At 69.3% G+C, this 56967-nt stretch carries 51 protein-coding genes and 1 pseudogene (1 of these 52 only partly in view); 25 read left to right on the top strand and 27 right to left on the bottom strand.

Translation table 11 applies throughout. The annotated features are described in order from the left end of the window. Positions 1-187, bottom strand: partial view of a hypothetical protein gene (locus ACWGCN_RS06235; RefSeq protein ID WP_379312424.1) — the start only. It extends 476 nt beyond the left edge of the window; the window shows 187 of its 663 coding nt (coding positions 1-187); it begins with the start codon at positions 185-187; its stop codon lies off the left edge, out of view. Between the two features lie 276 nt (positions 188-463). Between ACWGCN_RS06235 and ACWGCN_RS06230 the strand changes: the two genes are divergently transcribed. Both ACWGCN_RS06230 and ACWGCN_RS06225 read left to right on the top strand, forming a co-directional pair. After that, the gene (locus ACWGCN_RS06230) at positions 464-1621 is read left to right on the top strand and encodes a hypothetical protein (protein WP_452459820.1); all 1158 of its coding nucleotides are present in this window, start codon (positions 464-466) and stop codon (positions 1619-1621) included. A 74-nt stretch (positions 1622-1695) separates the two neighbouring features. After that, positions 1696-2277 carry a Uma2 family endonuclease gene (locus tag ACWGCN_RS06225; RefSeq protein ID WP_387446408.1) on the top strand — a complete coding sequence of 194 codons (582 nt, stop codon included), beginning with the start codon at positions 1696-1698 and terminating at the stop codon, positions 2275-2277. A gap of 48 nt (positions 2278-2325) precedes the next feature. Here the strand turns inward: ACWGCN_RS06225 and ACWGCN_RS06220 are convergent, their stop codons facing one another. The 5 genes from ACWGCN_RS06220 to pdxH form a co-directional block, all read right to left on the bottom strand. Further along, a complete protein-coding gene (locus ACWGCN_RS06220) occupies positions 2326-2952 on the bottom strand; it encodes a hypothetical protein (protein ID WP_378656463.1) in 627 nt (208 codons plus the stop codon). Between the two features lie 221 nt (positions 2953-3173). Next, complete coding sequence (locus tag ACWGCN_RS06215) at positions 3174-3533, bottom strand: FKBP-type peptidyl-prolyl cis-trans isomerase (protein ID WP_378990490.1); 360 nt, start codon at positions 3531-3533, stop codon at positions 3174-3176. A 63-nt stretch (positions 3534-3596) separates the two neighbouring features. Next, complete coding sequence (locus ACWGCN_RS06210) at positions 3597-4910, bottom strand: citrate synthase (protein WP_101464504.1); 1314 nt, start codon at positions 4908-4910, stop codon at positions 3597-3599. A 258-nt stretch (positions 4911-5168) separates the two neighbouring features. Next, positions 5169-6452, bottom strand: coding sequence for an MFS transporter (locus ACWGCN_RS06205; RefSeq protein WP_378990491.1), 1284 nt, complete (start codon positions 6450-6452; stop codon positions 5169-5171). A 68-nt stretch (positions 6453-6520) separates the two neighbouring features. Continuing rightward, on the bottom strand, positions 6521-7225 hold the full coding sequence (pdxH, locus tag ACWGCN_RS06200) for a pyridoxamine 5'-phosphate oxidase (RefSeq protein ID WP_387446404.1): 705 nt from the start codon (positions 7223-7225) through the stop codon (positions 6521-6523). A gap of 76 nt (positions 7226-7301) precedes the next feature. Here pdxH and ACWGCN_RS06195 point away from each other — a divergent pair, with 76 nt between their 5' ends. After that, the gene (locus ACWGCN_RS06195) at positions 7302-8426 is read left to right on the top strand and encodes a citrate synthase 2 (protein ID WP_101464507.1); all 1125 of its coding nucleotides are present in this window, start codon (positions 7302-7304) and stop codon (positions 8424-8426) included. A gap of 149 nt (positions 8427-8575) precedes the next feature. Continuing rightward, a complete protein-coding gene (locus tag ACWGCN_RS06190) occupies positions 8576-9454 on the top strand; it encodes a polysaccharide deacetylase family protein (protein ID WP_452459876.1) in 879 nt (292 codons plus the stop codon). Positions 9455-9491: 37 nt separating this feature from the next. Here the strand turns inward: ACWGCN_RS06190 and ACWGCN_RS06185 are convergent, their stop codons facing one another. Both ACWGCN_RS06185 and ACWGCN_RS06180 read right to left on the bottom strand, forming a co-directional pair. Further along, positions 9492-10130, bottom strand: coding sequence for a hypothetical protein (locus tag ACWGCN_RS06185; RefSeq protein ID WP_378990496.1), 639 nt, complete (start codon positions 10128-10130; stop codon positions 9492-9494). 67 nt (positions 10131-10197) lie between these two features. Continuing rightward, the gene (locus ACWGCN_RS06180) at positions 10198-10869 is read right to left on the bottom strand and encodes a TetR/AcrR family transcriptional regulator (RefSeq protein ID WP_452459877.1); all 672 of its coding nucleotides are present in this window, start codon (positions 10867-10869) and stop codon (positions 10198-10200) included. Between the two features lie 81 nt (positions 10870-10950). Here ACWGCN_RS06180 and ACWGCN_RS06175 point away from each other — a divergent pair, with 81 nt between their 5' ends. The 4 genes from ACWGCN_RS06175 to ACWGCN_RS06160 all read left to right on the top strand — a co-directional run bounded on the left by ACWGCN_RS06175 (position 10951) and on the right by ACWGCN_RS06160 (position 15575). Further along, positions 10951-12075, top strand: a complete 1125-nt coding sequence (locus tag ACWGCN_RS06175) for an FAD-dependent oxidoreductase (protein WP_452459878.1) — start codon at positions 10951-10953, stop codon at positions 12073-12075. Positions 12076-12172: 97 nt separating this feature from the next. Then, positions 12173-13294 (top strand): phosphoserine transaminase, encoded by a 1122-nt coding sequence (serC, locus tag ACWGCN_RS06170; protein WP_452459879.1) that lies wholly within the window; start codon positions 12173-12175, stop codon positions 13292-13294. 312 nt (positions 13295-13606) lie between these two features. After that, positions 13607-14620 (top strand): septation protein SepH, encoded by a 1014-nt coding sequence (gene sepH, locus ACWGCN_RS06165; protein ID WP_378990500.1) that lies wholly within the window; start codon positions 13607-13609, stop codon positions 14618-14620. Between the two features lie 223 nt (positions 14621-14843). Beyond that, the gene (locus ACWGCN_RS06160) at positions 14844-15575 is read left to right on the top strand and encodes a DUF6928 family protein (RefSeq protein WP_452459880.1); all 732 of its coding nucleotides are present in this window, start codon (positions 14844-14846) and stop codon (positions 15573-15575) included. A 3-nt stretch (positions 15576-15578) separates the two neighbouring features. On the opposite strand, the gene ACWGCN_RS06155 is transcribed toward ACWGCN_RS06160, so the two are convergent. Together ACWGCN_RS06155 and ACWGCN_RS06150 are read right to left on the bottom strand one after the other, a co-directional pair. After that, on the bottom strand, positions 15579-15878 hold the full coding sequence (locus ACWGCN_RS06155; RefSeq protein WP_452459881.1) for a DUF2537 domain-containing protein: 300 nt from the start codon (positions 15876-15878) through the stop codon (positions 15579-15581). Next, the gene (locus tag ACWGCN_RS06150; protein ID WP_378990503.1) at positions 15875-16678 is read right to left on the bottom strand and encodes a TrmH family RNA methyltransferase; all 804 of its coding nucleotides are present in this window, start codon (positions 16676-16678) and stop codon (positions 15875-15877) included. Before ACWGCN_RS06150 ends, ACWGCN_RS06155 begins: the two co-directional genes overlap by 4 nt. 25 nt (positions 16679-16703) lie before the next feature. Here ACWGCN_RS06150 and ACWGCN_RS06145 point away from each other — a divergent pair, with 25 nt between their 5' ends. Next, positions 16704-17105 carry a YccF domain-containing protein gene (locus tag ACWGCN_RS06145; protein ID WP_378631982.1) on the top strand — a complete coding sequence of 134 codons (402 nt, stop codon included), beginning with the start codon at positions 16704-16706 and terminating at the stop codon, positions 17103-17105. On the opposite strand, the gene ACWGCN_RS06140 is transcribed toward ACWGCN_RS06145, so the two are convergent. Then, positions 17106-17537: a MarR family winged helix-turn-helix transcriptional regulator gene (locus tag ACWGCN_RS06140; protein WP_378990790.1), complete on the bottom strand. Its 432-nt coding sequence runs from the start codon at positions 17535-17537 to the stop codon at positions 17106-17108. Between the two features lie 68 nt (positions 17538-17605). On the opposite strand from ACWGCN_RS06140, the gene ACWGCN_RS06135 reads away from it, so the two are divergent. After that, positions 17606-17866: a DUF2530 domain-containing protein gene (locus ACWGCN_RS06135; protein WP_379313841.1), complete on the top strand. Its 261-nt coding sequence runs from the start codon at positions 17606-17608 to the stop codon at positions 17864-17866. Here the strand turns inward: ACWGCN_RS06135 and ACWGCN_RS06130 are convergent. Continuing rightward, positions 17863-19887: a neutral/alkaline non-lysosomal ceramidase N-terminal domain-containing protein gene (locus ACWGCN_RS06130; RefSeq protein WP_452459882.1), complete on the bottom strand. Its 2025-nt coding sequence runs from the start codon at positions 19885-19887 to the stop codon at positions 17863-17865. The two genes, ACWGCN_RS06135 and ACWGCN_RS06130, sit on opposite strands and share 4 nt — an antisense overlap. On the opposite strand from ACWGCN_RS06130, the gene ACWGCN_RS06125 reads away from it, so the two are divergent. Beyond that, complete coding sequence (locus ACWGCN_RS06125; protein WP_378990507.1) at positions 19868-20632, top strand: TetR/AcrR family transcriptional regulator; 765 nt, start codon at positions 19868-19870, stop codon at positions 20630-20632. The two genes, ACWGCN_RS06130 and ACWGCN_RS06125, sit on opposite strands and share 20 nt — an antisense overlap. A gap of 1 nt (position 20633) precedes the next feature. Here ACWGCN_RS06125 and ACWGCN_RS06120 read toward each other — a convergent pair whose 3' ends face one another. Beyond that, positions 20634-24077, bottom strand: coding sequence for a sacsin N-terminal ATP-binding-like domain-containing protein (locus ACWGCN_RS06120; RefSeq protein ID WP_452459883.1), 3444 nt, complete (start codon positions 24075-24077; stop codon positions 20634-20636). A gap of 1048 nt (positions 24078-25125) precedes the next feature. Next, positions 25126-25873, bottom strand: a pseudogene (locus tag ACWGCN_RS06115) (DUF3027 domain-containing protein); the annotation flags it as partial. Between the two features lie 8 nt (positions 25874-25881). Here ACWGCN_RS06115 and ACWGCN_RS06110 point away from each other — a divergent pair. The 3 genes from ACWGCN_RS06110 to ACWGCN_RS06100 all read left to right on the top strand — a co-directional run bounded on the left by ACWGCN_RS06110 (position 25882) and on the right by ACWGCN_RS06100 (position 29153). Beyond that, on the top strand, positions 25882-26658 hold the full coding sequence (locus tag ACWGCN_RS06110) for a glutaminyl-peptide cyclotransferase (RefSeq protein ID WP_452459400.1): 777 nt from the start codon (positions 25882-25884) through the stop codon (positions 26656-26658). Positions 26659-26727: 69 nt separating this feature from the next. Beyond that, entirely contained in the window at positions 26728-28626 is a 1899-nt protein-coding gene (locus ACWGCN_RS06105; protein WP_452459401.1) for an MFS transporter, read from the top strand. Further along, positions 28623-29153 (top strand): DUF2771 domain-containing protein, encoded by a 531-nt coding sequence (locus ACWGCN_RS06100; RefSeq protein ID WP_452459402.1) that lies wholly within the window; start codon positions 28623-28625, stop codon positions 29151-29153. The genes ACWGCN_RS06105 and ACWGCN_RS06100 overlap by 4 nt, the downstream gene beginning before the upstream one ends. 57 nt (positions 29154-29210) lie before the next feature. Here ACWGCN_RS06100 and ACWGCN_RS06095 read toward each other — a convergent pair whose 3' ends face one another. After that, positions 29211-29636 (bottom strand): cold-shock protein, encoded by a 426-nt coding sequence (locus ACWGCN_RS06095; RefSeq protein WP_358071059.1) that lies wholly within the window; start codon positions 29634-29636, stop codon positions 29211-29213. Between the two features lie 162 nt (positions 29637-29798). Here ACWGCN_RS06095 and ACWGCN_RS06090 point away from each other — a divergent pair, with 162 nt between their 5' ends. Then, positions 29799-30035 (top strand): hypothetical protein, encoded by a 237-nt coding sequence (locus ACWGCN_RS06090; RefSeq protein WP_378990511.1) that lies wholly within the window; start codon positions 29799-29801, stop codon positions 30033-30035. A 373-nt stretch (positions 30036-30408) separates the two neighbouring features. Beyond that, a complete protein-coding gene (locus tag ACWGCN_RS06085) occupies positions 30409-31017 on the top strand; it encodes a transglycosylase family protein (protein WP_452450012.1) in 609 nt (202 codons plus the stop codon). Between the two features lie 65 nt (positions 31018-31082). Here ACWGCN_RS06085 and ACWGCN_RS06080 read toward each other — a convergent pair whose 3' ends face one another. Continuing rightward, on the bottom strand, positions 31083-31274 hold the full coding sequence (locus tag ACWGCN_RS06080; RefSeq protein ID WP_056818634.1) for a hypothetical protein: 192 nt from the start codon (positions 31272-31274) through the stop codon (positions 31083-31085). 39 nt (positions 31275-31313) lie between these two features. Here ACWGCN_RS06080 and ACWGCN_RS06075 point away from each other — a divergent pair, with 39 nt between their 5' ends. Continuing rightward, positions 31314-33605 (top strand): helicase-associated domain-containing protein, encoded by a 2292-nt coding sequence (locus ACWGCN_RS06075; RefSeq protein WP_452459403.1) that lies wholly within the window; start codon positions 31314-31316, stop codon positions 33603-33605. Here the strand turns inward: ACWGCN_RS06075 and ACWGCN_RS06070 are convergent. After that, a complete protein-coding gene (locus ACWGCN_RS06070) occupies positions 33602-34114 on the bottom strand; it encodes an LppU/SCO3897 family protein (RefSeq protein WP_378990514.1) in 513 nt (170 codons plus the stop codon). The genes ACWGCN_RS06075 and ACWGCN_RS06070 overlap by 4 nt on opposite strands. A 98-nt stretch (positions 34115-34212) precedes the next feature. On the opposite strand from ACWGCN_RS06070, the gene ACWGCN_RS06065 reads away from it, so the two are divergent. Then, entirely contained in the window at positions 34213-35061 is an 849-nt protein-coding gene (locus ACWGCN_RS06065; protein WP_452459404.1) for a hypothetical protein, read from the top strand. On the opposite strand, the gene ACWGCN_RS06060 is transcribed toward ACWGCN_RS06065, so the two are convergent. From ACWGCN_RS06060 to ACWGCN_RS06050, 3 genes are all read right to left on the bottom strand, one after another. Continuing rightward, positions 35058-36449: a M1 family metallopeptidase gene (locus ACWGCN_RS06060; RefSeq protein WP_378990515.1), complete on the bottom strand. Its 1392-nt coding sequence runs from the start codon at positions 36447-36449 to the stop codon at positions 35058-35060. The genes ACWGCN_RS06065 and ACWGCN_RS06060 overlap by 4 nt on opposite strands. A gap of 60 nt (positions 36450-36509) precedes the next feature. Continuing rightward, a complete protein-coding gene (locus ACWGCN_RS06055; RefSeq protein ID WP_378990516.1) occupies positions 36510-37175 on the bottom strand; it encodes a DUF3239 domain-containing protein in 666 nt (221 codons plus the stop codon). Positions 37176-37275: 100 nt separating this feature from the next. After that, positions 37276-38943 carry a DNA repair helicase XPB gene (locus ACWGCN_RS06050; RefSeq protein ID WP_378990517.1) on the bottom strand — a complete coding sequence of 556 codons (1668 nt, stop codon included), beginning with the start codon at positions 38941-38943 and terminating at the stop codon, positions 37276-37278. A gap of 325 nt (positions 38944-39268) precedes the next feature. On the opposite strand from ACWGCN_RS06050, the gene ACWGCN_RS06045 reads away from it, so the two are divergent. Together ACWGCN_RS06045 and ACWGCN_RS06040 are read left to right on the top strand one after the other, a co-directional pair. After that, positions 39269-39913, top strand: a complete 645-nt coding sequence (locus ACWGCN_RS06045; protein ID WP_452459405.1) for a LysE family translocator — start codon at positions 39269-39271, stop codon at positions 39911-39913. A gap of 215 nt (positions 39914-40128) precedes the next feature. Continuing rightward, the gene (locus ACWGCN_RS06040; protein ID WP_452459410.1) at positions 40129-40722 is read left to right on the top strand and encodes a trimeric intracellular cation channel family protein; all 594 of its coding nucleotides are present in this window, start codon (positions 40129-40131) and stop codon (positions 40720-40722) included. A gap of 63 nt (positions 40723-40785) precedes the next feature. On the opposite strand, the gene ACWGCN_RS06035 is transcribed toward ACWGCN_RS06040, so the two are convergent. Further along, positions 40786-41964: a pyridoxal phosphate-dependent aminotransferase gene (locus ACWGCN_RS06035; RefSeq protein ID WP_067448665.1), complete on the bottom strand. Its 1179-nt coding sequence runs from the start codon at positions 41962-41964 to the stop codon at positions 40786-40788. Positions 41965-42137: 173 nt separating this feature from the next. Here ACWGCN_RS06035 and ACWGCN_RS06030 point away from each other — a divergent pair, with 173 nt between their 5' ends. After that, positions 42138-42353 carry a hypothetical protein gene (locus tag ACWGCN_RS06030; RefSeq protein ID WP_378990522.1) on the top strand — a complete coding sequence of 72 codons (216 nt, stop codon included), beginning with the start codon at positions 42138-42140 and terminating at the stop codon, positions 42351-42353. Between the two features lie 98 nt (positions 42354-42451). On the opposite strand, the gene sigJ is transcribed toward ACWGCN_RS06030, so the two are convergent. Then, the gene (gene sigJ / locus ACWGCN_RS06025; RefSeq protein WP_452459406.1) at positions 42452-43351 is read right to left on the bottom strand and encodes an RNA polymerase sigma factor SigJ; all 900 of its coding nucleotides are present in this window, start codon (positions 43349-43351) and stop codon (positions 42452-42454) included. Between the two features lie 212 nt (positions 43352-43563). Here sigJ and ACWGCN_RS06020 point away from each other — a divergent pair, with 212 nt between their 5' ends. Next, a complete protein-coding gene (locus tag ACWGCN_RS06020) occupies positions 43564-44148 on the top strand; it encodes a GNAT family N-acetyltransferase (protein ID WP_378990525.1) in 585 nt (194 codons plus the stop codon). Positions 44149-44240: 92 nt separating this feature from the next. Here the strand turns inward: ACWGCN_RS06020 and ACWGCN_RS06015 are convergent, their stop codons facing one another. Further along, on the bottom strand, positions 44241-46871 hold the full coding sequence (locus ACWGCN_RS06015; protein ID WP_452459407.1) for an ATP-dependent RNA helicase: 2631 nt from the start codon (positions 46869-46871) through the stop codon (positions 44241-44243). Between the two features lie 61 nt (positions 46872-46932). Between ACWGCN_RS06015 and ACWGCN_RS06010 the strand changes: the two genes are divergently transcribed. Then, positions 46933-47550 (top strand): LysE family translocator, encoded by a 618-nt coding sequence (locus ACWGCN_RS06010; protein WP_378990528.1) that lies wholly within the window; start codon positions 46933-46935, stop codon positions 47548-47550. Positions 47551-47602: 52 nt separating this feature from the next. Here ACWGCN_RS06010 and ACWGCN_RS06005 read toward each other — a convergent pair whose 3' ends face one another. Continuing rightward, positions 47603-48691, bottom strand: a complete 1089-nt coding sequence (locus ACWGCN_RS06005) for a 3-deoxy-7-phosphoheptulonate synthase (RefSeq protein ID WP_379220174.1) — start codon at positions 48689-48691, stop codon at positions 47603-47605. 313 nt (positions 48692-49004) lie between these two features. Between ACWGCN_RS06005 and ACWGCN_RS06000 the strand changes: the two genes are divergently transcribed. Further along, positions 49005-49814: an NmrA family NAD(P)-binding protein gene (locus tag ACWGCN_RS06000; RefSeq protein WP_452450027.1), complete on the top strand. Its 810-nt coding sequence runs from the start codon at positions 49005-49007 to the stop codon at positions 49812-49814. Here ACWGCN_RS06000 and ACWGCN_RS05995 read toward each other — a convergent pair whose 3' ends face one another. The 3 genes from ACWGCN_RS05995 to ACWGCN_RS05985 form a co-directional block, all read right to left on the bottom strand. Next, positions 49815-50285, bottom strand: a complete 471-nt coding sequence (locus ACWGCN_RS05995) for a carboxymuconolactone decarboxylase family protein (protein WP_378990531.1) — start codon at positions 50283-50285, stop codon at positions 49815-49817. It abuts the gene before it with no gap. A gap of 86 nt (positions 50286-50371) precedes the next feature. Further along, positions 50372-51235 carry an oxidoreductase gene (locus ACWGCN_RS05990; protein ID WP_378990532.1) on the bottom strand — a complete coding sequence of 288 codons (864 nt, stop codon included), beginning with the start codon at positions 51233-51235 and terminating at the stop codon, positions 50372-50374. A gap of 82 nt (positions 51236-51317) precedes the next feature. Continuing rightward, the gene (locus ACWGCN_RS05985; RefSeq protein ID WP_452459408.1) at positions 51318-55139 is read right to left on the bottom strand and encodes a non-ribosomal peptide synthetase; all 3822 of its coding nucleotides are present in this window, start codon (positions 55137-55139) and stop codon (positions 51318-51320) included. 153 nt (positions 55140-55292) lie between these two features. On the opposite strand from ACWGCN_RS05985, the gene ACWGCN_RS05980 reads away from it, so the two are divergent. Next, a complete protein-coding gene (locus tag ACWGCN_RS05980; protein WP_452459409.1) occupies positions 55293-56930 on the top strand; it encodes a (2,3-dihydroxybenzoyl)adenylate synthase in 1638 nt (545 codons plus the stop codon). Positions 56931-56967: the final 37 nt, after the last annotated feature.

Genomic DNA, 56967 nt, shown 5'->3' with positions numbered 1-56967 from the left:
CAGTGGTCTTGTAGCCGACGCCGTCGGCGGCGCCTTCGCCTGCCAGCCCGGCGGCGATCTCGGCCTGACGCGCGACGGTGACATCAGCGGCCGCGGTGCCCGTGGTGACGAGCGACGCCGCGACGACCAGCGGCAGTGCGGCGAAGACCGCACGGCGACCCGCGCGAGTGATGTTGTGGCTGAACATGTTCGGTTCTCCCTCCCGATGCTTCCGAAGAATCCCCGAACCCCCCGGACGAATCGAAAAAATCTCGATGTCGATTGACTCGAGAGTTGTACCGAACCACTACGGCATTGCGGAATATGTTGTGACACAAGGCATAGTTTGAACAGGTAGCTATCGATCGGCGATCGCGCGCAGTACTCGACCGGCATACCGGCAGCTACCTCGAGCAGCCCTTCCTCAACGAACTCTCAGACATCTCCCACGTCCGGCACCGAACTCCGGGATACCGTCGCCGATGTGATCGACAAACGCGCTCGCCTGCTCTGCTTCACCACTGCTCTCGCGCTGGCGGGCGGTGCTGTCGCCTGTTCCGGCAAGGATGCCGCACCGACCGGGATCGCGCTCGTCAACGCTGATTCCGGGCCGACCGGCGAGCGTGTGGCCAAGGCGGTGCAGGATGCGGGTGGCTATGAGTGGACTGTCGCGAAGCCCGGTGAGATCGACGCGGGCGACTACGCCGCCGTGATCACCCTGCCCGCCGACCTCACCGCGTCGATGGCCACCCTCGCCACCCCGGAACCCAAGCGCGCCAAAGTGACCGTCGCCACCCACGACGGCGCCGACACGAACACGGTGAACGGCGCGGTCGATGTGGTGACGCACCGGATCGGCGCGTCCGGCGTCGACGCGGCGCTGGCCGCGGTCTCGCAGGCACGCAACCAGATGACCTCGGTCCAGTTCACCGCCCAGCTGCTCAGCGCGGGCGTGAACGCCGCCGCCGACGGTGCGAGCCAGTTCAGTGGCGGTGCGGAGCAGATGCTCGGGTTCCTCGACTACGCGAAAGAGGGTGCGGGCCAACTCACTTCGGCGATCGAGCTGCTGAACCAGACCGTCGACGGCGCGGCGAAGCAGGCGAACCAGCTGGCCGATGCCCTCGGCGCCACCGGCGTCACCATCGCCGGCGTCCAATCCAGCGCGGCCGCCATGGGCTCCGGCCTCGACCAGATCCTGCCCCTTCTGAAAGCCCTCCCCTTCGCGGGCGACCCGCAGCTCGCCGACATCATCACCAAACTCGAAGCGCTACGCGGCGTATCGACCCAGGCAGGCACCCAACTCGACGGCCTCAGCGAATTGACCGGCGCCGCAGTAGATCCCAACACCGACCTGGGCACCCTCCTGCGCACCGTCGTGGCCCGCCTCAACAGCGCCCGCGACCAGCTCACCCAGGGCGCCGAACTCGCCAAGGGCCTGCCCACCCTCGCCGAGCAGGGCGGCGCCCAACTCCTCTCGGCCGTCGAACAACTCACCGGCGGCGTCGGCGCCCTGCAGAACATCGTCGGCAACCTCAACACCCAAACCGGCAAGGCCCTCGAGGCCCTCCCCCCACGAGGCCAGTCCCAGCAATCCGCCCTCGCCCTCGCCCTCACCGACCCCGTCGAAGTCGTCCGGGAGTGACCCCACCACCAACCGCCTTCGGAAGTCGTCGACGAACAGTGTCGAGGCGGCAACACGGTCGGTAAGCTCGGCCCATGACGATCCAGGCCGTGGACTCGCTACCCCATCAGATGACGGAAGAGCAGTACCGTCAGCTCCCCGAGGACGTCTCCAGGGAGATCGAGGTAGTGCACGGGCACGTCATCCTCTGCGAATCACCGTCACCTGAGCACAACCGCATCGCCCGACGCCTCGCAGGCGCCATGGAAGACCTGCCGAGCACCGAACCGTGCATCCGCGCCGAGACCGACATCGACGTGGTGCTCTGGCGGGTTCCGAAGTTCACCTTCCGCCGTCCCGATGTCACGGTATACAGATGCCTGCAACAGCCGGGAGACAAGCCGGAGGCAGGCGACGCACTGATCGTGGTCGAGGTGTCGTCGCCGTCGACAGCGGCCGAGGACTTGCTCGACAAGAAGGCGCAGTACGCGCGAGTCGGTATTCCGCTCTACCTCGTCGTCATGCTCGACCCGAAATTCGCGATAGCGGAGGTGCTCGAGTTCCGGCTCGACGCGCACGCCCGCGAGTATCGGCTCCACCAGATCCACCGCGACGGGTTACTCCGGCTCGAACACGTGATCGTCGGGGACATCGCCTTCGCCGAGCTCACTCGCTGAACCAACGCGGCCCGGTCGGTTTCGACCGGGCCACAGGGGTTTTCAGGGTCAGGGCAGGACCTGCGGGATGATGTGCGGTGCGGCCACGCCGACCACGGCGCCGATCAACGCGCCGATCAACGCGTTCGGGAGACCTACCAGGCCGACGCACGGCAGGTAGAGGATCATCGTGGTGATCATCGGGATGCACACGACGGCGGCGACGAGCGCGCCGATGCCTGCGCCGATGGCGGCGGCGTTCTGGACCGGGTCGGGGAATTGCGCGGTGGGGGTGGTCGCGATGGTCTTCAGTTCGTCGCTCGCCTCCGCGGTGGGCCGCGGTGTCACCGTCATGCTTCGCCCGTCGGCCGCGATCTCGGTCGCCAGGGCGATCACATTGCCGCTGACCGTGGTGAACGAGGTGGGGACCTCCCCGATCGGATCGCCGGTCGCGGACTCGACGATGACCCGGGCCCGGTCGGGTGCGAGCAGGAACCGGCCCTCCTCCACCGAGGCGGCTACGGTGCGCAGGTCCGGCGCGACCGTGGTGCGGTAGCCCTGCCCCGCACTCGACAATCCCGCCGCGTACTGCGTCTGCTGGTCGACCTCCGCAGACGCGACCCCGGCCACGCTCACCGCCACGGCGATGGGCAGCGCCACGGCCAGCGCACGGCGAACAACCTTGTGTTGGAACATGATCGAGAATCTCCCTCCCGAAACTCCCGAAGAACCCGGCCCCGGGCGAATCGAACAAGTCACTGTCATGGACAACGCATTGGAAACGAATCACACGGGAGCCGTTGGGCTCCGTCATACGCGGGGCACATTACCCCGCGGCTCGCGAGGCGGGTGCCTTACCCCTGAAACAGCAACGGCCCGTGCCTCCCTGAGGAGGCACGGGCCGAAATGCGGTGAGATCAGTTCGCGTTGAGCAGGTCGATCACGAAGACCAGCGTCTTGCCGGAGAGCGCGTGGCCCGCGCCCGCGGCACCGTAGGCGAGGTCCGGCGGGATCACCAGCTGACGACGGCCGCCGACCTTCATGCCGGGGATGCCGTCCTGCCAGCCCTGGATCAGGCCGCGCAGCGGGAAGGTGAGGGACTCGCCGCGATCCCAGGAGGAGTCGAACTGCTCACCGTTGTCGAACTCGACGCCGACGTAGTGCACCTCGACGGTGCCACCGGCCACCGCTTCTTTGCCTTCGCCCTCGATGAGGTCGGTAATGACGAGCTCGGTGGGCGCGGGGCCCTCCTGGAATTCGATCTCCGGCTTGGTCATGCGGGCTATCCCCTTCGATAGATTGCTGTACCCAACAAAGTTGCCGACAACGGCGGATCGAAACTAGCGGTTGTCGATCGCGCGGTAGTCGCGTTCACCGTAACCGGTGTAGATCTGGCGCGGGCGGCCGATCTTCAGCGGCTCGGAGTGCATCTCACGCCAGTGCGCGATCCAGCCGGGCAGCCGGCCCATCGCGAACAGCACGGTGAACATGCGGGTCGGGAAGCCCATGGCCCGGTAGATGACGCCGGTGTAGAAGTCGACGTTCGGGTACAGACGACGCGACACGAAGTAGTCGTCGGTGAGGGCGGCCTCTTCGAGCTGCTTGGCGATGTCGAGCAGCTGGTCGTCGCCGCCGATCTTCGACAGGATCTTGTCGGCGGCCTGCTTGACCAGCGTCGCGCGCGGGTCGTAGTTGCGGTAGACGCGGTGCCCGAAGCCCATGAGCTTCACGCCGTCTTCCTTGTTCTTGACCTTGCGGATGAATTCCTTGACGTCGCCGCCGTTGGCCTTGATCTCGTCGAGCATCTCGAGCACGGCCTGGTTGGCACCGCCGTGCAGCGGGCCCCACAGCGCGTTGATGCCACCGGACACCGAGGTGAACAGGTTGGCGTCGGAGGAGCCGACGAGGCGCACGGTCGAGGTGGAGCAGTTCTGCTCGTGGTCGGCGTGCAGGATCAGCAGCATGTCGAGCGCGGCGGCGACCTCGGGGTCGACCTCGTAGGGCTCGGCCGGGAAGCCGAAGGTCATCCGCAGGAAGTTCTCGACCAGCGACAGCGAGTTGTCGGGGTAGAGGAACGGCTGACCGACCGACTTCTTGTACGAGTAGGCCGCGATGGTGGGCAGCTTGGCCAGCAGGCGGATGGTGGACAGCTCGACCTGCTCGGGGTCGCGCGGGTCCAGCGAGTCCTGGTAGTACGCCGACAGCGCGTTCACCGCGGACGACAGCACCGGCATGGGGTGCGCGTTGCGCGGGAAGCCGTCGAAGAACCGCTTCAGGTCCTCGTGCAGCAGCGTGTGGCGGCGGATGCGATCGGTGAAGTCGTCGAGCTGGGCCTGGGTCGGCAGCTCGCCGTAGATGAGCAGGTAGCTGACCTCGATGAAGGTCGAGCGGCCCGCCAGCTGGTCGATCGGGTACCCGCGGTAGCGCAGGATGCCCGCTTCACCGTCGATGTAGGTGATGGCCGACTTGGTCGACGCGGTGTTCATGAAACCGGGGTCATAGGTGACGTAACCGGTGCTGGCCAGCAGCTTGCCCAAGTCGAGCCCGTCGTTACCCTCCGCGGCCTTGGTGACCGAGATCGGGAACTCGCCACCGGGGTACTGCAGTACCGCCTTGGCGTCTTCGGTGACGTTGGTGATGTTCTCAGCGGGCACGGAAGGATCCCTCTCAGGCTAGAACCGTAGGCACCGGTGCGGTCGGCACAGGTGCGCTTGCGCTAACGCTAGCTGTTGTTCGGTCAGGACGAGCAATCAGGGTTGTCCTGTCCTGTTCTCACACCGGTCACGTGCCGCGGTGAGGTCGGCGCAGGGCCGGGGACCTGCGCCGATCCCGTTTTCCACACCATCAGCGCGGCGGTGCCCGACGATTGCCGAGCACACGGATCCGGTTTCCGAATCCCCTTGCCGCGCAAGTCAATTCACAGCCACGGCGGAGTGCGCACGAGTGACCCGGTAGCGCACGAAGGCGGGGAAGGCCAGCGCGGCGAGCACCACGCCGATCACCACCAGTACGCCGCCACCGGCAGCCGCTACAGCAGTACCCATGCTCGCCGCGGCGAAACCGTGGGCAACGTCACCGATCCGCGGCCCACCTGCGACGACCACGATGAACACGCCCTGCAACCGTCCCCGCATCTCGTCGGTGGACACATTGAGCAACATGGCCGTGCGGAACGCCGCCGAGACCATGTCGACCGCGCCGCCGAACGCCAGGAAGGCCACCGCGATCCACAGCCACACGCCCAGTCCGAACCAGTGCCCGGCCAACCCCACGGCGAGCCCGAAGCCGACCATCGCCACACCCCACAGCGCGATGCACACGATCACCGCCAGCCCCTGCCTGCGCACCCGCGGTATCCACCCGGAGAACACGCCGCCGATCACCGATCCCGCCGCGATGGCCGCGAACAACAGGCCCAGCGCCACCCCGCCTTCGGCCGGATCGTGGAACGTCTCGTGCGCGATCTGCGGGAACAGCGCGCGCGGCATGCCGAACACCATGGCGATGATGTCGACGACGAACGACGCGAGCAGGATGCGCTGACCCGCGAGATAGCGGAATCCGTCGAGTACGGCGCGCAGCCCGGCCCGGCGCTGCTCGCCGGTCGGCGGGAAGGCGGGCAGCCGCCACACCGCCCACAGCGTCGCGAGCAGGGCGATCGAGTCGATCAGATACAGCATCGGCAACCCGATCACGGGGATCAGGACACCGGCCAGCACCGGTCCCGCGATCATGCCGACGTTCTGCACCGTCATGCTCAGCGAACTGGCCGAGGCCATCAGCTCCGGCGGCAGCAACCGGGCGATCAGGGCGCTGCGAGTGGGCTGATTGACCGCGAAGAACGCCTGCTGGGTGGCGAACAGCCCGAGGACGAGCCACACATTGTTCACCCCGAGCGCGGCCTGCACCCAGAACGCCACCGCGGTCAGGCCCGTGCCAGCCGTGGTGATGACGAGCAGGGTGCGCCGGTCCATCACATCGGCGAGCGCGCCGCCCCAGAGCCCGAACACCACCAGCGGAACCAGTCCGAACAAACCGGCCAGCCCGACGTAGCCGGAACTGCCGGTGATCTGGAAGATCTGCTGCGGTACCGCGACCACCGAGAGCTGAGCGCCGATGACGGTGACGATATTGGTCGTCCACAGTCTGCGATAGTCGCGATTACGCAGGGGTTCGGTGTCGGCGAGCAGCTTCACTCAGCGCAGATTAGCCACTGCGGCCCGGTCATCCCATGTTTAGGCGCAGTGACATAGGCCACCGCTCGTTACGGCTGCAAACGTTGGACCGTTGTGGTGTGCCCGTCGATCCGCAGCACGATGCGGTTGTGCAGCCTGCCGCGCCGACCCTGCCAGAACTCCACCTCGTCGGGTCGCAGCAGGTAACCGCCCCAGAACGGGGGCACGGGAATGTCGTCGACATCGGCGAATCGGGCCGTCGTCTCGGCCAGCACGCGATCGAGTTCGGCCCGCGTGGCCACCGGCTGCGACTGCTGCGAAGCCCACGCGCCCAGCCGCGACTCCCGCGGCCGCGCCGCCCAGTACGCCGCGGTCACCGCGGCGGACACCCGCTCGGTGACGCCGCGCACGTGCACCTGCCTGGCGAGCGCGGGCCAGACGAAACTCGCCGCCGCGTACGGGTCGGCGGCGAGCTGGGTGCCCTTGGCCGAGTCGTAGTTCGTATAGAAGGTGACGCCCTCGGGCGAGAGTCCTTTGCACAGGACCGTGCGCGCCACCGGTCGCGGGGCGGGGCCGGTGAGCGAGACCGTGGCCAGCACCATCGCGTTGGGTTCGGCGACTCCGGCGCCGCGCGCCTGCTCGATCCAGCTGCGCAGCAACGGTTCCCAGCCACCGGCCACCCAGGTCTCGTCGAGATCGGGTTCGGTGGCAGCGACGATCAGGGGATTGCCGTAGTCGACACGCATCGCGGCGAGGTCGGGCGCGGTGGTCGCGGCGGGGTCCAGGTCACGCATAGGGGCGAGATTACTCCGCGGTATGTCCGGGTCTAGGGTTCAGAAATATCGGCATGCCCCTGCAAGGAGAGTCACCATGACTACCAGCTCGGTACCACAGGATTTCGTCAGCGGATTGGAAGGCGTGGTGGCCTTCACCACCGACATCGCCGAGCCGGACAAGGACGGTGGCGCCCTGCGATATCGCGGCGTCGACATCCAGGATCTGGTCACCGATCAGGTGACGTTCGGCGACGTGTGGGCCCTGCTGGTCGACGGTGAGTTCGGTCGCGGCCTGCCGCCCGCCGAGCCCTTCCCGCTGCCGGTACACACCGGTGACGTGCGCGTCGACGTGCAGGCCGGCCTCGCGATGCTCGCCCCGATCTGGGGCTACGAGCCGCTGCTCGACATCGACGACGAGACCGCCCGCGAGAACCTCGCCCGCGCCTCGGTGATGGCGCTGTCGTATGTGGCGCAGTCCGCCCGCGGCATCTACCAGCCCGCCGTTCCGCAGCGCAAGATCGACGAGTGCGACACCGTCACCGAGCGGTTCATGACCCGCTGGAAGGGTGACCCGGACCCGCGCCACACCGAGGCCATCGACGCCTACTGGGTGTCCGCGGCCGAGCACGGCATGAACGCTTCCACTTTCACCGCCCGCGTCATCGCCTCCACCGGCGCCGATGTGGCGGCGTCGCTGTCCGGCGCGATCGGCGCCATGTCCGGCCCGCTGCACGGCGGCGCCCCGGCGCGCGTGCTGCCGATGATCGAGGCCGTCGAGAAGTCCGGTGACGCCCGGGCGCTGGTCAAGGGCATCCTGGACCGCAAAGAGAAGCTGATGGGCTTCGGCCACCGCGTGTACCGCGCCGAAGACCCGCGCGCCCGCGTGCTCCGCGCCACCGCCCAGCGCCTCGACGCCCCCCGCTTCGAGGTGGCCGCCGCACTGGAGCAGGCCGCGCTGGCCGAGCTGCGCGAGCGTCGCCCGGATCGCGCCATCGAGACCAATGTCGAGTTCTGGGCCGCGGTCATCCTCGACTTCGCCGAGGTTCCGGCGCACATGATGCCCGCGATGTTCACCTGTGGCCGGACCGCCGGTTGGTGTGCCCACATCCTCGAGCAGAAGCAGCTGGGCAAGCTGGTCCGCCCCGCCGCGATCTACACCGGGCCCGGCCCGCGCACCCCGGACGAGGTTCCGGGCTGGTCCACCATCTCGCAGCACTGAGTCGTCGAACCGGGCGCCGCTATCTCGGCGCCCGGTTCATTCTCAGCTACTTGCGGTGTCTAATGATTCACCTGCTAGAACGTGTTCGACGAGCACCGCGACAGGTTCGGCGATAACATCCCAGCGAACATGTTCGTGAGGGGTGGATCGTGCACAGCAATGGTTTGTCGCGGCGTCGGCTGTTCGGCGCCTGCGCTGCTCTCACCACCGCGGTTGCCACAGGATGCGCTGTCGCACAAGGCGATTCGGCCGCACCCGAGTCAACCGGTCGCACCGATGGGCTGCCTGCCGCGCCGGTGAGCGCGCACCCGATCGCCACCCCGGAGGCGGTGCCGGTCCCCTTTCCCGCCCAGGTGGCCGCCCGGCACGCGGGCGCCGTCCCGCATCAGTGGGGCGTCGATCTGCCCGGCATCACCAGCGGCCTCCCCGCGGGCGGCAAGCGGTTCGCGCTCACGTTCGACGCGTGCGGCGGTCCCGGCAACAGTGACCTCGACCAGGCCCTGATCGACCTGCTGATCGCCGAACAGATCCCGGCCACCCTGTTCCTCAACAAACGCTGGGTCGACGCCGATCCGGCTCGGGTCCAGCGACTGGCGGCGAATCCGCTGTTCGAACTGGCCAATCACGGTGGCGCGCACAAGCCGCTCTCGGTGTCGGGCCGGTCCGCCTACAAGGTTGCGGGCACCGCCTCCGCTGAGGAGGCCGCGTACGAGGTCTGGGACAACCACCAGCGGATCATCGAGCTCACCGGCCGCGCGCCGCGATTCTTTCGCGCGGGCACCGCGCACTACGACGAGGTGGCGGTCGCGATCGTGAACGAATTGGGCGAGACCCCACTGGGTTTCACCGTCAATGCCGACTTCGGGGCAACCGCATCGGCGGCACAGGTGCAGAAGGCGATGAGCGCGGCCACTCCCGGCGGTATCGCGCTCGCGCATCTGCACCGTCCCCGATCGGGGACCGCGGCCGGAATGGCCGCGGCGCTACCGGCCCTGCGCGCAGCGGGTTTCACGTTCGTCCACTTGTAGCGGACGCCGCCCGCGCAGCGTCACGCGACCGGCGCGCTCAGCGCGTCAACGCCGCGAAATCGATCGCGACAGAGGCCCCTCGGTCGACGGTGAAGAACGCCGCCTCCAAGCGCGTTCCGAGTTCGATCTGGCCGACCGCCGCGAGCGGCACCGGCTGAATCAACCGCACCCGCCACGGCAACGGCTCGTCCCAGGCCCGCATCTCGAGATCGAGCCGGAGCACCGGATCGTCGCGTCCGGTGTAATCCGCCGCGATGGGCGCCACCGCGAGCACGATGGCCTCCGCTCGCCGCCCGTTGGCCAGAATCTTGGCCGCGGCCTTGCGCCCCGACTCCGGCGCCTCTGGCACGAACAGCACCACTCGCTCCCGGTCCCCCGGGTCCACCCGGCAGCCGACCACGTCGCCGGTCTGCATCCACTCCAGGTCCTGGCTACGCACCCGCTGCCGGACCCGCGCGTCGTAGGCCAGCTCGCCCGGCACCGACACCCGCACGCTGAACCGATAGCCACCCTCCCCCCGGCGCGTCCGTATCGACAGCACGCTCGCCATCGCGGGCAGCCCCCTGATCAGTAGTTCCCGCCGCGCTCCCTCGGACAGCAACCCCGGCCGCCGGCCGAAAGCCCACACACACCGGTCGAGCAGGGTCCGACCCGAGTCGGCCACAACGAGGCTCATGGCAGAAGGGTAATGCGAACGCCCTTCGCACAAGGGCAAATTCCTCGCACTCACCGCATCCACGCGGTCAGCCGAGGGCGGCGATCCCGGCGAGAACGAAGTCGATTCCGGCGAGGAATTGTTCGCGATCGTCGTGCTCGCGCAGCTGCTCGGCGATCTGATGGGCGAACGGGAATTCCGCCGGGTCGTGCTGTGTCCAGCGGGCGGCGACGGACCGCAGGAACGCCGAGCGGTCGCCCTCGTGCACAGCGAGTCGAGCGTTCGCCGCGTTCTGCCCGGCGACGCCGAGGATGTAGTTCACCAGCGCCGACGCGGCAGTGAACAGCGACGGCTCGGGGACGCCGAGTATCCGCAACTGCGCGCCGACGCGCTCGTAGATCTGCACCATCGCCAGCTGCCACGGCTCCTGGACGAGCTGGGCGCCCACCCACGGATGGGCGTCGATCGCGTCGAACATCCCGAGCGCGACGGCACGGATCGCGGTGAAGGGCTCCACGCTGTCGTCCGAGCTCGCCAGGACCCGGGCGATGACGCCGCCGGACGCGGCGGCGAGCAGATCGCTCTTGTTCTCGACATGCCAGTAGATCGCCCCGCTGCCGGTCTCCAGACGCGAAGCCAGTGCACGGAACGTGAGCGCGCGCTCGCCACCGGCGTCGAGGATCTCGATCGCGGCGTCCACGATCCGCTGCTTCGACAGCGCGTCGCTGCGTCGGGTGGCCCGTGGGGGACGTGTCGCCATGCACACCATCTTGACACTTCTGGAACATCGTTCCAAACTAGGTCTATGGAACGACGTTCCAGAATAGGAAAGGAAATCGCTATGACGACACCGGTCACGATCATCGGCGCCGGCCTCGGCGGCCTCACGCTCGCCAGAGTCCTCCACGTCCACGGCATCGCCGCGACGGTCTACGAGGCCGAGCCGTCGGCGGGCGCTCGCACCCAGGGCGGCCAGCTCGACATCCACGAACACGACGGCCAATTCGCACTCGCCGCGGCGGGCCTCACCGCCGAGTTCCGCGCGATCATCCACGAGGGCGGCGCGGCCTCCCGGATCCTCGACCGCCACGGGGAGCTGCTCCTCGACGAGCCCGACGACGGCGGCACCGAACGGCCCGAAGTCCTGCGCGGCGATCTGCGACGCGTCCTGCTCGACAGCCTGCCCGCGGGCACGGTCGAGTGGGGCCGGAAACTGACCGAAGTCGCCACCCTCGGCGACGGCCACCACGAGCTGACGTTCGCCGACGGTTCGATCGTGCGCACCGAGCTCCTCGTCGGCGCCGACGGCGTCTGGTCCAGGATCCGCCCGCTGCTCTCGACGGCGCGACCCGAATACGCGGGCGCCGTCTTCGTCGAGACCTACCTCTACGACGTGGACAACCGGCACCCGGCGGCGGCAGCGGTGGTCGGCGACGGTGGCATGTTCGCGCTCGCACCGGGCAACGGCATCTCCGCGCACCGCGAGGCGGGCGATGTCATCCACACCTACGCCGAACTCGCCCGCCCCGCCGACTGGCTCGACGGCATCGACTTCACCGACCCCACTGCCGCGCTCGCCCGGGTTGCGGCCGAATTCGACGGATGGGCGCCCGAGCTCACCGCACTGATCACCGACGGCGACACCCCGCCGGTCGCGCGCACGATCAACACGCTGCCCACCGGCCACCGCTGGGACCGTGTGCCCGGCGTGACCCTGCTCGGCGATGCCGCGCACCTGGCGCCACCCGCGGGCGAGGGCGCCAATCTCGCCATGCTCGACGGTGCCGAACTCGCCGCAGCGCTCGCCGCGCACCCCGGCGACCGGGAAGCGGCACTCACCGCCTACGAAGCGGCCCTGTTCCCCCGCAGCGCGAAGGCGGCCTCGGACGCGCACCGCATCCTCGACCTGTGCATCGGCGACAGCGCGCCGTTCGGGCTGGTCGACTTCATGACCGGCGTGTCCTGAGGATCCCCCGGCGAACACGAGTGGGCCGTCTCACAGCCGGTTCCCGACCCCGCCCCCGTGCGCGTACGAGCTTCGGCCGACCACTAAACTCGCCCCCATGACCAGTGCGTTCCCGACCATTCCCGCCGACCTCAAGCCCGCCGACGGACGGTTCGGCTGCGGCCCGTCCAAGGTCCGCCCGGAGCAGCTGCAGTCCCTGGTGACTGTCGGCGCCTCGGTGTTCGGTACCTCGCACCGCCAGAAGCCGGTCAAGGACGTCGTCGCGCGCGTGCGCAACGGCCTGCGCGAGCTGTTCTCCCTGCCCGACGGCTACGAGGTCGTGCTCGGCAACGGTGGCACCACCGCGTTCTGGGATGCCGCCGCCTTCGGCCTGATCCGCGAGCGTTCGCTGCACCTGACCAACGGCGAGTTCTCCTCGAAGTTCGCCTCGGTGGCCAAGGGCAACCCCTTCATCGGCGACCCGATCGTCGTCAAGGCCGAGCCGGGCAGCGCGCCCGAGCCCGTGTCCGACCCCTCGGTCGACCTCATCGGCTGGGCCCACAACGAGACCTCCACCGGCGTGTCCATCCCCGTGTCGCGTCCGGCCGGTTCGGAGAACGCCCTCATCGCCATCGACGCCACCTCGGGCGCGGGCGGTCTGCCGGTGAACATCGCCGACTCCGACGTGTACTACTTCGCCCCGCAGAAGTGCTTCGCCGCCGACGGCGGCCTGTGGATCGCGATCATGAGCCCGGCCGCGCTGGCCCGCGTCGCCGAGATCAAGGAATCGGGTCGCTGGACCCCGGAGTTCCTGTCGCTGCCGATCGCGGTCGACAACTCCTCCAAGGACCAGACCTACAACACTCCGGCGCTGGCGACCCTGCTGCTGTTCGCCGACCAGATCGAGTGGATGAACGCCAACGGCGGCCTCGACTGGACCGTGAAGCGCACCCTGGATTCGTCCTCGCGGCTGTACTCGTGGGCCGAGTCGAGCTCCTTCGCCACCCCGTACGTGTCGAACCCGGCGCACCGCTCGCAGGTCGTGGGCACCATCGACTTCGACGACGCGATCGACGCGGCCCAGGTGGCCAAGATCCTGCGCGCCAACGGCATCGTCGACACCGAGCCCTACCGCAAGCTGGGCCGTAACCAGCTGCGCGTCGGCATGTTCCCGGCGATCGACCCGGAAGATGTTTCGCAGCTGACCCGTTCGATCGACTGGGTCGTCGGTCAGCTCTGAGATAAGACCGCGATAGGGCCGGTGCCCGGTGAACCCATTCGGTTCGCCGCGCACCGGCCCTTCTTGTTCGGACTGCACACATTCGCAATATTCGCCGAGTTTCGACAGATCTCGGTATCGATATTTGATGTTGATCTATCACCAAAACCCCTGCACACAAGCTGAATTCGGGTGGTGAGCCGCTCAGATTAGCCCCCTGGGCACGGCTGGTGCGCGATTTAAGTCGTGCGTGTCTGCTGCGGCGGCCAAGTAATGTGCACTACTGTCTAGGAAAGTGGGCGGTGTCGTAGCCGACGCGATAGGGAGGTAACGGTGCGTGAACTTCGAGTGATCGGGGTGACGCCCGACTCCACGCACATCGTGTGCAGCGACACCGAGTCCGGTACCAAGTTCCGGTTGCCCGCCGACGACAAGCTCCGCGCGGCGGCGCGCGGCGACCTCGCACGATTCGGCCAGATCGAGATCGAAACGGAGGCGACTATGCGTCCTCGCGATATCCAGGCCCGTATTCGCGCTGGAGCGTCCGTCGAGCAGGTCACGGCAGAGTCCGGCATGCCGGAATCCAAAGTCGAACGATTCGCCTACCCCGTCTTGCTCGAGCGTGCGCGCGCCGCCGAATTGGCGCAGAAGGCGCACCCGGTGCGTCCCGACGGCCCCTCGGTGGAAACGCTGCACGAGATCGTCACGGCAGCCTTCGCCGAGCGCGGCCACACCATCGAACAGGCCGAGTGGGATGCCTGGAAAGACGAGAAGGGTTTCTGGGTCGCCCAATTGCAGTGGCGCCACGGTCACTCCGAGATCGCCGCGCACTGGCGCTACCAGCCCGACGCGCACGGCGGCTCGGTGTCGCCGCTCGACGACCCGGCCAACGACCTGATCGATCCCGACTTCGGCCGCGCGCTGCGTGGGCTGGCGACGATCCTGCCCACGCCGGTTCCCGCCGCCTCGCCGGTGCTCGAACCGCCGACCCCGGTGGAGCCGCGTCCGCGCGAGCAGATCGCCGCGCCCGCGGCGCGTCCGCAGAGCCGGCCTGCGCCGAACGTGGACGAGTACTACGAGCAGCGTCAGGTCGCCGCAGGCGGTGGCACGGCGGCGATTCCGGCCGCACCCATCCCCGCTGCACCGATCCCCGCCGCGCCCAAGCCCGCCGCCCCGAAGCCCGCTGTTCCCGCCACGCCGAGCCAGCCCGCAGCGCAAGCGGACAAGCCCGCCGAGGAGCCGGTAGCCGAGAAGCCCGCACCGAAGCCCGCGCGCACCAAGCGCGGCAAGGCGCCCATGCCGTCATGGGAAGACGTTCTGCTCGGCGTCCGTAGCTCCGGCAACTGAAAGCATGCGGACGCTCACGGGCCCGATTGCCATATCTCGCAAGAACATGGGTAACTCGCCGGGAACGAACTGACGTACCACGTCCGCCAACCGTCAGCCGCCGACGCCATCGAGCCACCCACCTGAGTCTGGCTTGAATACACGGAGAGGCGGGACAGCGAAGGCGGGACAGCGAGGCGGGACAGGGAGGCGGGACAGCGAGGCGGGACAGGGAGGCGGGACAGTGGCTTCTACGCTCTGGTATGTCGATACGCCTGATCCGGTGGCGGTGCTGACCGGAACTATCGAGTTTGATCCTGTCGCGGCGGCGGCGTTGGCCGGGCAGTTGTACGGCGACCACGACGTTCGGCCGCACATGGTCGGGACGCTCGCCGGATGCGCCGCACCGGATCGGGACGAGGTCTATATCGGGTGCTATCCCGGATTGACCGTGGTGTGTACGGCCGAGGCCGCGCTGGTCCATCCGACGAAGCTGCCCGATCTGCTGGTGCGCCCGCTCGCTTCCGAGCACACCTACCTGGTGTCCTACGACACGACACTGCACTGGGGCGCGTTCGCGCATTGGGAACGTGGCGAATTCCGGCGGTCGTTCAGTTCCACCCGGGTGGACATTCTCGAGAACGAAGGACTCCCGATGGTGTGGGAGCGCACCTTCTGGGCGGGAGAGCATCCGGTGCCGTGGCGGAGTTCGGACCATCCCGAACCCCAGTCGCTGCCGTTCGATCCACCGGATTTCGCCGACGCCGCCAATGACGAATGGCTCGGTTTCCGCTACCTGACCTCGGCCGCTTCCGGCCGACTCACCCCCGGCGACCTGCCGGTCTGCGGTTTCACGCTGTATCCGAAAGGCCAGGCACCGGAGCAGAAGCGCGTGCCGGTCGGTCGTCCCGGGGCGGCGACGCGGCGCAAGCGCGGGCTCTTCGGGTGGTTGCGCGGTGCCGATCGGGTGCTGTGAGCGTCAGCTGAGCTGGTAGATGATCACGGCGATCCAGCCGAGCACCACCGCCGCGGCCGCACCGGCCAGCACCCACCGCACCACCGGCGTGAACCGCCACCGCCACGCGGTCGGCGCCACCCCGATCGCCGCCACCACGTTCACCCCGATCGCCAGCAGCGGATTGACCGCGGCCAGCGCGCAGCCGAAGGCGTAGACCGCGACCCCGCCGAGCAGCGCGACCAGCACGACCACGGTGCAGCCGGCCGCCCATGGCACCGAATCCGCTTGCGCCCGATACGGTCCCTCACACTCCTTGCTCATGACGTGCGCACTCGTTCGTAGAACGCCATCGCCGCCGCGGTCGCGACGTTGAGCGAATCGGTTCCGGGTGACATCGGGATGCGCGCGCGAACATCGGTGGCGCGCATGGCTTCTTCGGTCAAGCCGGGCCCTTCGGCGCCGAGCAGCAGCGCCACCTTCTCCCCCGTCATCGCCGTCGCCAGATTCACCGCCGCGGGGTTCGGCGTCAACGCGATGATCTGGAAACCCTTGTCCCGCACGAGGTCCAGGCTCGCCGGCCACTGCGGCAGTTGCGCGAAGGGCACCCGGAGCACATGCCCCATCGACACCCGTACCGCCCGCCGATAGAGCGGATCGGCGCACCGGTCGCCGAACAGCACCGCGTCCGCGCCGAGCCCGGCGGCGTTGCGAAACATCGAACCCAGGTTCTCGTGGTCGTTGACGCCCTCCAGGACCGCCACCGTGCGGGCGCCGTCGAGCACCTCGTCGACGGTGAGCTCCGCCGGACGCGGCGCCACGGCGAGTACGCCGCGATTGAGATGGAAGCCGACCACCTCGGCCATCACCTCCGCGCTCGCGCGGTAGTACGGCAGATCGCGATCGGCCAGATCGCCTTCGAGGGTCTCGAAGCGCTTCCCGACGCCGAGCAGGGCGCTGGGCGCGAAACGCGAGTCGAGCATCCGCTGCACCACCACTACGCCCTCGGCGATGACCAGGCCTTTTCGGCCCGGCAGATCCGGCCTGCGGTCGGCATTGGACAGGTCACGGAAGTCGTCGACGCGCGGGTCGGTGGGGTCGTCGATATCGATCACTTCGGCCACCGGCTAATCCTGGCATGCTGGAAGCATGAAGATTGTCCAGTTGATCTTGAACGTGCTCTGGGTGGTGCTGTGCGGGTTCTGGATGGCACTGGGGTACCTGCTCGCGGCACTGATCTGTTTCATCCTGATCGTCACCATCCCGTTCGGGATCGCCTCGCTACGCCTGGCCGGGTACGTGCTGTGGCCGTTCGGCCGCACCGTCGTCGACAAACCCGGTGCGGGTGCGGGCTCGCTGATCGGCAACGTGATCTGGTTCGTCTTCGCGGGCTGGTGGCTGGCGCTGGGCCATGTGTTCACCAGCATCGCGCTGGCGGTGACGATCATCGGTCTGCCGTTCGCCTGGGCGAATCTCAAGCTGGTGCCGCTGTCGCTGTTCCCGCTCGGCCATGACGTGGTCTCGGCCGACGCGGCGCGGCAATCGAGCTGATCACTCCGATTCGGCGACGATCTGGTTCATGATGCCGACGGCTTCCCCGAGCACCGCGATCTGCTCGGGGCGCAGTCCGGCGAGCTGACCGGTCATCCACACCTCGCGGGCATTGGTCTCGTCGGCAATCAGCGCGCGACCGGCGGGCGAGAGCGAGACGATGATCTGCCTGCCGTCGGTCGGGTGCGGGCGGCGCTGGACCAGGGCGAGGTCGGCGAGCGAGGCGATGACACGGGTCATCGACGGTGGTTGCACGCGTTCTTTGCCTGCCAGCGCGCCGGGCGTCATCGCGCCATCGCGAGCCAGCGTCGCCAGGGCCGACAGCTGAGTAAGCGAGATCTGCGCATCGGAACGGCGTCCGCGCAGGTGTCTCGTGAGCCGCACGACGGCCAGTGAAAGGTCACCGGCCAGGGCACGGACGTCCGATGGCATTGTCACAGTGCAGAACTCTACGGTAAATCCGGCTGTGCTGACGGGTTTCACACGGCTACTGTTTGGGTATGGACGCCGGACCTGTCAGTCCCGAGATACCGCAACTGCCCCGATTCCTGGTCGATCCACGCCCCGTGGTGCTGGGTGGCTTCGCCCTGTGGGTCATCGCGACCGCGGTCGTGTGGATGAACGCGAGCTGGGCCGATGCCCGCCCGGTGTGCCTGATGGGGCTCGTGGTGGGCGTGCTGGGGTCGTCGATCTTCCTGTTGCAGCGGCGTTCCGCGCGGCGCGGTGACAAGGGCGCCCAGGTGGGCCTCGACACCGACTAACTCACCGCGAATTCGTCGCTGGTCCCGAGAACCGGGCGAAGCGTGCCGTCGGCGCCCAGTACGTCGGCGTAGTGCACGAATCGGTGCACGCCGGGTTCGGCCGTCGCGGGGATATCCCAGGTGAAGCGGGCGATCGAGACCGAGGCGCCCGCTGTGCGCCAGTGGAAGCGGACGTCCCATTCACCTTCGTTGGCCACCCGATCCCAGCCCGTCGCGGTCTTTCGCTGCACGTGCAGGAAGGTGTCACCGCGGCGCGGATTGTGTTTCGGATGGGCCGAGACGAACTCGACAGCCGCCTGTTCGCCGCGTCGACAGGCTGTCGGCTGGATCAGGACGTCACCGAAACCACGGCCGGGCGGGGTCGCGTCGGGCCCTGACGCGGCGGCGAAGTTCGGTTGCAGCGCGGAGACATCGCGCGGCGCCGGACCGCGCCCGACCGGCTGACCCGCGGCGAACGCCGCTGCCAGTCTGGTGAATTCCTGCACATACCCGCACAGCGTGTAGCGGCCGAACAGCGTCGAAGCGCCCTCGTACTGCTGCGAGTCGTATTCCTCGGGGGTGGTGACGTATTCGTGGTAGCTGTTCGAATAGCCCTGTAGCAGCACCTGTTCCAGCTCGACGCCGAGCGCCGCCGCCACCGCGCGGCGCACGCGCAGCCCGGCGACGATCGTGAATTCCGCGCCCGCGGCGGCCAGATACAGGTCACCGATGCGAATCAGCTGGATCGGCACCACATTCGGAACCCACGGTACGGGCGGCATCAGCCCGAGCGGGGCGAAGATCGCCTTGGGCGCCTGGGCGTCGGCGAGCCAGGCGGGGTGCGGGTGGTCGATGCCGCCGAGGAAGTCGACCATCGGATTGCGCACGCCTTCGGGGATCGGGCCGCCGGGCAGGCCGGGACCGTCCTCGACGCTGCCCGCCGCCAGCGAGACGCCCGCCGCGGCCGGGGAGGTGCGTCGCGGGGCGCCGTCGGGGGTGAAGCGGCCGTCGATCGTGAGCGCGGCGAGATCGATGTAGCAGAGCATCGAGGCGACCTCGGCCTGCTGTACGGCGGCCTGCGCCGCCGCCTCTTTCGCCGCGTGATGCTGGCGTTCGCCCAGGATCCTGGTGTTGTCGAACTCGTCGGTGGTCGGTCCGTTGCCGGGCGTGAGGCCGAGATTGGGCGACATGTCACCGGCATTGGTCTGCGCGAACGCGGCGAGGAAACCGGCGCCGTCGAGGTGGCGGACGCCGTGCTCGAGGTGTTCGGCGGCGTAGCTCGCGTAGCCCTTGTTGTCGGAGCTGATCAGGCGGTTCGCGTTGGTCATCGAGGTGTTGTGGGTGGCGAACCAGGTGAGCGCGCCGACCTGACGACCTTGTCTGGCGAACACCAACGTGGTCACCGCGGGGTCGATCGCGTCGGGGAAGACCGCGCGATCGGCGGCCGGATTGCGGTCGAAGGCCACGCGCGAGCGGTTGACACTGGCGTCGTGGAGTTCTGCGCGCCCCAAGCTGATGGCGCCCGGCGCGAAGTCCGCGTCGGCCGCCACGATCGCCTCGACGATTCCGTCGACCTCGGCGTCGAAGACCTGCTGCTGAAATCCCAGCGTCGCCAGCGTGTAGGCGTAGTCGTGCGCGGAACCGCCACAACTGGCGTGGGTGTGCGTGGAGGTGAGAACGACATTCCGCTCGGAATACCGGTCACCGAAACGGCGGGCGAGCGCGAGCAGCACCGCGCCGTGCACCGAGGCGAACACCGCGCCGTTCTCCACCGCGACGAACGCGATCCGAAATCCGCGCGCACCGATGACGAACGCACGCGCGCGTGGGCGCAGATGAATTCCCGCGGTTGTCTGTTCGAGTTGGGAGTAGCCCATCATGCCGCATTCCGCGGCCGGGCCCGTGAGATCGGCGCTACCGAGCCCGAATTCGAATCCCTCGGGATTCGCGTGGGCGACCGGCATTCCCCTCTGCGAGATGATGGGCAGTGCCGTGGCACCCAGTGCCGAGACAGTGAGCATAGTGCGGCGGGACAGGGACATCGGGCGACTCCTTCGCAACTTCCATTTCGGAGACAACCACATCAACTGGTCAAATGTCCAGGATTTTCTGGCGGACCGGCGAATTGACTGTTCGTGGCGTGAGCGCTTAACTCGCACAGTGTCCTCCCGATTGAGCGTCGAAGAACGACGAGCCCACCTGATCGAGGCAGCGATCGGTCTCGCCGAGAAAAAGGGCGTGGCGGGCGTGACCACGCGCGATGTCGCCCAAGCGGCAGGCGTCTCGCTAGGTGTGGTGCATTACTGTTTCGAAAACAAGGACGCGCTGATGACCGAGCTGGTCAAAGCGCTCTCGATGGAATTGCGCGATTCCGTCGATGCCGATGAAACGGTATGGGAAGACGCAGGAACAGGAAAAGAAGCACTTCAGAAATTGGTGCGCCGCGGTTTGGAACTGATGTGGCGCAACATCGAAGCCACTCCCGAACGGCAGTTGCTGACCTACGAGACCACCACCTACGCGCTGCGCGAGGGCGAATCGACGCCGGCCAAGCTGGCGATCGCCCGCGAGCAGTACGGGTTCAACGACAGCACCGTCGCCGATGTGATCAACCATTGCAGCGAGGCGACCGAGACGCGGTGGAACACGCCGGTGGCGACGCTGAGCCGGTTCATCCTCAATGTGATCGACGGGATCGTGCTGCGGTGGCTGGTCGATGACGACAGCGAGTCCGTGCAGGTTCAGCTCGATCTGCTCGCCGAGATGGTCGCCACGCACGCGGAATAGATCAGCCGCGCGGCGCCTGTACGTGGGTCACGTCGCCCTCGCACCACCACGGGACGTGGACAGTGCCCGAGATCGCCCCGCGCAGATGCACTTCGAGGGTTTCGTGCAGCACCAGCTCCCCGGTGACGTCCTGCGGCGACCACAGCTGACGCAGCACCACACCCAAAGGCTGCGCGGCCCAGGTACTTCGGCGACCGGTGCCGAGCACCTCGGCACTGACCTCCGCCGAGACCAGCGGAAGGTCGAGCAGGGTGGCCAACGCGTCCGCGTGTGCCGTGTCGCCGACCACGAGGCGTTCCGGCGGGACAACGAGGCCGAAGCAGGGCTGGTCGAGAACCATGGCGGTACTCGCGTCGACGACGTCGCCGGACAGTGCGCGGATCTGCTCGGGCAGATCCAGTTCGCGCGGATCGAGGACGCCGGACGCGACCGCGGCGGCCAGACGGGCATTGGTTCGGGCGATCACCTCGGGGGCAGGGGATTTCGACGGATCGGCCAGCGCGTCGAGGAGTTCCTCGGCCAGCGCGGCGGACATGATGTCCGGGCGCACGAGAACGGGGCGCAGCGCATCGAGATCGGGGCCTTCGATGCCGACAGCCGCGAATACCGGTAGAAGTCCGTCGAATTCGTCGTCGTCGGGGTGGTGGAGCCGGCCCAACGGAATGCCGTCGATCTGGGCGTGGCGGTGCAACCACCAGGCGGTGTAGCCGTCGCGATCGGCCAGCAGGGCACGGGTGCGCGGCTCGGACAGCAAGTGGCGCAGCGCTTGCGGCCAGCGGTCTTCGTCGACCAGGTCGAGATCGCGGACCGCGACGAGCTCGCGGGGGTCTTCGGAAAGGCTGTCCCACCAGGACTGTTCGGCGTCGAGGTCGTGATCGGGGCCGACCGGTTCCGGATCGGTGAGCACCGCGAAACCCCAGCCGACACCGATCGCGCGCAAGGCCTGCTCGCCGTACTCGGCGACGGCAGCGTCGGCGACGGTGCCGAAGGGGGCGTCGGATGCCAGGACCTCGGCGAGCGGGGCGCCGGGCAGCAGCAGTTCGTCGGCGGGGCTCAGCTCGCCTGTTTCGTCGGGCAATTCGAGCAGGCCGAGCCAGTCGGGCAACGAGCCGTGGGAGGCGAAGGGCGCCAGCTGGAGCACCGCGGCGACCGTGTCCGGGTCGGCCGGATCCTGCTCGAGCAGATCGCGCAGGGCCGGATCGGTGAGCAGGTCATCCGAACTCGCGCTGCGGGCCCCCAGCCGACCGAGCAGCGGGTGCGTGGCGTCCGGGTGCACCAGGCGCGCCCAGTGCACCGGCACGGCCACCGTGAGCTGATCATCGAGCACCACGGTCCGCGGACCGGTGACCAGCCGCCCGTCGGTCAGCGGCACGGCCAGCGCGCCGAATTCCTCGGCGGTCCTGGTATCGACGACGAACGGTTCCAGGGCGGCGTAGAACCGCCGCCACCACCGTGGTTCACGTTCCAGTCCGCTCGTCCGCTCGGCCACCGCGGCCGGTCCGAGCCGATGGACATCGAGCACCGCCAGCTTGTCCTGACCGGCACGGCCGGACAGCTCCGGAATCACCAGCGGTCCGGTGATCTCGGCGAGGATCGCGGCCAATTCCGGTGTGAGATCGGGAAATACGCTCGCGCGGGTGGGTGTGCTGCACGGCGCGTCCGCTGCGACCGGTTCGTAGGTGGGCTCTTCCGGGGCGAAAGGATCGCTGTGCGGTGCGGATTCGCCCGAGGCGAGAGGGGATCCATCGCCGCCGGTCGCTTCGGCATCGTCGGATGCGAAGAGAGCCGCCAGATCCGGCAGGTCATCCGAAGCCGACGCGCCGCGCCCTGATCGTGTCGTGACGCCATGGCCGGGTGTGCCTGGTTCGTCCGACGCGAAGAGGTCCCCGAGGTCGGGAGCGCTGTTCTGCCCGGCATCGTCGGTTCCGAAGTGTCCTGGCGGGTGGAGATTCTCAGATGAAGCCGGCGAGCCGGGCTCCGGGAAGTCCGACGGATCGGCTGTGGCCTGCTCGCGCGTGGCGCACACCGGGAGCCAAGGGTTGGTACGAAGCTCGGCGATCACGGCTTCGCGGAGGATCGCGTCCGCTTCGCTGCGGGCGAAGCCGGGCGTGGGGACCAGGACGAGACGGTCCCGGGGCGGCAGCGCGCGGGCGAAATCCGCGTATCCGGAGGCCAATTCGGCGATGCGGGCGCCGGGAAGGAGGCGGCGGCGGTCGGGCTGCATCGGGATATCGGCGACCAGGATCGCGGGGAGAGAGAGTTCCTCGTCGGATCGAGTCGGGGCGCGCAGGACATCCGGGCCAGTCGCGACGGGGCGACCGTGACGGAGTGGGAGTAGCCAGCGGGCTCGGGGAGTGCGGTACTGCCACCACACTCGGCGCGCGCCGGACGGGAGGGTGATCGTCAGCTGGGAGAGGGTGCCGGGGCAGTCGGCGTGGGACACGTTAGCGTCGAGCTCGCGTGGGGCGTCACGTCCGTCGGCTGCGGCTGCGGCGGCCGTGGCTGTGGCTGTGGCTGTGGCGGTCGCGTCGAAGGCAGCGTCAGCGGCGGAGGCGTCTGCGGCCGCGGCTGTGGCGGTCGCGTCGACGGCAGCGGCAGCGGCAGCGGCGGAGGCAGCGGCGGAGGCAGCGGCAGCGGCAGCGGCAGCGGCAGCGGCGTCTGCGGCCGCGGCTGTGGCGGTCGCATCGACGGCAGCGTCAACGGCGGCGGCGTCTGTGGAGGCGGCGGCAGTAGCGTCGGTTGTCTGGGCGGCGTTGGAACGAATAGCGTCAGCAGGTTGGGCGTTGGTGGCGAGAACAGTTACCGCGCTGGTGAATTCGTCCGTGTCGATACGGATGCGCTGTAGGGCCGGTAGTTCCAGGAGGAGGTCGGGGGCCTCGGCTCGCATGGCGTCGAGGAGGGCCGCGGGGTCGACGTCGTCGCGCAGGTGTACGACGATCTCGGTGTCGGTGCCCGCGAGTGGGGTGGTCGGCACCGGCCAGGCCAGGCGCAGGACCGGGGGCGCGATTGTCGTCAGGTTGTCGGGGATGCCGATGCCCGTGTCGTGCAAGGCGTTCAGCGTGGCGACGCGGGAGAAGCGCAGGGATCCGGTCGTCGAGCGGACCTCGATCTCGTCGCCGACGGACCGCACCGCGGTGAAGCCGACACCGAAGCGACCGACCTGGGCGGCGCCCGCCTTTCCGGAGGCACGCAGTGCCGTCAGCGCGTGCACGCCGGAAACACTCAGCGGCGCACCGGTGTTCGCGACGTGCAGCCGCCCGTCCAGCACCCGCACGATCAGCTCACCCGCGACACCGGCCTTGGCCGCGGCGTCGGCCGCGTTCTGCGCGAGCTCGGTGAGCAGCCGATCCCGGTAGCCCGCGGCCACCAGATCCGCCTCGCTGGCACTGTCCTCGCGTAACCGCGTCGGCGAATCCCGCCACGCGGCAAGTACTCCGGCCCGCAGCTCCGCGGTACCGAACGGGTCACCCGCTCCGTTCAGCGCGACACCGACGATCCGTGCTCGCTCAGATCAGCCGACTCCGCCGCTTCGCCGGATCCCGCATCGCCCGAAACCGCGGCCTCGCCTTCAGCGGAAGCCTCCGCATCCGACACCGCAGCCTCACCCTCGACGGAAGCCTCCGCGCCCGACACCGCAGCCTCACCCTCGACGGAAGCCTCCGCGCCCGACACCGCAGCCTCACCCTCGACGGAAGCCTCCACGCCCGACACAGTCTCGGCGGCAGGTGCAGCCTCCGCGACCGCGTCGGCAGCAGTCGCTACCTCGTCCGATGCGCCCGATGAGCTCTCGGCATCCGAAGCGGCCGAGGTCTCAGCGGTGGCTGATTCGTCGCCGACGGCGAGTTCTGCCTCGACGGCGGGTTCGGCCGAAACAGTCTCGGTCAGAACCCCGGTGTCCGAGGCGATTTCGGCGGTGACGACCTCATCGGCCGACTCCGGCAGGGCGCCTTCGGTGAGCGCGTGACGCTCAGCGTCCGCGGCGGCGACCGCTTCGGCCTCGGCGGTTTCCTGCCGGTCGCCTGCCCGCTCCGCCGCGGCTTCGCCGACCTCGGTCAACGAGTCCGCGGAACTCGGCTCGGTCTCGGGGTCCGAGGTGGGCGGGACGGCGGCGACCGTTTCGGCCGCTACCTCCACGACCTCGATCGCCGGGTCGGCGGAAGTCTCGGCGACAACCTCCACGACCGCCGTCGCGGGGTCGGCGCCGGCAGGCTCGGCCTCGACCTGGTCGACCACTGTGGCCGACACTTCGGCCGTCGCCTGGGACGCGGTCTCCGACGCGGAGTCTTCACCGGTCGCCGGGGCCGCAGCCGCTGATGCCGAGTCAGCGCCGGTCGTCGGGGCCGCAGCCGCTGATGCCGAGTCAGCGCCGGTCGCCGGGACCGCTGATGCCGGGGCGTCGGCAGACGTCTCGGCCGCGGCCTCTGTTGCCGAGTCCGCGCCAGCGGTCTGGGATGTGGCCTTGTCGATCGCGTCCTCGACAGCCGGGCGGACGATCTCGACGAAATCCACCGCGTGGTCGTCGAATGCCTCGTACAGCGGGGATCCGTTGCCGCTGGGTGCCACCACGTCGGAGTGGGCGCCGCAGCCGTATTCGATGTGGACGACGTGGCCGTCGGCACCCATCGCATTGCCGCAGACGCCGAAGGACTCGCGCAGGGCGCCGGCCAGCGGCAGGTAGAAGCCGCACATGCCGCAGGTGCCGGGGGCGGCCTTGGCCATCTCGGTGTCGGGGCCGAACTCGGTGAACCAGCGCTGGGCGGCGTCGGCGCGGCCTTCAAGGCTGAGCACCTGGACGCGGCCGAGGCCGACCTCGCGGGCCACCTCGTCGATCACCGGATCGCCGGTGGCGACGTAGCCGGGAACGAGACGGGGGTCGTCGGCGGGGGCGGCGAGCAGGTCGCCGGGGCCGAGGTCGCCGGGGCGGACCCGCTGTTCCCACGGGACGAAGTCGGGGGCGATCAGGGCGTCGAGGGCAGGCAGCAACGCCGACTCGCTCACCGTCGCGTGGTCGGCGCCGGGGGGCGCGGCGACCACGACGGCCCACTGCCAGCCGCGGTAGCCGGGCAGGGTCGCCTCGAACCGGTGGGTGGCCGCGGTGTCGTCCTCGGCGCTCACCCCCAGATGGACTCCTACCCCGTCGGGTTCCAACGCGACGAGCGCACGACGTGCGACCTCGGCCGCGTCGGCCAGAACGGGACGCACGCCGGACTCCGAAACAGATACTGCGCTCACGGCATACATTTTGCCGTATGAAGTGCAATCGCAGTTCGTTGGCCGTCGCAGTGCTGGTCAGTGTGCTCGGCGCGGGGGCTTGTAGCGGTCCAGAGGAGCCCGGACCGACGCGGTTACGAGTCGAAGTGATCGGCTCGTCACCGCACGATCCGCAGGCCTTCACCCAGGGTCTGGAAGTGGTCGACGGCGTCCGTTACGAGAGCACCGGAATGTGGGGCGTGTCGACCGCGCGGGCCGCCGACCAGCGCACGGGCGCCGAAACAGCGCGCGTCGACCTGCCTGGTCGCGTGTTCGGCGAGGGCATGACCAGGGCGGGCGCGATCGTGTGGCAGTTGACCTGGCAGGACGGTTTCGCCATCGCCCGCGACCCGGTCACCCTGGCCGAGACCGGTCGCGCCGACTATCAGGGTGAGGGCTGGGGATTGTGCGCACAGCCACAGCGGCTGGTGATGAGCGACGGCACCGGCACGCTCACCTTCCGCGACCCGGTGACCTTCGCGCAGACCGGTTCGGTGACGCTGTCCGGCTACCGCGATCCGAAGCCGAACGAATTGGACTGCGCGGAAGACGGCACGGTCTACGCGAACAACTACCCGACGGACGAGATTCTGCACATCGATCCCGAGACCGGCCGGATTCTCGCCGTCATCGAGGCGGGCGGACTGCTCACCCCCGCCGAACGGGCGGGCGCCGATGTGCTCAACGGCATCGCTCACCTGCCCGGCACCGATCGGTTCCTGCTGACCGGCAAGTACTGGCCGCGCATGTTCGAAGTGCGTTTCGTCGGGAAATAACCCGGGTGTGGCCGACATTGCCGCGGCGCGAGTGAACACGCGCCGCCCGAGTGCGACAGAATTGGACTTGTGACTACGCCCCGCGATCCATCCGGTCCTGACCGTGGTCGCCGGGACGGTACTGCCGCCGACCCACACCCCGGCTACGGGCAGTACCCGCCGCGCGCACCGCGCAAGGTCTTCCCCCGGCCCGAACGGCCGCTGCCCGCCGAGCCGCCGACGGTCCGGTCGAAAAGCCTGTTCCGACGCCACCGCCCCGTCGAACCGGCCGCCCCGACCGCGCCCGTGCCGAACGCGGCGCCCGCCGGACGCACACCGGACGACTACCCGAAGCGGCGTCCGCCCTTCGACGATCGGGGCCGACCGGCCGCGCCACGCGCCGAGCATCCGCACGACGGGCCGCCGGTCGACGATCGGGGCCGACCCCCGGCACCCCGCGACGAGCAAGGACGCTCCGACCTCCCCGGGGACGACACCGGCCCGGCGGGTACCCGTCCCTTTCCTCGCGACGAAGGCGTCGACGACCAGGTCAACCAGCGCGTCCCCCGGAAACTCACCGTCACCCGCGTAGCCGCCATGCGCAGCCGCGAACTCACCGAACGCGGCATCGCCACCTTCCAGCGCGCCGCCAAGGCCGACGGCGCCGACCAGTCCGGCCTGACCGCGCTCACCTACGCCACCATGGCGAACTTCGCGCTCGACGCCGCGATCGCGGTCGCCCTGGCCAACACCCTGTTCTTCGCCAGCGCCACCGCCGAATCCAAAACCAAGGTGGCCCTGTACCTGCTGATCACCATCGCGCCGTTCGCGCTGATCGCGCCGCTGATCGGCCCGCTGCTCGACCGGCTGCAACGCGGACGCAGGCTCGCGCTGGCGACGACCTTCGGCCTGCGCGCGGGCTTCGCGCTGCTGTTGATCTTCAACATCGACACCTGGGGCCTGTATCCACTGGCCCTGTGCATGATGGTCGGCTCGAAATCCTTCGCCGTGCTCAAGAGCGCGGTGACGCCACGCGTGCTCCCACCGGATATCGACCTGGTGCGTACCAATTCCCGGCTGACCGTGTTCGGCCTGGTCGGCGGCACCATCGGCGCGGGCGCCCTGGCCGCGCTCACCGCCCTGATCGCGGGTTCCACCGGCGCGTTGATCTTCGCCACCGGCATCGCCGTCGCGGGTGTGTTCCTCAGCTTGCGTATTCCGCGCTGGGTCGAGGTGACCGAGGGAGAGGTCCCCGCGACGCTGACCTACCACGGCCCCGACGCGCACACCGAGGTCATCCACCGCGGCGAGCAGTCCGCGGTACCGCCGCGCAAACGGCGTCAGCCGCTGGGCCGCGCCGTGGTGACCGGCCTGTGGGGCAACAGCTCGATTCGCGTGCTCACCGGCTTCCTCACCTTCTACATCGCCTTCGTCGCCAAGGGATCGGGCGGCAGTCCCAGCGAACAGGCGGCGATGCTCGGCCTGGTCGGCGCCGCGGCGGCCATCGGCAACTTCGGCGGCAACGCGACCGGCGCCCGGCTGCAATTGGGCAGGCCGTCGCCGGTGGTGCTCGGCTGCACCGGCGCGTGCGCGGTGGTCGCGCTGTTCGCCGCGTTCACCGGGAACCTGTTCGGCGCCGCCGTAGCCGCACTGGTGGCCTCCGCGGCCAGCGCGCTCGCGAAGGTCTCCCTCGATGCCGCCATCCAGGACGATCTCCCGCCGGAATCGATCGCGTCCGGGTTCGGGCGCTCGGAGACCGTGCTGCAACTGAGCTGGGTCGTCGGCGGGGCGGCCGGCGTGCTGATGCCGATCGAATACTGGAAGGGTTTCGCCTTGATCAGCGTGATCCTGCTGGCCGGACTGCTCCAGACGTTCGTCAGCTATACCGGGCACTCGCTGCTGCCGGGTCTGGGCGGCAATCGCCCCCAGCACGTCGAGCAGGAAGTGCCCAACACCCATCCGAGAGGGACAGGAGACCCCACCTGGTGAGCAAGCTCAACGCTCGAACGATCGTCGCGCTGGTCGCGGCCGGACTGTTCGCGGTCGTCGCGGTGACCGCGGTGTGGGTGGGGGTGGCGGTATCGAAGGCGCCCGCGAACACCCCGCAGCTCACCGCGTACGCGCACGGCACGACCATCACTGTCGACCCGTTCATGTACTGCACGGTGCGGATGGAGAATTGCCGGTACGGCGAGACCACGCCGCTGGAGGTCCCCGCCGGTGAACCCGTACAGCTCTCGCTGCCCGACGCGGTCGCCGAATCGCCCTGGCTCATCCAGCTGATCTACCAGCGCCCCAGCGGCGAGCAGCTGGACCGGGTGCTCAGCTTCGCCGACTACCCGGACCGCGCCAGGGCACTCACCATCGAGTCGAAGCCGGAACCAGGCCTGCGTCTGATCGGCATCGAAGTGCAGCTGCCGATCCTGGCCCGTGACATCGCCACCGGGCAGGAAAGCTATATCCCGCACGCCGCCTGGTCGATCGTCACTCCCGAGCCCGAACCTCGCGAGTCCTGAGCCCGAAACGGAACCGGCCCCGAACGACATTCGTTCGGGGCCGGTTTCGCGAAACCGTCAGTGGTCGAGTTCGCGAGCCACGGCCCGCACGACCTCGGAAATACGCTGGGACATCTTGCGATCCGGGTACTTGCCCCGCCGCAGATCCGGCTGCACGGTGCTCTCCAGCAGCGTGATCATGTCCTCGACCAGGCCGTGCAGTTCGTCGGGCGACTTGCGCGGCCCGGCGTCCTTGCGCGCGGGCGCCTGCCCACGGTCACGATCGCGGGCGACGGTCGGCGGCGCCTCGAGCACCGTCACGCTGAGCGCCTGCGGCCCGCGGCGACCGGCGGCCATGCCGAATTCGACACGCTGTCCGGGCTTGAGTCCCTCGACGCCCTCGGGCAGCGCGGACGAGCGGACATAGACGTCCTCGCCCTCGTCTTGAGACAGGAAGCCGAAGCCCTTCTCGACGTCGTACCACTTCACCCGGCCGGTCGGCACTGCGCTCACCCGTTCATCATTCGGCACCCGAACCCTTGTGGCCCGGGTTACACAATCTTGCTTGTCGCGAAAAGAACGCGCCCCCCAACAAGGCGGGACGCGATGTGCTGCGAGTCTACCCCGGTGGCTATATCGCGAGCACATCAGTTTTACGGTTCATCGGTGACGAATTCACCAGATCCGGCCTCGCCCGGTCCGCGACGCTCCGGCGATCGCCTGCTGCACGTGGCCCTCGTCCTGTTCGGTACCGGAATTCTGGCGGTGATCGCGATCTTCGTGACGCCGATCGTGTCCGACAGTGATCCGGGGCTGTGGCTCTACGGCCTGGCGATGCTCGCACCCGTCGGCTTCCTGCTCGCGCTGGTTTTCGCGTTGTGGTCGGGCCGACGCGCGCGTTGACGCGTCAACCGAATACCCCACCGAATATCATCCAGCCAAACATGTGACCTTCGTCACATAACGGCGCGGTCACGAAGTGAGCGCACAGCTGTCGCGCACATTCGGCACCGCGACTACCTGCGCGGACACATCAGGGATCACCCTGAGACGACCCCGAGACCCACCGGGACCCGCCGGTTACCAAATAGTGACATTCGCCGCTGACCGTCGTACCGTTTCTCTCAGCCGGGGTAACCCCCGGAACCACCGGCCCGCCGCACCGAACCTCACCCCGCGGGTACCGGACCCCGATTGGAAACAAGGGATGAGGGCGGACCGGGAGACCTCTCAGTCCGGGCCACATGCAGGTGCGAACGAGAGGAAGAAACCCGATATGAGTGGACGCCACCGCAAGCCGACTTCCACCGGGCGCACTGCTGCCAAGGTCGCCGTCACCGGCGCGATCTTCGGCACCGCAGCCGCTGCCCTCGCAGGAAACGCCAGCGCGGCCCCTGACTCCGACTGGGATCGCCTCGCACAGTGTGAAGCCGGCGGCAACTGGGGTATCAACACCGGCAACGGTTTCCAGGGTGGGCTGCAGTTCTCGCCCTCCACCTGGACCGCACACGGCGGTGGCGACTACGCCGCCTCCGCCAACCAGGCCACCCGCGAACAGCAGATCGTGGTCGCCGAAAAGGTTCTCGCTTCCCAGGGTTGGGGCGCTTGGCCCTCCTGCTCCTCGCAGCTGGGTCTGAGCAGCGGACCGTCCGAGCGTGTCGCTCCCTCGGCGCCGAGCTGGGCCCCGCAGGTCACCGTGCCGCAGGTCCAGGATCCGAGCCAGGAAGTGTTCTCGGCCGTCGACCGCGCACTCACCGTCGTGCAGCAGCAGGGCATCGCCGTGCCGCAGCAGGCTCTCGACTTCGTCAACTCCGCCAAGGGTTCTCAGCTGGACCCGGCCGTGATCGACTTCTTCCAGGCGAACAAGGGTCTGCTGCCCTCCTGATCGCCCGCATACACAACAAGAGCCCGCATCCTCGAGGATGCGGGCTCTTGTCTTTCTCGTCCGAATTACACCCGGTTGATGGTGGTCTGGGGGTGTACGTACGGCAGCGTCGCGGCCGGGACGGGAAACTCGGTGTCCTCACCGAAAGGCGAGAGATTACCGGCGCGGGTCGACGACAGTTCGGTCACGGCGTGCTCGCCGTCGGCCACCTCGGGCCAGCCGTTGTCGACGTAGGGTTTCTTCGATTTGTTCACCACCGGCTCATTCTGGCATACCCAACCACGTAGGCTCGATCGGTGATCGCGACAGACTCTCTCGCCGATTGGCTCGGTGCGCGCACCGATGCCCAGCTGGTGAAATTGCTGCAGTTGCGGCCCGACCTGGCGGTACCGCTGCCCGCGTCGATGTCGGTGCTCGCCGTGCGCGCTCAGCAGCGCGCATCGGTGTTGCGTGCCGCCGACGATCTGGACACCCTCGAGTTCGCGATCATCGAGGCGCTGACAGCCAATGAGGACGCCCGCACGATCGGCGCCGAACTCACGCCGCTGACTCGCACCACTCTGCACGCGCAGCTCAAGGATCGCGTCACCAAGACCGCGCTCACCGCCGCGCTGACCCGCCTGCTCGACCGCGCCCTCGTATGGCAGATCGGCGACGACCTCGACCTCACACCCAGCGCCGCCGAAGCCCTGCCCTGGCCGCTGGGCGCGACGACAGCGCTGCCCGACGCGCTCACCGAGCCCGAGGTAACGGCCGCGCTGGCTACGGCGAGCCCGCCCGAACGCGCGCTGCTGGACAAACTCGCCACCACCGGCCCCCGCGGTCGCACCAGGGACGCCGCACCCGGCACCGATCCCGACCGGCCCGTGCCGCGCCTGCTCGCCGCCCGGCTGCTGCACCGGATCGACGACGAGACCGTGGAGTTGCCCGTCACCGTGGGCCAGATTCTGCGCGGCGAACCCGTCACCGACCCGCACGCGCTCGCCCCACCCAAACCCACGCTCGTCAAGAACGCCGCCACCGAGGTGAACGCCGTCGGCGCGGGTGAGGTCGGCGAACTGCTGCGCGACGCGGGCGACCTGATCGACGCGCTCGGCGCGCTGCCCGCCCCCGCCCTGCGCGCGGGCGGACTCGGCGTGCGCGAACTGCGCAGGCTGGCCAAGCAGACCGGCATCGACGAACAACGCACCGGCCTGCTGCTCGAATTGCTGGCCGCCGCGAAACTCGTCGAGAAGGGCCTGCCCGAACCGACCCCCGACCTCGACTCCACCGACGACTTCTGGGCCCCGACGCCCGCCGCGGATTCCTGGCTCGACGCCCCGCCCGCGACCCGCTGGGTGACACTCGCGCAGGCGTGGCTGGAGCTGGATCGGATGCCGTGGATGATCGGCCTGCGCGACGCCGCCGACAAGCCGATCGCGGCCCTGTCCGCGGAGCTGCGCGTGCCCCATGCGGTGCGCGATCGTGCGGCGATCCTCGGCCTGCTCGCCGAGTATCCGACCGGTACCGCGGTGACTCCCGCCGACATCGGCAAACTGCTGGCTTGGCGAATGCCACGCCGGCGCAGGCATTTCCGCCTCGATGCCGTCACCGCGACCCTCGCCGAGGCGGCAGTCGTCGGCCTGCTCGGCCGTGGCGCCCTCGACTCGGCGGGCCGGGCCCTGCTGCACGGTTCTGTCGCCGACGCCGAATCGGAAATGGCCGCGGCGCTGCCGAAACCGGTCGACCACGTCCTGGTCCAGGCCGACCTCACGGTGATCGCCCCCGGTCCGCTGGTACCGGAACTGCGCGCCAAGATCGCCTTGGTCGCCGATGTCGAATCAGCGGGCGCCGCAACCGTGTACCGGGTCAGCGACGCCACGGTCCGCCGCGCGCTCGACGCCGGCCTCACCGCCGCCGAACTGCACGCGTTGTTCGCCACCCACTCCCGCACCCCCGTGCCGCAGTCGCTGACCTATCTCATCGACGACGTCGCGCGTCGCCACGGCCAGCTCAGGGTGGGCATGGCCCAGTCGTTCCTGCGCAGCGACGATCCGGCGCTGCTGGCCCAGGTCCTCGCCGCGCCCGTGGCCGAAACCCTGGCGCTGCGCGCTATCGCCCCCACCGTGGCGATTGCCTTGGCGCCCCTGGCCGAGATGCTCGACCAGCTCCGCAAGGCGGGCTTCGCCCCGGCGGGCGAGGATTCCGGCGGCACCATCGTGGACCTGCGTCCCCGCGGCGCGCGGATTTCGGTCCGCCCGCTGGCCCGCAGGCCTTACCGCCCGACCCCGCCGAACGACGACCAGCTCGCCCAGCTGGTCACCGAACTCCGCGCGGGCGAACGCGCCGCGGGCGCCCGCACCGGTCGCTCGGTGCGCACCGACGGCACCCGCACCGGCACCGCGGCCACCCTCGCGCTGCTCCAGCTGGCGGCGAGGGTCGGCCGACCGGTGAACATCGGCTACGTGGACGCCCAGGGCGTGGCCACCCAGCGGGTGGTCGAGCCGCTGCGGGTAGGCAACGGCCAACTGGACGCGGTGGACCCGGTGAGCGGGGCGACCCGCCATTTCACCCTCCACCGCATCGCGTCGGTGGCCCTGCTCGATTAAGGCTTGGCCAGGCAGAAGGTCGTCTTCGGGTCGGGAACCGTCCGGAACTGCGTGGCGTCCGCGCCACACAGCAGTTCGTCGGTCTGCCCGTCGATCCGCTTGACCACCTTGAACGAAGCCTCGGCCGCCGTACAGTCGACCGACTCCGCGGGCCGCTTCCCCGCCTCCGCGTAGCAGCTGCCCTCGGCGAAATTCGGCGCCAGGCACAGCGTGCTCTTCGCGTCCCCGACCGTGCCGTTGAACGCGGCGTTGTCGGCGGCGCAGTCCGCCCCGACCTTCACGATCCGGTAGTTCGACTTCGCCGACGAGCAGTCACCGACCGTCGCCTTCATCGCGTCGGCAGCGTTGTCACTGACCTCCACGCACGACCCCACCGCGACAGCACCGGCCGACGACGAATCATCGGAGGAGCACGAAACCACCGCTCCGACCAGGGCCATCGCGGCCACCGGCCCGAGCACGATCCGCGCCAACAGCCGCTTCTCCGGGAAAATCACTGAAAACCTCACTCACCGAACGGTTCAGGGTGAACACAACCGCCGGTGACGATACCCAAGTGCCCCGCGCCCGCGCTCCCCCGTAGCGCAACCTGTCTACCATCACAAAGATGACCCTCGACGACGTCGCAGGCGAGCTGTACACCCTCGACCCCGGCGACTTCGTGTCGACCCGCGCCGAACGCGCCGCCCAGGCCCGCGCCGACGGCGACCGCGACCTGGCCGAGGCCATCACCGCCCTGCGCAAACCCACGGTCGCGGCCTGGACGGTCAACCTGCTGGCCCGGCACGCACCGCAGGAGATCGCCGCCCTGCTCGATCTGGGCGACGCCCTGCGGTCGGCCCAGCGTCAGCTCTCCGGCGACAAGCTGCGCGCCCTGGGTACCCAGCGTCAACAGGTCGTGAACGCGATGACCAAGCGCGCCGCCGAACTGGCCGCCGAGCACGATCGCCAGGCGAGTGAGCAGGTGCTGCGCGAGGTCGGTCAAACCCTCACCGCGGCGCTGGCCGACCCCGATGTCGCCGATCTGGTTCGCGCCGGAGTGCTGCCCACCACGGTCACCTATGACGGCTTCGGCCCGGCCGGTCTGGTCGCGATCACCGGCGGCAAGGCCACCCCCAAGCGTGCGAGCAAACCCCGCTCGGCCCCGAAGGACACCGAAGCCGAGCGTCGCGCGCAGGCCCAGCAGGAACTCGACGACGCCGAATCCGGCCTGGCAGCCGCCCGCACCGATCGCGAGGAGGCCGAAGCCGCTGCCACGCAGGCGAAGTCCGACCTCGACGAGATCGAAACCCGCATCGCCGGCCTCCGCGCCGAACTCGAGCACGCGGAGCAGCAACGCCACTTCGCCCACACCGCCGAACATCGAGCGCGCGGCGAATTCACTGCCGCGCGTAGTCAATTCGATCGCATGCAGCGCTGGGTCGAGCGCGCCCGCGCTCGGCTCACCGACGACTAGGGGTGCAGGGTGCCCGGGTAGAGGAACGCGTCGCGCGGCGGTCTCGTCCCGTCCAGCCATTCGGCCAGGAACTCGCCCAGCGGCATCGAGGTCCGGCTCTGCAGGAACTCCCGGAACTCCGGCATCGAGGCGTGGCCGTCGCGATGCGCGTTCACGAAATCCTTGATCGCGGCGAAGAACACGTCCTCACCGAGCAACTTGCGAAGGGCGTGCAGGAACAGCGGCCCGCGATAGTAGACGGACGTGAATTCGTCGCCCGCGCCCGGCGCGGCCAGCGCGATCTTCCAGAACTTGGGATCGTCGAGGTGTTGCGCGATGGTCTCGCGATACTCGGTGTCCACATCGGCATGGTCGATCCGCTCCGGCCACAGGTAGTCGGCGGTGTAGCTGGCGAAGCATTCGTTGAGACAGATGTCGGACCAGTGCCGCACCGACATGGTGTCGCCCCACCACTGATGGGCCAGCTCGTGCACCACGGTGTTCAGATCGGTCCACGGCGCGTAGGTCGGCCGGGTCTGGGTCTCCAGCGAGAACGGCAGCTCGGTATCCACATAGATCCCACCGGCCACATCGAACGGGTATGGACCGTAAAGACTTTCGAGGAAGTCGAGGATTTCGGGCAGCCGCTGCTCGTCTTCGCGATTGCCGTCGGATTCCGGCGCGAACGCGCTCAGCACCGCGGTGCCGTTCGCGCGCCGCTGTTCGAGGAAGGTGAAATGGTCCACCGCGACCGTGGTCAGGTAGCCGATCGTGGGCTGTCGTGTCTCCCACGTGGTGTGCAACCGACCGTCGCGCACCACGTGCTCGGTGCGGTCGCCGATCGACATGACCTCCCAGTCGGCGGGCACCGTGGCGTGCAGCGTGAAGGTCGCCTTGTCCAAGGGGGTGTCGTTGAGCGGGTACCAGGTGCTCGCGCTGTGCGGCTCGCCGACGGCGAACGCACCACCGTTGGGCGCGTGCGTCCACCCTTCGCCCTCGGTGTCGGCGGCCGCGCCGGCGTAGTCGACGATGACCCGCATCGGCAGACCCGGCGGCAGCGGTAGCAGTGGCGTGACCACGAGCTCGTGCTCACCGTCGTGCGCGAACCCCGCGGGCTGACCGTTGACGGTCACCATCAGCACCTCGGGTCCGCTGTAGTCGAGGTTGAACTGTGCCAGCGGCTGGGTGACGCGGCCGTCGATGCGGGCCGTACCGCGCAGATGGTGGGCACCGGGTTCGTAGTCGATCGACACGTCGTAGTGGGTGACGTCGTAGCCGCCGTTCCCGTCGAGCGGATAGTACGGATCACCCAGTCCCGGAGCCCCGATCAGGGCCGAATCCGCCGCTACCGGCGGAACTCCCAGCGCCACCAGCGCGAACACCACGCACAACCCGGCCGACCAGCGCATGTCGCGGACACCTTTCGTCGACCGGATCGCACGAACCGAACCATCGTCGCAGGTGCGTGGCTAGCCCAGGTCGGAGGGCAGGTGCTGTGGGTCGAGCAGCAGGCGCTTGGTCGCGGTGCGTTTCACCCGCGATGCCAGCGCCAGGTTCTGTGTGAGCAGCCGCCATTCGACCTCGTTGATGGCGTCGCACGCCCGCTCGATCACCGCGTCGTCGCGCGTGCCCCAGGCGATCGGCATGGCGGTGACCAGCTGCCAGCGTTCGCCGACCTGGCGCGGAGCACGGTCGGTGCGCACCGCGACGGCGGGCACCCGTTCACCCGGCCGCGGCGCGTGTCCGGGCAGCGTGCGCACCTTGCGGGTGATCAGGGCCCAACTGCGCTCCGGCGCCGCGGGTTCGGCGATATCGACCAGGGCGAGCAACACGATGGCGCCCGGTTCGGCATCGCTGACGACGGCGGGGACGAGCACACCGTCGTGGTAGAGCTTTTCGATGCTGGAGCGATGCGGCGTCCACAACGCCACCCACAGCGCGATGCCCGCGATGAGCACGCACACCACCGCGAGCAGAAATCCCCACGCCTGTCCGCTCCACACCAGCGCCACCGTGGCCGCGACGGCGAGACCGGCGACCAGTAGGGCCACCAGGCGCAACCTGCGTAATCCGGTGAACGTCTCGTTCACCGCATGAGCGTGTTCACGGTCGACCACGAATTCGAAGCGGCGCACGCCTTCCTTCCTAGCACAAGTTGCGGAGGAATTGCCTCCACTTATCTGCCGAGGGGATCACACACCGCACGCTACCCCCCCTTTGACCTGGCGAACAGTGCTACACGCCGTCCCCGATCGGCGGGCCGAGCAGGTCGTCGGCGTCGACGATGCGGTAGGCATAGCCCTGCTCGGCCAGGAAGCGCTGCCGGTGCGCGGCGTATTCGGCGTCGAGCGTGTCGCGCGCGACCACCGAATAGAAATGCGCCTGTCCCCCATCCTGTTTCGGCCGCAACAGCCGGCCGAGGCGCTGAGCCTCTTCCTGCCGGGAACCGAAGGTGCCCGAAACCTGCACCGCCACCGAGGCTTCCGGCAGATCGATGGAGAAGTTGGCGACCTTGCTCACCACCAGCACGGGGATCTCACCGGAGCGGAAGGCGTCGAACAGCGCCTCGCGTTCCCTGTTCTTGGTGGCGCCGGTGATGACCGGGGCGTTCAGGTCGACGCCCAGCTCGTCGAGCTGATCCAGGTAGGCGCCGATCACCAGGGTCGGCGCACCCTGGTGCCGGGCCAGGATGGACTCGACCACCGGGATCTTGGTGCGCGCGGTGGAACACAGCTTGTAGCGTTCCTCGGGCTCGGCGGTGGCGTAGGCCATCCGCTCCGCGTCGGTGAGCGTCACCCGCACCTCGACGCAGTCGGCCGGTGCGATCCAGCCCTGCGCCTCGATGTCCTTCCACGGCGCGTCGTAGCGCTTCGGGCCGATCAGCGAGAACACATCGCCCTCGCGACCGTCCTCACGCACGAGCGTGGCGGTGAGACCGAGCCTGCGGCGCGACTGGAGGTCGGCGGTCATCCGGAAGACCGGCGCGGGCAGCAGGTGCACCTCGTCGTAGATCACCAGGCCCCAGTCGCGGCTGTCGAACAGCTCGAGGTGCTTGTACTCGCCTTTCGACTTGCGCGTGATGACCTGGTAGGTGGCGATGGTGACCGGACGGATCTCCTTGCGCTCGCCGGAGTATTCGCCGATCTCCTCCTCGGTGAGCGTGGTCCGCGCCAGCAGCTCGCGCCGCCACTGCCTGCCCGCCACGGTATTGGTGACCAGGATCAGCGTCGTCGCCTTGGCTTTGGCCATCGCGGCCGCGCCGACCATCGTCTTGCCCGCGCCGCACGGCAGCACGACCACGCCGGAACCGCCCGCCCAGAACGAATCGGCGGCCATCTCCTGGTAGTCGCGCAGGTGCCATTTGCCCTCGGTGTAGTCGAGGCCGATGTCGTGCGCCTCGCCGTCCACATAACCGGCCAGGTCCTCCGCGGGCCAGCCGATCTTCAACAGCATCTGCTTGATGTGGCCGCGCTCGGATGGGTGCACGATCACGGTGTCGTCGTCGATGCGGGCGCCGAGCATGGGTGCGATCTTCTTGTGCCGCAGCACTTCCGCGAGCACCGCGCGATCCAGGCTGACCAGGCACAACCCGTGCGCGGGATGTTTGACCAGCTGCAACCGGCCGTAGCGGCCCATCGTGTCGACGATGTCGACCAGCAGCGGCTGGGGCACGGCGTACCGCGAGAAGTTCACCAGCGCGTCGACGACCTGCTCGGCATCGTGGCCCGCCGCGCGGGCGTTCCAGAGCGCCAGCGGCGTGATCCGGTAGGTGTGCACATGCTCGGGGGCGCGTTCCAGCTCCGCGAACGGGGCAATGGCCTGCCGGGCGTTACCTGCCAGCTCGTGGTCGACCTCGAGCAGCAGAGTCTTGTCACTTTGCACGATCAGCGGACCGTCGGTCACTGGACTCCTTTGCGGCCGGGGCCGCGGGTTCGGGGCGCCTGTAACCCCTCGATTCAGCACTCGAGACTCGCGCCTGCGGCGCATGCGCTTCGAGCGCTGATCGAGGGGGCGGCCCCGAACGGGCTCGTAAGACTCGCCCTGTGCGGGGTTGCGTTCGGCCTTGATGCTCTGAGTTGGTGTGCCGTGCCCTGATGGGCGGCTCGTTCGATTGTACGGACCCGGTCCGACATGGTCGGTACGGCGATTGCGCGCGAGCGGTGAGACGGGTCCAGCAGGTGCCGACTGGACCGCGACACAGCATCGCTGACCGGGGCAAACTCGGTGCATGCTTCAGACAACGGCGGTTCTCGGGGTCGCGGCGGCGGCGCTCGGCCTGGTGCTGACGCCGGGACCGAACATGATGTATCTGGTCTCGCGCACCGTCGCGCAGGGTCGCCGGGCGGGGATGATCTCGCTGATGGGGGTCGCGGCGGGCTTCGGCGTGTACCTGATGGCGGCCGCGGCGGGGATCACGGCGGTGTTCGCTGTTGTTCCCGGGTTGTATCTGGCGGTGAAGCTGGCGGGGGCGGCGTATCTGCTGTGGCTGGCCTGGCAGGCGATCCGACCGGGTGGGGTGTCGGTGTTCGCGCCCGCCGACCTGCCGCACGACCCCGCACGGCGCCTGTTCACGATGGGGTTGGCCACCAACCTGCTCAATCCGAAGATCGCGATCATGTACATGGCGCTGATCCCCCAGTTCGTCGACCCCGCTCGCGGCGCCCTCTGGTTGCAGAGCCTGTCGCTGGGCGCCATCCAGATCACGGTCGCCCTCACCGTCAACGCCATGATCGTCCTCGGCGCCGCGGGCCTGGCCACCTTCCTCACCGCCCGACCCCTCTGGCTGCGCACCCAGCGCTACCTCATGGGCACCGCTCTCGGCACCATCGCCGTCCTGCTCGCCACCGACAAGGCCCGCCCCACCCCCGCCTGAGGTGCGTGCCGCCGTCGCATCCCCACGCGGAATCGGATCGCCACCAGCGTGTGGGCCGGTCGCCGTCGCCGCGCGCCTGCGTGTCACGCTGCTTCGGAGCAGCGAGGCGGAAGGATTGCGTGGTGAGCGTTGGTGTGCTGGTGGCGGCGTTGGCCGGGCCTTCGGTCAGCGAGCTGGACTCGGCCGTGAACGCGGTGCATCGGGGCGGCGAATTGATGGGGGTGATCTCCTTCGCCGCGTCGGGTGCGCTGGTCGCGGTGCGCAAGCGGCTCGATCTGTTCGGGATGGTGGTGCTGGCGTGTGCGACCGCGCTCGGCGGCGGCATCGTGCGTGACCTGCTGATCGGGCGAACTCCCCCGGCCGCGTTCACCGACCTGACCTATCTGTCCGCGTCGATAGTCACCGCGCTGGTCCTGTACTTCATCGCGCCCTCGCGCCGGCTCACCAAGGGACCGCTCGAGATCGCCGACGCGATCGGGCTCGGGCTGTTTTGCGTCACCGGGACCGTGATCGCCGACTCGGCCGGGCTCGGCGCCCCCACCGCCGCCCTGCTCGGCATGACGACCGCCATCGGTGGCGGCGTGATCCGCGATGTGCTCAGTGGCGAGGTGCCCACCGTCCTACGCCCGGACCAGGACCTCTACGCGATTCCGGCCCTGTTCGGCGCGGCCGCGACCGCCGCGCTGCTGTCGTTCGACCTGTACCGAGCCTGGACCGGGCTCCTCGCCGCAGCGGCGGCGGTGGGGTTCCGGCTGCTGGCCCGGCGCTATCAGTGGCACGCACCGCTGGCCCGCCACGCGCGCGACTGACCCGTCCCGTCGGTGACCACGGCCGGTCGTTTCCCGGTGGAGCGGCTCATCGACGGCACCGGGTCAGGGCACCGTGGTGTCGGCGCGGAGCCGGCGGATGCCTTCGTCGATCGTCTCGTCGCGCTTGCTGAAGGTGAAGCGCACCAGGTGTTTCCAGTCCGCGGGGCGATCGGCGAAGACGCTCACCGGCACGGCGGCGACGCCGAGCCGGGCCGGAAGTTCGCGGCAGAACGCCAGTCCATCGTCGGCGCCGAGCGCTCGGATGTCGGCGCAGACGAAGTAGCCGCCGTCGCTGGCCGAGACCGTGAAACCGGTGTCGCGCAACGCCCGTGAAAGCCGCGTTCGCTTGTCCGCCAACCCGGCACGCTGGGCGAGCACCCAGTCCGATTCCTCGTTGATCGCGTACGCGACGGCGGGCTGGAACGGCCCGCCGCCGACGAAGGTGAGGAACTGTTTGGCCGCGAGCACACCGTCGAGCAGCGGCGCGGGCGCGCACGCCCACCCGATCTTCCACCCCGTGACATTGAACGTCTTCGCCGCGCTGGACACCACCACCGTCCGCTCACGCATCCCGGGCAGCGTGGAGATGCTGATGTGCTCGGTGCCGTCGTAGACGAGGTGCTCGTACACCTCGTCGGCCAGCACGAGCAGATCGTGCTCGACAGCCAACTCTGCGATCGCGGTGAGGTCGGCGCGGTCGAGCACGGCGCCGGTGGGATTGTGCGGCGAATTGATCATCAACATGCGGGTTTTCGAGGTGAGCGCGGCCCGCAGACTGTCCAGGTCGAGCACGAATCGGTCACCGTCGGGCACCAGGCGAGCTGTTCGTCGTCGCGCGCCCGCGAGCGCGATCGCGGCGGCGTAGGAGTCGTAGTACGGCTCGATCAGCACCACCTCTTGATCGGGCTCGACCAGACCGAGTACGGCGGCGCTGATCGCCTCGGTCGCGCCGACGGTCACCAGAATCTCGGTGGCCGGGTCGTAGGCGGTGCCGAAGCGGCGGGCGCGGTCGTCGGCGATCGCCTGCCGCAGCACCGGCATCCCGCGGCCGGGCGGGTACTGATTGAGGCCGTCGGCGATGGCCGCGCGCGCCACCTCGAGCATGCCGGCGGGTCCGTCGGTATCGGGAAAGCCCTGGCCCAGATTCACCGCGTCGTGGCGGACGGCCAGTTCGGTCATCTCGGCGAAGATGGTCGATCCGAAGGGGCGCAGGCGGGCGACGGTGGGCGGCACAGGCGGCATCTCCGCAGCGTATCCCACTATTCGGCGACGTTGCCCAGCGATAGCGAACACGCATGTTTCACAAACGTTTTCCCGCTTTGACCTGCGCTATTGTGCGTTTCCCCAACCTCAGCTAGCCTCGCCGTGTTCTACCTCACACACCACTGCGTGGTGGTATATCGAAAGGGGCTCGCATGGCCTCACCTCTGCTCGACTTCATCCTGCAACCGGCTGCGTCGGAGGTAGCCGGTTCGGCGTGGCAATTCATCCACGATCACCTCGTCGCCAGTCCGATCGTCGATTGGTTCACCGGTTCGGCGACGCCGGACAACAACATGGGTTCCTCGACGGGGGACTTCAACCTCGGATCGTCGACCGGCGATCACAACTGGGGCTCCACCTACCCGTAGAACGTCCGCGATGCACGCTGGTCCGCATCGCTACGCCGATCAGCTCAGCGCTGTGAAGTGAACCGCTGACCTCGCAGGGCCTCGACGGTGCTGTGGGGTCAGCGGAGGCGGGCGCCGGACAGTTTCGCCACGTTGGCGAAATCGTAAGTCGCCCAGATCTTTCCGTCTCGCACTGCGAAGGCGAGGACACGCACGGGTCGTCCGAACGGCGAGTTCGGGTCGGTGATCACCAGCCCCGATTGCCCGTTCACCGTGGCGGCGCCCAATTCCAGCCCGGATTCTTCCTGATGCCTGCGCCAGAGGCCGAGCGCCAGTCGGGCGACCTTCTCCTGTCCGGCAACGATATTCAGCGCGGTCTTGGTGGTGCCGCCCGCGTCGGCGGTGAATGTCGTGTCCGGATGCAGCGCGGCGGCTACCGCGGCGACATCACCGGTGGCCAGTGCGGCGAGGAACCGCCGCACCGCCTGATCGTGCACATCGTCGGCGACCGGTTCCGGCGCTCTGGCCACCGCCCGGCGCGCGCGGACCGCCAATTGTCTTGCGGCATCGGCGGAGACGCCGAGGATCTCGGCGATCTCGTCGAAGGGCACCGACAATCCCTCGTGGAGCACCAGCGCCACCCGCTGCTGCGGCGTCAACGCGTCGAGCACCACCATCGCCGCCATCCGGCTGTCCTGATCGCGCACCACCACGTCCAGGGGGTCGGGTGTGCGCGACGACGAGGCCGCCGAGACGATCGGTTCCGGAAGCCACTGCCCCACGTAGGTTTCGCGGCGCACAGCGGCGCTTCGCAAGTGGTCGAGGCAGATTCGGCTGACCACGGTCGTCAGCCAGGCACGCAGATCGTCGATCTCGGACTGGTGCACGCCGGCCATTCGCAGCCAGCTCTCCTGCACCGCGTCCTCGGCATCGCCGACACTTCCGGTGAGCCGGTAGGCGACCGAAAGCAAGTGCGGTCGATGCGATTCGAACAGGTCGGCGAGAAACGGGGAAACCATCGAGTCAGATCCTACGGAGTACCCACTCGCGCTCCGCCCCACGGGTCGGCGCCGGTGATTTCGCACACGATTTCCCCGGTGGGAAGTTCGTGCCCGGCTTCATCGCGCGCGTCGCACCTGCCGGTGAGGTGCGGCGGGTCGCCGACCGGCTCGGCGCGGGCGGGCCGTGAAAATCCGGCGAGATTCTCGGCGTCGACTGTCAGGATGGCCGGATGTACGAGCACACGCTCACCGACGGAACCGTCTGGCTCACCCGCCCGACCGGGGCCGATATCGACCGCATCGTCGAGTGCTGTCAGGACCCTGATGTGCAGCGCTGGACCACGGTCCCCGTCCCGTATCACCGCTGCGATACCGAGGAATTCCTCGACCGGGTCGTGGCCCCCGGCTGGGCGGACAACGCGCCGGTCTGGGCGATCCGCACCGCCGAGGACGGCCGGGTCGAGGGCATGGTCGGCCTACATACGCGCGGACCCGGCACCTGTGAGATCGGCTTCTGGCTCACCCCAGCGCACCGTGGCCGCGGGCTGATGTCGCGGACGATCAACCTGGTCTGCGACTTCGGTTTCGACGCCGACGGTCTCGCCCTCGACCGGATCACGTGGCGCGCGATCGTCGGCAACGTCGCCTCGGCCGCCGCCGTCCGCCGCAACGGCTTCCACTACGAGGGGATGGCTCGATCGGGCGGGGTGCAGCGTGGAGCGCGGGTCGACGAATGGGTCGCGGCGCGCCTGCCCACCGACCCCGCCGTGCCGGTCGACGGGTGGCCCACCGAGGCCGGTGCCGACGGCCGGTAACGCGCGGTTCGACCGGTTCGCCGACACCCTGCCCACCGCGCAACTCACCGAACGCCGCCGGCTACCAACCGCCCGAGCCCTGTGGTGAACGGTCAGTTCGGGCGGTTGGTGGCTCGGCGAGCCGTTCCCCGGTGAGCGGAGATCGTGGTGGGGTCTTCGGGCCAGGCGTGTTTGGGGTAGCGGCCGCGAAGGTCGGCGCGGACCTGTTGCCAGCCGTTTTTCCAGAAGGAGGCCAGGTCGGCGGTGACGGCGACGGGGCGCTGAGCTGGGGACAGCAGGTGCAGCAGGATGGGGGCTCGGCCGTCGGCGAGGGTGGGCGGGTCGGTCCAGCCGAAGATCTCCTGGACCTTGACCGCGAGGATCGGCTGATCCGCGGAGTAGTCGACGCGAACGCGGCTGCCGGAGGGGACTTCCAGGCGTTCGGGGGCCAGTTCGTCCAGGCGGGTGGCGGCGGGCCACGGGAGCAGGCGGCGCAGCGCGGTGCCCGCGTCGAGGCGGGCGAGGTCGGCACGGCGGCGGGCGGTGGATAATTCGGGGCCGAGCCAGACGTCGAGGTCGGCGAGGAGTGCGCCGTCGTCGACGGCGGGCCACGGCGCGCCGAGGGTGCGGTGCAGGAAGCCGAGACGCTGACGCAGACCGCGCGCGTCCTCGCTCCAGCGCAGCAGGCCCAATCCTTCGGCCTGAATCCCCTGCCGCACAGCCTGTTCCACCAGCGTCTGCTCGGGCTGACGTATTGGCTTCTCCGACAGGATGATCGCGCCCAATCGCTCCACCCGCCGGGCCACCACATCACCGCCGTCCCAACGCACCTCATCGGCCACGACCACCAACCCCGGCGCGGCTTCCCGAGCGAGATCCTCATCGGCGACGGCCGCCAGCCGGATTCGACCTTCGGCCCGCCCGGGATCACGATCGGCCACCGCCACCGCCAGCCACTCCGCCGCTGCCAGCCCCGACCCCGGCGGCAGCGTCACCGCGGTACCGCCCGCCATGAGAAAGGTGGACGACCCGCTCGCCCGCCGTCGAGCCAACCGCTCCGGCTGCGCCAGCGCGATCAACAGCGCCGCGACCTCCGTTCCGGAGTCACCATCACCCGGTCGACCGGCCACCGAGCCCGAGTTCGATACCTCTGACGAGGCATCGACCCGCGCCCCGCCGGAGCTCGACCCCGCACGCCGACCTGCCCCACGCGAGCCGTCAGCCTGTGTGCCGCCGGCAAGCGGTTGGCCGGGCTCGTCGCCGGATGACGTGTTCGTGACGAGCCGTGTCAGGCGCTGAACTTCGCGGGTCCAGCGGGGTGGGCGTCCCCCGCGGAGGGTACGCAAGGCTGCCGCCGCGTCGGCGGTGTCGGCGAGGGAGTCGTCATCCATCAGCACCACCATTTCCGCGGCGGCTCTCGCACCGACTCGGGCGGCGCCGTCGAGGAGCGCGCGGGCGAGGCGGGGGTGAAGGCCGAGTTCGGCCATGGCCTTGCCGCGCGCAGTGATGTGGTCGGCATCATCGAGGGCCCCGAGGGCGCGCAGGACGGTGCGGGCGGCCGCGAGGCCACCTTCGGGCGGGGCGTCCCACCAGGCGAGGCCGGCGCCGTCGGGGGTGCCCCAGCAGGCCAATTCCAGTGCGAGACGGGTGAGTTCGGCGGTCCGGATCTCGGGTTCGGGATAGGCGGGCAGGGTTTGGTGTTCGTATTCGGGCCAGCAACGCCACGCGTGGCCGGGTGCTTCGCGGCCGGCGCGGCCCGCGCGCTGCTCGGCCACGGCAGCCGAGACACGCACTGTCGCAAGACCGGAAAGGCCGCGCCGGTGATCGACACGGGAGACACGGGACAGGCCCGAATCGACGACGGCGCGCACGCCGGGAACGGTGAGGCTGGATTCGGCTACGGCAGTGGACAAGACGACTCGCCGCCGCGCTCCCGGCCGGAGCGCGAGGTCCTGGGCCGCGCCCGCGAGTCTGCCGTGCAGCGGGACTACGTCGACCCCGTCGAGCTCGCGCAAGAGCCCTGCCGTGCGGTTGATCTCGCCGACACCGGGCAGGAAGACGAGCACATCACCGTCGATGGTGGCCAGCGCCGTGCGGGTAGCCCGGGCGACCTGCGCTTCGATCCGCTCGCGGGGCAGGGCGGGCAGGTAGTCCACCTCGACCGGATAGGTCCGCCCGTGTACTTCCAGAACCGGGGCACGCGAATCTCCGGGCCCGGTCTCCCCGGTGCCGAGCAGCTGTGCCAGACGATCCGCGGCCACTGTCGCCGACGTTGCCAGCACCCGCAGATCCGGTCGCAACCCCGACCGCGCGTCGAGCAGCAGCGCCAACAGCAGATCGGCGTCCAGATGCCGCTCGTGACATTCGTCGAGCACCACTGTGGCGACCCCCACCAACTCCGGGTCGCTCTGCAGCCGTCGCACCAACAACCCCGAGGTCACCACTTCGATCCGCGTCCGCGCGCCGACCTTCCGATCCCCGCGGACCGCGTACCCCACGGTCTCGCCCACCCGCTCCCCCAGCAATGCCGCCATCCGCGCCGCTGCCGCCCGTGCCGCCAACCGTCGCGGCTCGGCCACCACGATCTTCCCCGCCGACCCGGCCGCCAGCGCCAACGGCACCAATGTGGTCTTGCCGGTGCCGGGCGGCGCGACCAGCACCGCGACACCGCGCTCGGCCAGCGTCGCGGTGATCCGGTCCAGCGCCGGTCGCACCGGAAGGTCAGGCAGTTCGGGAAGCTTCATCACCGACCAGTCTGCCGGAAAGGTATTTCCCGATCCGCGATCGCTGGTTACCCTGCGGGAGATGAGCATCGAGTTCGCGTTGACCACGCTCGTCATCGTCGCCACGCCGGGTACCGGCGTTCTGTTCACCCTGGCGGCGGGGCTTTCCCGAGGGACGAGGGCGAGCGTGATCGCTGCCTTCGGGTGCACGTTGGGGATCGTTCCGCACATGATCGCGGCGGTCACGGGGCTGGCCGCGCTGTTGAACACCAGCGCGGTCGCGTTCCAGACCCTGAAGTACCTGGGTGTCGCGTATCTGCTGTACATGGCGTGGAATACGTTGCGGGACAAGGGCGCACTGGCGATTCCGGAGCAGCGCACTGCGGTGGAGCCCTCGGCGCGGCAGGTCGTCACCTCGGCGGTGTTGCTCAATATCCTGAACCCGAAGCTGACGATCTTCTTCTTCGCGTTCCTGCCGCAGTTCGTGCCGACCGGCGCACCGAACGCGCTGGGTCGCATGCTCGAGCTCAGCGGACTGTTCATGCTGGCCACGTTCGTGGTGTTCGCGGGCTACGGGGCAGTCGCCGCCGCGATGCGCACCTATGTGCTGTCGCGACCGGTGGTGGTCCGGTGGATGCGGCGGGTGTTCGGTGTCTCCTTCGTCGCCCTCGCGGGACGCCTCGCGGTACAGAACCAGTAGACACAGCAGTGCGGGCCCCGGAATCCGAGGCCCGCACTATCGGTCGACGGTATTACCCGCGGCGCGTGGCCACCGCGTCGGCCAAACGGTCGAGCTGGGTAGCGGTGGTGTTCCAGTCGATGCACGCGTCGGTGATGGACTGGCCGTAGGTCAGGTCGTCGGCCTTGCCGAGGGTCAGGTCCTGGCGACCCGCGACGAGGAACGACTCCAGCATCACGCCGACCACGCCCTGCTCGCCCGCGGCGATCCGGTCGGCGATGTCGGTGACGACGTCGACCTGCTTGTTGTGGTCCTTGTTGCTGTTGCCGTGGCTGGCGTCGACGACCAGGCGCTGGGCCAGCGACGACTTCTCCAGGCGCAGCTTGGCCTCGGCGCAGGACGCGGCGTCGAAGTTGGTGCCGTTGCTGCCGCCGCGCAGGATGACGTGGCAGTCGGGGTTGCCCGAGGTGCGGATCAGCGCGGAGCGGCCGTCGAGGTCGGTGCCGGGGAAGACGTGGCTGGCGGCGGCGGCGCGCACACCGTCGACCGCGACCTGCACGTCACCGTCGGTGCCGTTCTTGATGCCGACCGGCATCGACAGCGCCGAGGACAGCTGCCGGTGCACCTGGCTGGCGGCGGTGCGGGCACCGATCGCGCCGTAGGAGACCAGGTCGGCGATGTACTGCGGAGTGATCGGGTCGAGGAACTCACACGCGACCGGCAGGCCGAGGGCGGTGATGTCGACGAGCACCTTGCGGCCGATGCCGAGGCCGGTGTTCACGTCGAACGAGCCGTCCAGGTGGGGATCGTTGATCAGACCCTTCCAGCCCAGCGTGGTGCGCGGCTTCTCGAAGTACACGCGCATCACGATGTGCAGCCGGTCGCTCAGCTCGGCGGCCTTCTCGGCCAGCTTGCGGGCGTATTCCAGCGCGGCGGCGGGGTCGTGCACCGAACACGGGCCGACGATCACCATGAGGCGGTCGTCGTCGCCGTTGAGCACGTCGACGGTGGCCTTGCGGCCCGAACGGACGGTGTCGGCGAGGGCGTCGGTGATCTGGTGGACCATGCGGACCTCGGCGGGCGAGCGCAGAGGGCTCACGCTGAGGGTGCGCTGGTCGTCGAGATCAGAATGCCGCGAGTCGACATCGGCTGCGGTGGTCATGAGATGTGGGTCCTTTTCGTTAAGAGGCCGACCCACGGAAATCGCTACCGTCGAGCCGGGCGTTATCCGGCTCGAGGTGGAGGAAGTCAGCGCGCAGGGTCGCAGACCGGCCCACCCAGGGCCGGATAGCTAAACCAGAAATATGCGCGCTGCATGCCGTGGACTGTACCACCGGTAAAACGCCGAAAGGTGAGCCATGGTTGCCCGACGTGTGGACCGTCACATCGCGCCCCTCCGCCGAACCGGCGCGAAGCCCTTGACCTCTACCTTGCTCGAGCTTCTAGCGTCGGTGGTCGAGGAAAGGAAAACGACTGTGACAACACTGGTTACGGGCGCGACCGGCAACACCGGCCGCCAGGTGGTACGGGAACTCGTCAGCCGTGGCGAGAAGGTCAGGGCGGTGACCCGCGACGCCGACGCCGCACGCGCACTCCTCGGCCCGGAGGTGGAACTGTTCACCGGGACCCACAACGTGCCGTCGACGCTCGACGATGCGTGGCACGGCGTCGACCGATTGCATGTGACGGTGACCAACGGTCTCGCCGACGTGGGGGCCGAGCTGATCGGCAAGGCGATCGACGCCGGCGTGCGCCGCATCACCGTCGTCTGGGGTGGCGGGGTCGGCCCGGTCGAGCAGGCGATCGCGGAGTCCGGCGTGGAGTGGACGCGGCTCGAGCCGCAGGAGTTCATGTCGAACACGCTGACCTGGCTCGAGCCGATCCGGACCGACGGCGTGGTGCGGGAGCCGTACGCCCATCCGAGCGCGCTGGTGCACGAGGCCGATATCGGCGCGGTGGCCGCCGTCGCACTGCTGGAAGACGGGCACGCGGGCCGCGCGTACAACCTCACCGGTCCCCAGGCGCTCACACCGCCGGAGCGGCTCGCGATGCTGGGGCAGGCGGCGGGCCGCGAGATCGCCTTCGCCACGATCACCCATCGGCAAGCGGTCGAACGGCTGACGGCGACCGGGGTCTCGCAGGCCGACGCCGATTATGTGATCGGCTGGTACGCCGAGTCGAGCCCCGAGTCGTACACGGTCGACCCGACGGTGGAACAGGTACTCGGCCGACCCGCGCGCACCTTCGCGCAGTGGGCGGCCGAGCACGGGCACCGGTTCGCTTGATCAGCTCCACTGACCGGGGACGTAGTCACCGGCCGGGGTGTGGGCGATGGCGTTGAGCCGGTTCCAGGCGTTGATCATCGCGATGGCGGCGATCAGACCCGCGATCTGGTCGTCGTCGTAGTGCTTGCGGACCTGGGCGAAGGTGTCGTCGGAGACGTGGCCGCCGTCGGCGGTGCGGGTCGCTTCCTCGGTGAGGGCGAGGGCGGCCCGCTCCGCCTCGGTGAAGACATTGGTCTCCCGCCAGGCGGCGACCAGGTTGATCCGCACCGCGGTCTCGCCCGCGTGGGCGGCGTCCTTGGTGTGCATGTCGACGCAGTAGCTGCAGCCGTTGATCTGCGAAGCCCGGATCTTCACCAGTTCATAGGTGGCCTTGGGCAGCGGTGAATCGTCGATGACCTTGCCCGCCATGACCATTCGCTTGCTGAAGCTCGCGGTGATGGCGTTGCCGTAGAGGTTGAAGCGCGCTTCCATGATGACTCCTTCGTCGTGGGGTTCACAGAGACGACGAGGCAGCCGCGCACGGTGTGACATCGGCGCGTGTGACGCCGATCACCGAATCAGATCAGGCCGCAGAGCTTCTCGGAGAGCTCCCACAGTTCGGAGGCGACCGTGCGATCCTTCGCCGAGCGCGCACTGCCCGCGAGGGCAGGGTTGCCGCGCAGCCCGAGGAAGCCGTCGGGGCCGTAGAACGCGCCGGGCGTTACGTCGGCGGTGGCGGCGAACAGCGTGGGCAGCGCACCCTCTTGCGCGGTGGGAGCGAGCGTGCGGTTACCCAGCCACATGATCGCGTCCTGGATGGACTCGGTGTGGGACATGAGTTCGGTCGCGGCGTAACCGGGATGCGCGGCCACCGAGATCACCGCGGCGCCCTCACCGGCCAGGCGGCGCTGCAACTCGAAGGCGAACATCAGATTGGCCAGCTTGGACTGGCCGTACGCGAGCCAGCGGTCGTAGCGGCGCTGCTCCCAGTTGGGATCGGCCAGATCGATCCTGCCGATACGGTGCGCGACGCTCGACACCGTCACCACCCGATCGGTGAGGCGATCCAGCAACAGGTTGGTGAGCGCGAAGTGGCCGAGATGGTTGGTGCCGAACTGCATTTCGAAACCGTCGGCGGTACGACGCAACGGCAGAGCCATGACACCGGCGTTGTTGATCAGCACGTCCACGCGCTCGATCGAATCGGCGAAGGCGCGCACCGAGTTCAGGTTCGCCAGGTCGAGTTCACGGACTTCGGTCGCACCGCGCAGCCCCGCGGCCACCCGCTCGGCCTTGGCGGTGTCGCGACAGGCCAGGATCACGCGCGCACCCGCCTCGGACAGCGCCCGCGCGGTGGCGGCGCCCAGACCGCTGTTGGCACCGGTGACGATAATCGTGCGGCCGGTCTGGTCCGGCAGGTTCGCGGTAGTCCACTTGCTCACTGGTGAAAGTCTAACGACGCTGGGGAAATGCGCGAATCGGCAAGGGCCGGTGCGGGGTTCGCCCCAGCGTCAGGTGTCGGCATCAGGACTGCGCGAGGATCTCGTCGTCGGTCATCGCGGCGACTTCCAGATACATGCCGGCGACCGCGTCCAGCCTGCCGGCGGCACCGGATTCCGCTTCCCGCCGCAACATCCGTGCCGCGAGACCTTCGATGGTGCGGGCGGTGAACAGGTCGGCGACGATGGTGTCGGGGGCATCGAGCCATTCGCGGATGCGGGCCACCGCGGTGGTGGCGAGCACCGAATCACCGCCGAGGGCGAAGAAGTCGTCGGTGACACCGATCTGGTCGGTGACCAGCACCTCGGCGACGACCGCGGCGAGCGCGCGCTCGAGATCGGTGCGCGGCGCCACGAATTCCTCGGTGCCCTCGCCCTTGTCGAGGACCGCGCGGATGGCCTTGCGGTCCGGCTTGGCGTTCGAGGTGAGCGGCAGCTCGGCCAGCAGTTCGAGCCGGGTCGGCACCATGTAGACCGGGACCAGCTCGGCGGTCGCGGCGAGCACCGTGTCGACGTCGAGGACCGTGCCCGGGGTCGGCACCACCAGCGCGACCAGTTTCGGGGCGGCCGTTCCGACCACCGCGGCGACCGCGTGGCGAACACCGGGCACGGCGCGCAGTGCGCTCTCCACCTCACCCAGCTCCACCCGGTAGCCCCGGATCTTCACCTGGTGGTCGGCGCGGCCGAGGAACTCCAGGCCGCCGTCGGGCAGGTAGCGGGCCAGGTCGCCGGTGCGGTACCAGCGCAGACCCTCGTGGGTGACGAAACGGTCGGCGGTGCGATCCGGGTCGCCGCGGTAACCGGTGGCCACACCGTCCCCACCGATCCACAGCTCGCCGCTGACCCAATCGGGGCAGTCGTTGCCCGCCGGGCCGACGACGCGGCACTGCACGTTGCGCAACGGGGTGCCGTAGGGGACGGCGGTCCATTCGACGGGAACCCGCGCGTCGACGACCTCGCAGATGGTGGAGTGGATCGCGGTTTCGGTGGCGCCGCCGAGTCCGGCGAAACGACTGTTCGGGGCCACTGCGGCCAGACGTGCGGGGAGGGCGACGTCAACCCAGTCACCGCCGAGGATCACCGTGCGAAGTGAGGTGAGGGGCCCGGACGGCGTGGCGGTAGTGGATCCGGTGCCCGGGTCGAGCTGCGACGCCGGGGCGGCGGTGAGCAGCATGTCGAGCAGGCTCGGTACACAGTTGAGCAGCGAAATCTGGTGGCGGCGAACGAGTTCGACCCAGACGGCGGGATCGGTGCGCTGCGCGTCGTCGACGGTGACCACCGCGCCACCTGCGGCGAGCAGACCGAAGATGTCGTAGACGGAGAGGTCGAATTCCAGCGCCGAGAGGGCCAGCGCCCGGTCGGCCGGGCCGAGGTCGAAGCGCTCGTTGAGGTCGTCGATCGTGTTCATCGCGGCGCGATGCGGCACCTCGACGCCCTTGGGCTTGCCGGTGGAGCCGGAGGTGAACAGCACGTAGGCGGTGTTCTCCGGATCGCCGAAGACGGGGCGCGCCAACGGTTCCGCGTGCGTGCGAGCCTCGGCGAGATCGATCGCGCGGGCGTCGGGAATCCGCGCACCGCCGACCGTGAGCACGGCGATAGCGTCTGCGGTGCTGAGGATTTCGGCGCGACGAGCGGCGGGCTGATCGAACCCGATCGGCACGTACACCGCACCCGCCGCGAGCACACCGAGCACCGCGACGACCTGGTCGGGGCCCTTCGGCAGCTGTACCGCGACCGAATCACCGGGCGTCACACCGGCTTCCCGCAACGCACCGGCCACCGCCAGCGCGTCGGCGGCCAGCCCGCCATAGGTCAGCTGCCCGGTCGGCTCCCACAGCACGGCGGGCGCGGACGGATTCGTGGCCGCGTTCGCGAAGAACCCGGTGTGCAGCAGCCCGCCGCTCACCGGCCCCGCGGTGGCGTTCACACGGGCCCGAGTAGCGGCCTGCTCCACCGGAATCCGTACACCGGCCTCGGCCTGCCACCCCGCTCCCCCGGCGAATCGAGTACGCCCGGCCGACACCGCGGCAGCGTCCGCGGGCACCACCGGCGAGGTCTCCTCGGCCCCAGCGGGCTCGACTGCTGTCGGCTGCGCACCGCCGGACTCCGACGAATCGGCCGATGCCTCGGCGAGTTCGGAAGGCCGGCCGCCGAGACGTTCGATCGCTTCGATGTAGCGGGCGAACATAGCGTCGACGACGCCGGCGGGGAAGGCGGATTCGCGAATGTCCCAGTTCAGCAGCAGACCGCCGCGGACCTCGGTGATCTGGGCGTCGAGGAGGACCTGTGGGCCCTGGGAGATGATCCAGACGGGGTCGCCGAAGGTGTCGGTGACGGTGTCGGTGAAGAGTTCGCCGAGGTTGAGGGCACTGGTGTAGACGATGGGAGCCAGGACCGGTTCCCCGCGATGACGGCCGAGGTCGCGCAGGACCTCCAGGCCCGAGTACGCGGAGTGCGCGCCTGCCTCGTGCAGGCGTTGCTGCAGGGCGCGGGCACGGTCGGCGACGGTGGCGGGCGCGGTGACATCGACTTCCAGCAGAACCGAGGAGGTGAAGTCGCCGACGACACCGTCGACCTGCGGGTGCACCGGTTCACGGTGGAACAGTGGCAGATTCAGCAGGAAGCGGCGCTGGGCCGACCAGCCGCCGATGGTTTCGGCGAACACCGAGGCCAGGGCCATCGCCGGGGTGATGCCGCGGGCGTGGGCGGCGTCGAAGACCCGCGCTTTGGCCTGGGGGGAGAGCCAGCGGTGCAGGCGGATCGTGCGGTTGGGATCCGAGATGTGCTGGGCCGACGGCAGTTCCGGCGCACCCGGCAGCTCGCCCAGGCGATCCTGCCACCAGGCGCGGTCGCGGGCCCGCTCGTCGGCGAGGGCGCGCGCACCCTGCCCCTGGCCCGCGGCCGCGCCGGGCTGCGGTGCGGCGGCGTTGTCCGAACCGTGGGTCGCGGCGCTGTCGCGCCGGTGCTCGGCCAGGTACTGGCGGAAGGTGTAGTCCTGCGGCGGAAGCTGTTCGCCGTGGTAGAGCCGGGCGAGGTCGGTGATGAGGATGCGGTAGCTCATCGCGTCGGCGGCGAGCATGTCGACATCGAGGTGCAGGCGGGTGCGGCCGTCGGCGAGGCGCGTCAGCGCGATATCGATCACCTGGCCGTCTTCCACTGCCATCCGCTGATGCGTCCGCGCGCTGCGCAACTGCGCCAGCCGCTGCTCGGCTTCGTCGGCGGAGGACTCGCGCAGATCGGTCACGCCGAACACGGCACGGCCGGGCCGGTCGAGAGTCTGCTGGGTGCCGTCGGGCAGGAACCTGGTGCGCAGCATGGGATGGCGAGACAGCAGTTGCTCGACCGCCTGCTCGAGCCGCTCGGGATACACATCGGCACCGTCGAATTCGACGTAGAGATGTGCCGCCACACCGCCGAGTTCCTGCGCGTCGGAGCGCCCGATCCAGTACGCGTGCTGCATCGGCGCGAGCGCGAACGGCGTGCCGTCGTCGGGAACGATCTGGGGTTCGCTCGCGGACGTGTCGAGCTCGCGGGCGGATTCCCCGGTGGCCGGTTCGACGGCGTCCGGCACGCCGCCACGTGCCGCGAGGTCCTCGGGGTCCGCCCCGTTGAGCAGGGCGTGCCAGGCGTCGACCGTGGGGTGGGCGGCCAGCAGGGCGAAGTTCACGGCGATGCCGCGCTTGCGCCAGGCGCCCGCGAGCTTCATGGTGCGGATGGAGTCGAGGCCGAGCTGGATCAGGTCGTCGGCCTCGGCGACGGCCTCGGGGGTGATGTCGAGATGGCGGGCGATCGCGGCACGGATCTCGGCGCGGTCGATCCCGGCGCCGCCTGCGGGTGCTGTCTCCATCTGCCGATCACTCCTTGCTCGCCGCCCAGCCGGGACGGATTCGGTACTGCCCGGCGGCAGCCTACTCCATTGAGATAGGGTTGCCTAACCTATGCAGCATTCTATGCGGTCGGACCCGCGGCACCAGCCGCCGAGAATTCAGTGAGGCAGTACGTGACGTCGACATCGGCAACCGGCCACCACGAGGGCTACGTCCCCTTTCCCGAAGCCGCCGCGCAGGAGTACCGGGCCGCGGGCTATTGGACCGGGCGAACGCTCGGCGACCTCCTCCGCGACACCGCACGGACCCAGCCACAGCGACCCGCGGTGCTCAGCGACGCCGGTGCGCAGACCTACGCCGAACTCGACGCCGCCGCCGATCGGATGGCGCACGGCTTGCTGGCCCTCGGCATCGCTCCCGGTGACCGCGTGATCGTGCAGCTGCCGAACATCCCCGAGTTCGCGACGGCCCTGTTCGGTGTGCTGCGCGCGGGGATCATCCCCGTCCTCACCCTGCCCGCGCACCGCCGCGCCGAGATCGAGCACCTGGCCGCGCTGTCCGAAGCGGTCGCCTACCTCATCCCCGACCACCTCAGCGACTTCGACTACCGCGAGCTGGCCACCACCGTGCAGCAAGCGGTGCCGAGCCTGCGCCACGTACTGGTAGCAGGAGATCCTGACAACGGGGACGGCACGGCATCCGGATTCATCGCCCTGGATTCGGTTGCTCGCGACGGTGATTCACTGCCCGAGATCGATCCGTCCGACATCGCGGTGATGCTGGTCTCCGGCGGCACCACCGGCCTGCCGAAGCTGATCGCGCGCACCCACGACGACTACGTCTACAACGCGACCGCCAGCGCGCAGGTCTGCGAGCTCACCCCCGACGACGTCTACCTCACGACACTGCCCGCGGCGCACAACTTTCCGCTGGCCTGCCCCGGCATCCTCGGCACCGTCGCGACCGGCGGCGCCATCGCCTTCACCCTCGACCCCAGCCCCGAGGCCGCCTTCGCCGCGATCGAGAAGCACCGGGTGAGCGTCACCGGCGTCGTGCCGCCGCTGGCCCAATTGTGGAGTGCGGCCGTGGATTGGGAAGACGCCGACCTGAGCTCGTTGCGCTTGCTCCAGGTGGGCGGCGCGCGACTGGCCGAGGTGAACGCCCGCGATGTCGAGCCCGCACTGGGCTGCACCCTGCAGCAGGTGTTCGGGATGGCCGAGGGGCTGCTCAACTACACCCGTCTCGACGATGACAAAGAGCTGGTGTACACCACCCAGGGCCGCCCGCTCTCCCCCGCCGACGAACTGCGCGTCGTCGACGCCGACGGCAACGACGTCGCCCAGGGCGAAGAGGGCGAACTGCTCACCCGTGGTCCCTACACGCTGCGCGGGTATTACCGTGCGCCCGAGCACAACGCGCGCGCCTTCACTCCCGACGGCTTCTACCGCAGCGGCGACCTCGTTCGCCGACTGCCCAGCGGCCACCTCGTCGTGAGCGGCCGGATCAAGGACGTGATCAACCGCGGTGGCGAGAACATCTCCTGCGATGAACTCGAGGAGCACCTGCTCGCCCACCCCGCCGTCCGCCATGCCGCCGCGGTCGGCCTGCCCGACGCCTCGCTGGGCGAAAAGGCCTGCGTGGTCCTGGTAGTCACCGGCGAGCTTCCCGCCCTCGGGGAGATCAAGTCCTTCCTCACCGAACGCGGCCTGGCCACCTACAAGCTCCCCGACCTGGTCCGGCAGGCGGACGCCCTGCCGATCACCGCGGTCGGCAAGATCGACAAGAAGGCGCTGCGAGCCCTGCACGGCTGATCCGCGAAACGGCGGCCCACCCCGCGAAGGGTGGGCC

This window comes from Nocardia sp. NPDC055050 (genome assembly GCF_053608345.1).
Note: the sequence above shows the minus strand (reverse complement) of the source record. Positions and strands in the feature narration are given on the sequence as shown.

What these genes read in the sequence shown, in the direction of transcription:
- ACWGCN_RS06225 (WP_387446408.1), top strand. Translation starts at nt 1,696, where the DNA reads ATGACGATCCAGGCCGTGGACTCGCTACCCCATCAGATGACGGAAGAG.
- ACWGCN_RS06220 (WP_378656463.1), bottom strand. Translation starts at nt 2,952, where the DNA reads ATGTTCCAACACAAGGTTGTTCGCCGTGCGCTGGCCGTGGCGCTGCCC.
- ACWGCN_RS06215 (WP_378990490.1), bottom strand. Translation starts at nt 3,533, where the DNA reads ATGACCAAGCCGGAGATCGAATTCCAGGAGGGCCCCGCGCCCACCGAG.
- pdxH (WP_387446404.1), bottom strand. Translation starts at nt 7,225, where the DNA reads ATGCGTGACCTGGACCCCGCCGCGACCACCGCGCCCGACCTCGCCGCG.
- ACWGCN_RS06195 (WP_101464507.1), top strand. Translation starts at nt 7,302, where the DNA reads ATGACTACCAGCTCGGTACCACAGGATTTCGTCAGCGGATTGGAAGGC.
- ACWGCN_RS06185 (WP_378990496.1), bottom strand. Translation starts at nt 10,130, where the DNA reads ATGAGCCTCGTTGTGGCCGACTCGGGTCGGACCCTGCTCGACCGGTGT.
- ACWGCN_RS06180 (WP_452459877.1), bottom strand. Translation starts at nt 10,869, where the DNA reads ATGGCGACACGTCCCCCACGGGCCACCCGACGCAGCGACGCGCTGTCG.
- ACWGCN_RS06175 (WP_452459878.1), top strand. Translation starts at nt 10,951, where the DNA reads ATGACGACACCGGTCACGATCATCGGCGCCGGCCTCGGCGGCCTCACG.
- serC (WP_452459879.1), top strand. Translation starts at nt 12,173, where the DNA reads ATGACCAGTGCGTTCCCGACCATTCCCGCCGACCTCAAGCCCGCCGAC.
- ACWGCN_RS06155 (WP_452459881.1), bottom strand. Translation starts at nt 15,878, where the DNA reads ATGAGCAAGGAGTGTGAGGGACCGTATCGGGCGCAAGCGGATTCGGTG.
- ACWGCN_RS06145 (WP_378631982.1), top strand. Translation starts at nt 16,704, where the DNA reads ATGAAGATTGTCCAGTTGATCTTGAACGTGCTCTGGGTGGTGCTGTGC.
- ACWGCN_RS06140 (WP_378990790.1), bottom strand. Translation starts at nt 17,537, where the DNA reads ATGCCATCGGACGTCCGTGCCCTGGCCGGTGACCTTTCACTGGCCGTC.
- ACWGCN_RS06135 (WP_379313841.1), top strand. Translation starts at nt 17,606, where the DNA reads ATGGACGCCGGACCTGTCAGTCCCGAGATACCGCAACTGCCCCGATTC.
- ACWGCN_RS06130 (WP_452459882.1), bottom strand. Translation starts at nt 19,887, where the DNA reads ATGTCCCTGTCCCGCCGCACTATGCTCACTGTCTCGGCACTGGGTGCC.
- ACWGCN_RS06110 (WP_452459400.1), top strand. Translation starts at nt 25,882, where the DNA reads ATGAAGTGCAATCGCAGTTCGTTGGCCGTCGCAGTGCTGGTCAGTGTG.
- ACWGCN_RS06085 (WP_452450012.1), top strand. Translation starts at nt 30,409, where the DNA reads ATGAGTGGACGCCACCGCAAGCCGACTTCCACCGGGCGCACTGCTGCC.
- ACWGCN_RS06065 (WP_452459404.1), top strand. Translation starts at nt 34,213, where the DNA reads ATGACCCTCGACGACGTCGCAGGCGAGCTGTACACCCTCGACCCCGGC.
- ACWGCN_RS06060 (WP_378990515.1), bottom strand. Translation starts at nt 36,449, where the DNA reads ATGCGCTGGTCGGCCGGGTTGTGCGTGGTGTTCGCGCTGGTGGCGCTG.
- ACWGCN_RS06045 (WP_452459405.1), top strand. Translation starts at nt 39,269, where the DNA reads ATGCTTCAGACAACGGCGGTTCTCGGGGTCGCGGCGGCGGCGCTCGGC.
- ACWGCN_RS06040 (WP_452459410.1), top strand. Translation starts at nt 40,129, where the DNA reads ATGGGGGTGATCTCCTTCGCCGCGTCGGGTGCGCTGGTCGCGGTGCGC.
- ACWGCN_RS06035 (WP_067448665.1), bottom strand. Translation starts at nt 41,964, where the DNA reads ATGCCGCCTGTGCCGCCCACCGTCGCCCGCCTGCGCCCCTTCGGATCG.
- ACWGCN_RS06030 (WP_378990522.1), top strand. Translation starts at nt 42,138, where the DNA reads ATGGCCTCACCTCTGCTCGACTTCATCCTGCAACCGGCTGCGTCGGAG.
- sigJ (WP_452459406.1), bottom strand. Translation starts at nt 43,351, where the DNA reads ATGGTTTCCCCGTTTCTCGCCGACCTGTTCGAATCGCATCGACCGCAC.
- ACWGCN_RS06020 (WP_378990525.1), top strand. Translation starts at nt 43,564, where the DNA reads ATGTACGAGCACACGCTCACCGACGGAACCGTCTGGCTCACCCGCCCG.
- ACWGCN_RS06015 (WP_452459407.1), bottom strand. Translation starts at nt 46,871, where the DNA reads ATGAAGCTTCCCGAACTGCCTGACCTTCCGGTGCGACCGGCGCTGGAC.
- ACWGCN_RS06010 (WP_378990528.1), top strand. Translation starts at nt 46,933, where the DNA reads ATGAGCATCGAGTTCGCGTTGACCACGCTCGTCATCGTCGCCACGCCG.
- ACWGCN_RS06005 (WP_379220174.1), bottom strand. Translation starts at nt 48,691, where the DNA reads ATGACCACCGCAGCCGATGTCGACTCGCGGCATTCTGATCTCGACGAC.
- ACWGCN_RS05995 (WP_378990531.1), bottom strand. Translation starts at nt 50,285, where the DNA reads ATGGAAGCGCGCTTCAACCTCTACGGCAACGCCATCACCGCGAGCTTC.
- ACWGCN_RS05985 (WP_452459408.1), bottom strand. Translation starts at nt 55,139, where the DNA reads ATGGAGACAGCACCCGCAGGCGGCGCCGGGATCGACCGCGCCGAGATC.